The sequence below is a fragment of the Pseudomonas fulva genome, assembly GCF_023517795.1.
Classification (GTDB): Bacteria; Pseudomonadota; Gammaproteobacteria; order Pseudomonadales; family Pseudomonadaceae; genus Aquipseudomonas; species Aquipseudomonas fulva_D.
Genome location: NZ_CP082928.1, coordinates 2,055,978 through 2,112,849 on the forward strand (window position 1 = coordinate 2,055,978; position 56,872 = coordinate 2,112,849).

General features: G+C 64.0%; 53 protein-coding genes and 1 pseudogene (1 of these 54 running past the window's edge). 38 read left to right on the forward strand and 16 right to left on the reverse strand.

The features are described 5' to 3' along the window. The first annotated feature begins 459 nt into the window (after positions 1–459). The 7 genes from K8U54_RS09225 to K8U54_RS09255 all read left to right on the forward strand — a co-directional run bounded on the left by K8U54_RS09225 (position 460) and on the right by K8U54_RS09255 (position 7,251). Positions 460–978 carry an Hcp family type VI secretion system effector gene (locus K8U54_RS09225; protein ID WP_075959453.1) on the forward strand — a complete coding sequence of 173 codons (519 nt, stop codon included), beginning with the start codon at positions 460–462 and terminating at the stop codon, positions 976–978. A 122-nt stretch (positions 979–1,100) separates the two neighbouring features. Then, positions 1,101–3,167: a type VI secretion system tip protein TssI/VgrG gene (gene tssI / locus K8U54_RS09230; RefSeq protein WP_349654562.1), complete on the forward strand. Its 2,067-nt coding sequence runs from the start codon at positions 1,101–1,103 to the stop codon at positions 3,165–3,167. Beyond that, positions 3,164–4,018, forward strand: coding sequence for a DUF4123 domain-containing protein (locus K8U54_RS09235; RefSeq protein WP_249909844.1), 855 nt, complete (start codon positions 3,164–3,166; stop codon positions 4,016–4,018). Before tssI ends, K8U54_RS09235 begins: the two co-directional genes overlap by 4 nt. Beyond that, on the forward strand, positions 4,015–4,470 hold the full coding sequence (locus K8U54_RS09240; protein ID WP_249909845.1) for a DUF3304 domain-containing protein: 456 nt from the start codon (positions 4,015–4,017) through the stop codon (positions 4,468–4,470). The genes K8U54_RS09235 and K8U54_RS09240 overlap by 4 nt, the downstream gene beginning before the upstream one ends. Positions 4,471–4,472: 2 nt before the next feature. Next, positions 4,473–4,955, forward strand: a complete 483-nt coding sequence (locus K8U54_RS09245; protein ID WP_249909846.1) for a DUF3304 domain-containing protein — start codon at positions 4,473–4,475, stop codon at positions 4,953–4,955. A gap of 2 nt (positions 4,956–4,957) precedes the next feature. Further along, the gene (locus tag K8U54_RS09250) at positions 4,958–5,449 is read left to right on the forward strand and encodes a DUF3304 domain-containing protein (protein ID WP_249909847.1); all 492 of its coding nucleotides are present in this window, start codon (positions 4,958–4,960) and stop codon (positions 5,447–5,449) included. Further along, complete coding sequence (locus tag K8U54_RS09255) at positions 5,446–7,251, forward strand: phospholipase effector Tle1 domain-containing protein (RefSeq protein WP_249909848.1); 1,806 nt, start codon at positions 5,446–5,448, stop codon at positions 7,249–7,251. Before K8U54_RS09250 ends, K8U54_RS09255 begins: the two co-directional genes overlap by 4 nt. 151 nt (positions 7,252–7,402) lie before the next feature. Here K8U54_RS09255 and K8U54_RS09260 read toward each other — a convergent pair whose 3' ends face one another. Beyond that, complete coding sequence (locus K8U54_RS09260) at positions 7,403–8,464, reverse strand: PA0069 family radical SAM protein (protein WP_249909849.1); 1,062 nt, start codon at positions 8,462–8,464, stop codon at positions 7,403–7,405. Positions 8,465–8,613: 149 nt separating this feature from the next. On the opposite strand from K8U54_RS09260, the gene K8U54_RS09265 reads away from it, so the two are divergent. From K8U54_RS09265 to K8U54_RS09275, 3 genes are read left to right on the forward strand one after another with little or no spacing between them, the layout of a single operon-like run. Continuing rightward, entirely contained in the window at positions 8,614–9,723 is a 1,110-nt protein-coding gene (locus tag K8U54_RS09265) for an efflux RND transporter periplasmic adaptor subunit (RefSeq protein WP_249909850.1), read from the forward strand. After that, positions 9,720–10,784 carry an efflux RND transporter periplasmic adaptor subunit gene (locus K8U54_RS09270; protein WP_249909851.1) on the forward strand — a complete coding sequence of 355 codons (1,065 nt, stop codon included), beginning with the start codon at positions 9,720–9,722 and terminating at the stop codon, positions 10,782–10,784. Before K8U54_RS09265 ends, K8U54_RS09270 begins: the two co-directional genes overlap by 4 nt. After that, positions 10,781–13,867, forward strand: coding sequence for an efflux RND transporter permease subunit (locus tag K8U54_RS09275; RefSeq protein WP_249909852.1), 3,087 nt, complete (start codon positions 10,781–10,783; stop codon positions 13,865–13,867). Before K8U54_RS09270 ends, K8U54_RS09275 begins: the two co-directional genes overlap by 4 nt. A gap of 148 nt (positions 13,868–14,015) precedes the next feature. On the opposite strand, the pseudogene K8U54_RS09280 reads toward K8U54_RS09275, so the two are convergent. Beyond that, a pseudogene (locus K8U54_RS09280) lies at positions 14,016–14,483 on the reverse strand (REP-associated tyrosine transposase). 253 nt (positions 14,484–14,736) lie between these two features. Further along, a complete protein-coding gene (locus K8U54_RS09285) occupies positions 14,737–16,503 on the reverse strand; it encodes a sigma-54-dependent Fis family transcriptional regulator (RefSeq protein ID WP_249909854.1) in 1,767 nt (588 codons plus the stop codon). Positions 16,504–16,758: 255 nt separating this feature from the next. Between K8U54_RS09285 and K8U54_RS09290 the strand changes: the two genes are divergently transcribed. From K8U54_RS09290 to K8U54_RS09300, 3 genes are read left to right on the forward strand one after another with little or no spacing between them, the layout of a single operon-like run. Next, positions 16,759–18,249 (forward strand): benzaldehyde dehydrogenase, encoded by a 1,491-nt coding sequence (locus K8U54_RS09290; RefSeq protein WP_249909855.1) that lies wholly within the window; start codon positions 16,759–16,761, stop codon positions 18,247–18,249. 42 nt (positions 18,250–18,291) lie between these two features. Further along, a complete protein-coding gene (locus tag K8U54_RS09295) occupies positions 18,292–19,056 on the forward strand; it encodes a coniferyl-alcohol dehydrogenase (protein WP_249909856.1) in 765 nt (254 codons plus the stop codon). Between the two features lie 53 nt (positions 19,057–19,109). Next, entirely contained in the window at positions 19,110–20,057 is a 948-nt protein-coding gene (locus K8U54_RS09300; RefSeq protein ID WP_249909857.1) for a SphA family protein, read from the forward strand. 21 nt (positions 20,058–20,078) lie between these two features. On the opposite strand, the gene K8U54_RS09305 is transcribed toward K8U54_RS09300, so the two are convergent. After that, entirely contained in the window at positions 20,079–21,095 is a 1,017-nt protein-coding gene (locus tag K8U54_RS09305) for a bile acid:sodium symporter family protein (protein WP_249909858.1), read from the reverse strand. A gap of 98 nt (positions 21,096–21,193) precedes the next feature. On the opposite strand from K8U54_RS09305, the gene K8U54_RS09310 reads away from it, so the two are divergent. Further along, entirely contained in the window at positions 21,194–21,982 is a 789-nt protein-coding gene (locus tag K8U54_RS09310) for an AraC family transcriptional regulator (RefSeq protein ID WP_249909859.1), read from the forward strand. A 1-nt stretch (position 21,983) separates the two neighbouring features. Here the strand turns inward: K8U54_RS09310 and K8U54_RS09315 are convergent, their stop codons facing one another. From K8U54_RS09315 to K8U54_RS09325, 3 genes are all read right to left on the reverse strand, one after another. Beyond that, positions 21,984–22,763, reverse strand: a complete 780-nt coding sequence (locus tag K8U54_RS09315) for a DUF1835 domain-containing protein (RefSeq protein ID WP_249909860.1) — start codon at positions 22,761–22,763, stop codon at positions 21,984–21,986. Positions 22,764–22,782: 19 nt separating this feature from the next. Continuing rightward, positions 22,783–23,856 carry a hypothetical protein gene (locus tag K8U54_RS09320; protein ID WP_249909861.1) on the reverse strand — a complete coding sequence of 358 codons (1,074 nt, stop codon included), beginning with the start codon at positions 23,854–23,856 and terminating at the stop codon, positions 22,783–22,785. A gap of 73 nt (positions 23,857–23,929) precedes the next feature. Then, positions 23,930–25,348, reverse strand: coding sequence for an FAD-binding oxidoreductase (locus tag K8U54_RS09325; protein WP_249909862.1), 1,419 nt, complete (start codon positions 25,346–25,348; stop codon positions 23,930–23,932). A gap of 646 nt (positions 25,349–25,994) precedes the next feature. Here K8U54_RS09325 and K8U54_RS09330 point away from each other — a divergent pair. The 3 genes from K8U54_RS09330 (at position 25,995) to K8U54_RS09340 (ending at position 29,041) form a co-directional block, all read left to right on the forward strand. Next, a complete protein-coding gene (locus tag K8U54_RS09330) occupies positions 25,995–26,963 on the forward strand; it encodes a tripartite tricarboxylate transporter substrate binding protein (RefSeq protein ID WP_249909863.1) in 969 nt (322 codons plus the stop codon). 61 nt (positions 26,964–27,024) lie between these two features. Continuing rightward, positions 27,025–27,504 carry a tripartite tricarboxylate transporter TctB family protein gene (locus tag K8U54_RS09335; RefSeq protein WP_249909864.1) on the forward strand — a complete coding sequence of 160 codons (480 nt, stop codon included), beginning with the start codon at positions 27,025–27,027 and terminating at the stop codon, positions 27,502–27,504. Between the two features lie 10 nt (positions 27,505–27,514). Further along, on the forward strand, positions 27,515–29,041 hold the full coding sequence (locus K8U54_RS09340) for a tripartite tricarboxylate transporter permease (protein WP_013793433.1): 1,527 nt from the start codon (positions 27,515–27,517) through the stop codon (positions 29,039–29,041). Between the two features lie 64 nt (positions 29,042–29,105). Here K8U54_RS09340 and K8U54_RS09345 read toward each other — a convergent pair whose 3' ends face one another. Then, positions 29,106–29,390, reverse strand: a complete 285-nt coding sequence (locus K8U54_RS09345) for a YheV family putative zinc ribbon protein (protein ID WP_249909865.1) — start codon at positions 29,388–29,390, stop codon at positions 29,106–29,108. After that, entirely contained in the window at positions 29,387–31,435 is a 2,049-nt protein-coding gene (prlC, locus tag K8U54_RS09350) for an oligopeptidase A (RefSeq protein ID WP_249909866.1), read from the reverse strand. The genes K8U54_RS09345 and prlC overlap by 4 nt, the downstream gene beginning before the upstream one ends. A gap of 100 nt (positions 31,436–31,535) precedes the next feature. Here prlC and K8U54_RS09355 point away from each other — a divergent pair, with 100 nt between their 5' ends. The 4 genes from K8U54_RS09355 (at position 31,536) to K8U54_RS09370 (ending at position 33,612) form a co-directional block, all read left to right on the forward strand. Beyond that, on the forward strand, positions 31,536–32,078 hold the full coding sequence (locus K8U54_RS09355; protein WP_249909867.1) for a gamma carbonic anhydrase family protein: 543 nt from the start codon (positions 31,536–31,538) through the stop codon (positions 32,076–32,078). An 88-nt stretch (positions 32,079–32,166) separates the two neighbouring features. Next, the gene (gene parS / locus K8U54_RS09360) at positions 32,167–32,637 is read left to right on the forward strand and encodes a type II RES/Xre toxin-antitoxin system antitoxin (protein WP_249909868.1); all 471 of its coding nucleotides are present in this window, start codon (positions 32,167–32,169) and stop codon (positions 32,635–32,637) included. Next, positions 32,637–33,098 (forward strand): RES family NAD+ phosphorylase, encoded by a 462-nt coding sequence (locus K8U54_RS09365; protein ID WP_249909869.1) that lies wholly within the window; start codon positions 32,637–32,639, stop codon positions 33,096–33,098. Before parS ends, K8U54_RS09365 begins: the two co-directional genes overlap by 1 nt. A gap of 16 nt (positions 33,099–33,114) precedes the next feature. Then, positions 33,115–33,612, forward strand: a complete 498-nt coding sequence (locus tag K8U54_RS09370; RefSeq protein WP_249909870.1) for a GNAT family N-acetyltransferase — start codon at positions 33,115–33,117, stop codon at positions 33,610–33,612. Between the two features lie 192 nt (positions 33,613–33,804). Here the strand turns inward: K8U54_RS09370 and solA are convergent, their stop codons facing one another. Continuing rightward, positions 33,805–34,971 (reverse strand): N-methyl-L-tryptophan oxidase, encoded by a 1,167-nt coding sequence (solA, locus tag K8U54_RS09375; RefSeq protein WP_249909871.1) that lies wholly within the window; start codon positions 34,969–34,971, stop codon positions 33,805–33,807. A gap of 8 nt (positions 34,972–34,979) precedes the next feature. Beyond that, positions 34,980–35,639, reverse strand: coding sequence for an HD domain-containing protein (locus K8U54_RS09380; RefSeq protein WP_249909872.1), 660 nt, complete (start codon positions 35,637–35,639; stop codon positions 34,980–34,982). Between the two features lie 155 nt (positions 35,640–35,794). On the opposite strand from K8U54_RS09380, the gene K8U54_RS09385 reads away from it, so the two are divergent. The 8 genes from K8U54_RS09385 (at position 35,795) to K8U54_RS09420 (ending at position 43,000) form a co-directional block, all read left to right on the forward strand. After that, positions 35,795–36,532: an HNH/endonuclease VII fold toxin-2 domain-containing protein gene (locus tag K8U54_RS09385; RefSeq protein WP_249909873.1), complete on the forward strand. Its 738-nt coding sequence runs from the start codon at positions 35,795–35,797 to the stop codon at positions 36,530–36,532. 15 nt (positions 36,533–36,547) lie between these two features. Further along, positions 36,548–37,447, forward strand: a complete 900-nt coding sequence (locus K8U54_RS09390; protein ID WP_249909874.1) for a hypothetical protein — start codon at positions 36,548–36,550, stop codon at positions 37,445–37,447. Beyond that, the gene (locus K8U54_RS09395; RefSeq protein ID WP_249909875.1) at positions 37,447–37,830 is read left to right on the forward strand and encodes a hypothetical protein; all 384 of its coding nucleotides are present in this window, start codon (positions 37,447–37,449) and stop codon (positions 37,828–37,830) included. Before K8U54_RS09390 ends, K8U54_RS09395 begins: the two co-directional genes overlap by 1 nt. Then, positions 37,821–38,960, forward strand: coding sequence for a PAAR-like domain-containing protein (locus tag K8U54_RS09400; RefSeq protein ID WP_283939406.1), 1,140 nt, complete (start codon positions 37,821–37,823; stop codon positions 38,958–38,960). The genes K8U54_RS09395 and K8U54_RS09400 overlap by 10 nt, the downstream gene beginning before the upstream one ends. Positions 38,961–38,978: 18 nt before the next feature. After that, the gene (locus tag K8U54_RS09405) at positions 38,979–39,878 is read left to right on the forward strand and encodes a hypothetical protein (protein WP_249909876.1); all 900 of its coding nucleotides are present in this window, start codon (positions 38,979–38,981) and stop codon (positions 39,876–39,878) included. After that, the gene (locus K8U54_RS09410) at positions 39,878–41,113 is read left to right on the forward strand and encodes a TIGR02270 family protein (RefSeq protein ID WP_249909877.1); all 1,236 of its coding nucleotides are present in this window, start codon (positions 39,878–39,880) and stop codon (positions 41,111–41,113) included. Before K8U54_RS09405 ends, K8U54_RS09410 begins: the two co-directional genes overlap by 1 nt. 232 nt (positions 41,114–41,345) lie before the next feature. Next, positions 41,346–41,816, forward strand: coding sequence for a DUF4198 domain-containing protein (locus tag K8U54_RS09415; RefSeq protein WP_249909878.1), 471 nt, complete (start codon positions 41,346–41,348; stop codon positions 41,814–41,816). Positions 41,817–41,926: 110 nt separating this feature from the next. Further along, complete coding sequence (locus tag K8U54_RS09420; protein ID WP_249909879.1) at positions 41,927–43,000, forward strand: lipase family protein; 1,074 nt, start codon at positions 41,927–41,929, stop codon at positions 42,998–43,000. Positions 43,001–43,040: 40 nt separating this feature from the next. Here the strand turns inward: K8U54_RS09420 and K8U54_RS09425 are convergent, their stop codons facing one another. From K8U54_RS09425 to purE, 4 genes are all read right to left on the reverse strand, one after another. Further along, positions 43,041–43,574, reverse strand: a complete 534-nt coding sequence (locus tag K8U54_RS09425) for a DUF3299 domain-containing protein (protein ID WP_249909880.1) — start codon at positions 43,572–43,574, stop codon at positions 43,041–43,043. Between the two features lie 66 nt (positions 43,575–43,640). Beyond that, positions 43,641–43,889, reverse strand: a complete 249-nt coding sequence (locus tag K8U54_RS09430; RefSeq protein ID WP_070884944.1) for a GlsB/YeaQ/YmgE family stress response membrane protein — start codon at positions 43,887–43,889, stop codon at positions 43,641–43,643. A gap of 99 nt (positions 43,890–43,988) precedes the next feature. Further along, a complete protein-coding gene (locus K8U54_RS09435) occupies positions 43,989–45,074 on the reverse strand; it encodes a 5-(carboxyamino)imidazole ribonucleotide synthase (RefSeq protein WP_249909881.1) in 1,086 nt (361 codons plus the stop codon). After that, positions 45,074–45,565, reverse strand: coding sequence for a 5-(carboxyamino)imidazole ribonucleotide mutase (gene purE / locus K8U54_RS09440; RefSeq protein ID WP_073263433.1), 492 nt, complete (start codon positions 45,563–45,565; stop codon positions 45,074–45,076). The genes K8U54_RS09435 and purE overlap by 1 nt, the downstream gene beginning before the upstream one ends. Before the next feature lie 251 nt (positions 45,566–45,816). On the opposite strand from purE, the gene adhP reads away from it, so the two are divergent. The 9 genes from adhP to K8U54_RS09485 all read left to right on the forward strand — a co-directional run bounded on the left by adhP (position 45,817) and on the right by K8U54_RS09485 (position 56,289). Then, positions 45,817–46,839 carry an alcohol dehydrogenase AdhP gene (gene adhP, locus K8U54_RS09445; RefSeq protein WP_249909882.1) on the forward strand — a complete coding sequence of 341 codons (1,023 nt, stop codon included), beginning with the start codon at positions 45,817–45,819 and terminating at the stop codon, positions 46,837–46,839. Positions 46,840–46,928: 89 nt separating this feature from the next. Then, positions 46,929–47,726 (forward strand): hypothetical protein, encoded by a 798-nt coding sequence (locus K8U54_RS09450; RefSeq protein WP_249909883.1) that lies wholly within the window; start codon positions 46,929–46,931, stop codon positions 47,724–47,726. A gap of 280 nt (positions 47,727–48,006) precedes the next feature. Next, positions 48,007–48,915 (forward strand): glutamate/aspartate ABC transporter substrate-binding protein, encoded by a 909-nt coding sequence (locus K8U54_RS09455; RefSeq protein ID WP_249909884.1) that lies wholly within the window; start codon positions 48,007–48,009, stop codon positions 48,913–48,915. A 171-nt stretch (positions 48,916–49,086) separates the two neighbouring features. Next, entirely contained in the window at positions 49,087–49,833 is a 747-nt protein-coding gene (locus tag K8U54_RS09460; RefSeq protein WP_249909885.1) for an amino acid ABC transporter permease, read from the forward strand. After that, complete coding sequence (locus K8U54_RS09465; protein ID WP_177344592.1) at positions 49,830–50,498, forward strand: amino acid ABC transporter permease; 669 nt, start codon at positions 49,830–49,832, stop codon at positions 50,496–50,498. Before K8U54_RS09460 ends, K8U54_RS09465 begins: the two co-directional genes overlap by 4 nt. Next, the gene (locus tag K8U54_RS09470; protein WP_249909886.1) at positions 50,495–51,229 is read left to right on the forward strand and encodes an amino acid ABC transporter ATP-binding protein; all 735 of its coding nucleotides are present in this window, start codon (positions 50,495–50,497) and stop codon (positions 51,227–51,229) included. The genes K8U54_RS09465 and K8U54_RS09470 overlap by 4 nt, the downstream gene beginning before the upstream one ends. 70 nt (positions 51,230–51,299) lie before the next feature. After that, positions 51,300–52,973, forward strand: coding sequence for a gamma-glutamyltransferase (ggt, locus tag K8U54_RS09475; protein ID WP_249909887.1), 1,674 nt, complete (start codon positions 51,300–51,302; stop codon positions 52,971–52,973). Between the two features lie 99 nt (positions 52,974–53,072). Then, entirely contained in the window at positions 53,073–54,974 is a 1,902-nt protein-coding gene (locus K8U54_RS09480; protein ID WP_249909888.1) for a sensor histidine kinase, read from the forward strand. 40 nt (positions 54,975–55,014) lie between these two features. Next, a complete protein-coding gene (locus tag K8U54_RS09485; protein WP_249910425.1) occupies positions 55,015–56,289 on the forward strand; it encodes a sigma-54-dependent transcriptional regulator in 1,275 nt (424 codons plus the stop codon). A gap of 120 nt (positions 56,290–56,409) precedes the next feature. Here K8U54_RS09485 and K8U54_RS09490 read toward each other — a convergent pair whose 3' ends face one another. After that, positions 56,410–56,872, reverse strand: partial view of a LysR substrate-binding domain-containing protein gene (locus K8U54_RS09490; RefSeq protein WP_249909889.1) — the 3' portion only. The gene runs 449 nt beyond the window's last position; the window shows 463 of its 912 coding nt (coding positions 450–912); its start codon lies off the right edge, out of view; its stop codon occupies positions 56,410–56,412.

Genomic DNA, 56,872 nt, shown 5'->3' on the forward strand with positions numbered 1-56,872 from the left:
AGCGCACAGCTTTCCAGCCGGCGGGGTTACCGGCAAGGGGTCGAAGGCTTGGACTGTGGTAATGCCCTTCAAGGCACGTCGGGGAGAAAAATCCATTCTTTCACTTGCGAAGCCGGCAGTTGACTACTCTCAGCGAGAGACCTGTTGCCACCCACAGCTCAAAGCCAACTGCGCAAGAAGTTGCGCACTAAATTGTGAATAAGTCTGTGGATACTTCCTTAAAGACCACGTCCATAAAGCGCTACAAGTGAATGCGCAATAAGTTGCACACCGCTGCACAACCTCTTGCGCACTTTTTTGCTATTTTGTTTGCCTTTCCGAGTCAGGCTGCCAATTAATTCCGTTAAGCGGCTGATTTATCTAGCTTTTTATAAGGCTGGCACGTCAATTGATTGCTAAGTCGGCACCCATCGGCGATTTCGCCTCGGGATTTCTGTTTTCGACAAGGAGAGCACTCTCATGGCAACACCCGCATACATGTCCATCACTGGCGAGAAACAAGGCCTGATCACCGCCGGCGCATTCACCGCCGACTCGGTTGGCAATACCTACCAGGAAGGTCACGAAGACCAAGTCATGGTTCAGGGCTTCAGCCACGAAGTGATCATCCCGCGTGATCCGCAGTCGGGCCAGCCGACTGGCCAGCGCGTGCACAAGCCTGTCGTGATCACCAAGGTATTCGACAAGGCGTCCCCGCTGCTGCTGGCTGCTCTGACCTCCGGCGAGCGCATGACCAGCATCGAAATCCAGTGGTTCCGCACCTCGGCTCAAGGCACCCAAGAGCACTACTACACCACCAAACTTGAAGACGCGATCATCGTCGACATCAAGGACTACATGCACAACTGCCAGGACCCGTCCAACGCACATTTCACTCACCTGGAAGACGTGCACTTCACCTACCGCAAAATCACCTGGACCCACGAAGTATCCGGCACTTCGGGCTCCGATGATTGGCGCTCCCCAGTCGCTGGCTAAGCCAACCGACTGTTCAGCACCGGCCAGCCCAGCTGGCCGGTGCTGTTTACGCTTATCCAGAATGCCAGTGGCCGTTTCCCGCCGGATCGGCGGTGGCCGCAGCACTGCACGAGGAACATCGGATGTTCGCGCCAGCCAACCAGACGCACTTCAGCCTGACCGTAGAGGGTCTGTCGACCGACCTGCAGGTGTTCACGCTCACCGGGCGTGAAGCCATCAGCGAACCGTTCGCCTTCGAAGTGGAACTGGTCAGCGAGCAGTCTGCCCTGGACCTTGAAACCCTGCTGCACAAACCGGCGTTCTTGCAGCTCTCCCCAGATGGCAGCGGCATTCATGGCCTGCTCTATAGGGTCGCCCAAGGCGACTCCGGCAAGCGCCTGACTCGCTATGCAGTCAGCCTGCGCCCTCAACTGGCCTACCTGGCCCATCGCATCAACCAACGCATCTTCCAGAACCTCAGCGTGCCGGCCATCATCGGCCAAGTGCTCGAAGAGCATGGCATCCAGAGCGACGCCTACGAATTCAAAGTCGGGTCGGTTTATCCCGAGCGCGTTTATTGCGTTCAGTACGATGAATCGGACCTGCACTTCATCCAGCGCCTGTGCGAGGAAGAAGGGATCCACTACCACTTTCAGCACAGCGCTAGCGCCCACAAACTGGTGTTCGGCGACGATCAGACGGTGTTTCCGAAACTGGCGCCCGTGGCCTACCAGCAAGACTCCGGCATGGTCGCCAATGACCCGGTCATCAAGCGTTTCGACCTGCGCCTGGAAACCCGCACCAGCCGCACGACCCGCCGCGATTACGACTTCGAAAAGCCGCGGTTGAAGCTGGAAAGCGAGAACCGCGGCGATGCCCTGCCCGACCTCGAAGACTATGACTACCCCGGCCGTTTCGTGGACCGAGAGCGCGGCAAGCACCTGGCCAAGCGCGCCCTGGAGCGCCACCGCAGCGACTACCAACTGGCTGAAGGTAAAAGCGATCAGCCACTCTTGGTCAGCGGCCATTTCCTCGCCCTGACCCAACATCCCAAAGCCAAATGGAACGACCTGTGGCTGCTGACCGAAGTCCTCCATGAGGGCAAGCAACCCCAGGTGCTGGAAGAGTCGATCACCAGCGATACCACCGACCTGAAAGACGACTTCCACCAGGGTTACCGCAATCGTTTCAAGGCCACCCCCTGGGACGTACCTAACCGCCCTGCCCTACAACACCCCAAGCCGCGCTTGCTCGGTAGCCAGAGCGCCATGGTCACCGGGCCGAAAGGCGAAGAGATTCACTGCGACGAGTACGGCCGCGTCAAGGTGCAATTCCACTGGGACCGTGAGGGCCAGGCCGACGACAAGACCAGCTGCTGGCTGCGTGTGTCCAGCGCGTGGGCTGGTGCTCAGTACGGCGGCATCGCCATCCCGCGCATCGGCATGGAGGTGCTGGTCACCTTTCTCGAAGGCGACCCCGACCAGCCGCTGATCACCGGCTGCCTGTACCACAAGGAAAACGCCGTTCCCTACGCGCTGCCCGCCAACAAGACCCGCAGCACCTTCAAGACCCTGAGCTCACCCGGTGGCAGCGGCTACAACGAGCTGCGCATCGAAGACAAGAAAGGCCAGGAGCAGATCTACCTGCATGCCCAGCGCGACTGGGGCGAGAACGTCCAGAACAACCAGAAGATCCGCGTCGGTAACGAGCGCCACGACACCGTCGAGCAAAACAGCTACAGCGAATTCAAGGCCGAAGAGCACCACACCGTGCATGCCGACCGCAAGGTCGAAGCACGGGCCGACGACCACCTCACCGTGGGCGTGAACCAGCACGTGAAGATCGGCACCGGCCAGTTCATCGAAGCCGGCCAGGAAATCCACCTCTCCAGCGGCCTGAAAGTGGTGCTCGAAGCCGGCAGCGAACTGACCCTCAAGGCCGGCGGCAGCTTTATCAAGATCGACGGCGGTGGTGTGACGCTGAGCGGAGCGGTGGTCAATATCAACTCGGGAGGCAGTGCGGGCAGTGGCACCGGCGCGGCACCGTTGTTGCCGGGGTTGCTGAAGCAGGCGGATGCCGACAAGGCAGGGAAACTGTTGCAAAGAGCCCAACCGCAGCCAAGGCTCGCACCACCTAAAGGAATCTGCCTTGAATGCCTGCGCAAAGCCATGCGTGAAGGCAGCGCGACGCTCGCGGGAGCCATGGCATGAATGAGCAGATTTCGGCACGCACCGATTGGGAAACAGCGGTTGCAGCAGGTCATACCTTGGCAATGGTGGTGGAGCTTGGAATGCTTCCTTCCGAGATACGCCCGGCACTTTCGACAGAGCATGCGTTTTTTCCTTTGCTGGTGCAGCCAGAAGTGTCACATCTGAACACCGAAGGCCCCGCCCTTATCGAGCTCAGTAGCCAGCCGTACAACAAGTACACCCAGCTTATCGAGCACCTCGGCAATGAAGCGCAGCATGGCTGGCTTAGCTGCCGGCTGGACATCCTCGAACTGCAAAAGCACCTGGCCGATGCGCTTGCCTGCCGCAATATCGATGGTGAAACCCTGCTGATCCGCAGTTATGCCCACAACGTATTGCCGATCTTGCATAGGCGTCAGGAGCAGCCGTGGCACACATGGCTATTCGGCCCAGTCGCCAATTGGTGGCTGCCCACCTCACAAGGTTGGCAGCGCGTCGAAGGGCTGGGGCTGAACGACCTGCCGCCGTACCACCCTATCGAACTCGACCAACCGCTGGTGGATGCACTGGGTGTCGATCCCCACGCCCAGGCCCTGGTTGCCGAGTTACAGGCCAACGCCCCCGAGGTGTTCAACAGCGAGTGCCACGGTGAGCGGCTGAACCAGGCCAGCCAGGCGTTGGCCCAGGCGCGCAAGGCAGGCCTGTCGCGCTCCTCGGATCAATACTTTTATGCCCTTTACAGCCTGTTGGGCGGCAAAGCCATCGATCAGAACCCGCACTGGCCCGCCATGTTGCAACAAGTAGAGACCGACGGGCAGGCCCTGGCCGACGTTCAGCTCGAACAGGATGAGCGCATGGAGAGCCTGGGATGAGTGGGCACAGGCTTATGCGGAGCAGAGGCACCTCAAACGCAGTACTGATAGTCGCTTGCGCACTTGCCTATATCGCCTGGGCCTATATGCAAACCCCAGGCGCCATGCTCTATGTGCATAACCATACTGATCGGCCCATCTTCAGCTATTCCGTCAACGATGCATGGGGCGGCAATGCGTCCGCTTATGGCGGAAGCGGTGCTAGTTGCTGCTCGCGCATTGAAGGCGATGTGCTGAAGGTGGAGTGGATCAAGGGACGTACAGGGGAACAAGCCCGTCAAAGTATTAAGGAAGAGACCGTTACGCTGGAGATACTCAATCCGCAACGCACTCGGCAGGACAAATACCTACATGTGCACTTTTTCCCTGGTGATCAGGTGCGTTTATTCTGGAGCCCTAACTTGGACAGCCCTTTTGAAAACCTTAAGGAAGCACCGGATAAAGAGGTCTAACAGTGAAGCAAGTCAACGAATTACTTAAACGCTGGAAATCGCTATCTGCAGCCGCTAAATCTCTATTTAGCCTAGCATTTTTTGGGCTGTTAATACTTGGCTATTTGGCCTGGGCCTACACCCGTATGCCAGGAGCCATGCTTTATGTACATAACCATACCGATCGCCCTATATCTGGTTATGCCGTAAACGAGGCTTGGGGCGGAAATGCTTTTGCTTATGGTGGCGGAAAGGTTACTTGCTGCTCACGCATTGAGGGTGATGTACTGACGATTGAGTGGATTAAGGGACGTACCGGCGAACAACTTCACCAAGGCGTGCAGAAAGAAACCGTAACGCTAGAAGTACCCAACCCGCCACGCACCCGTCAAGACAAATATCTGCATGTGCACTTTTTTCCAGGTGACCAAGTGCGTTTGTTCTGGAGCCATAATCTGGACAGCCCTTTTGAAAACCTTAAGGAAGCACCGGATAACGAGGTTTAACAGTGAAGCAAGTCAACGAATTATTCAAACGCTGGAAATCGCTACCCGCAGTAGCTAAATCCCTGTTTAAGTTTGCACTTCTTGGACTTTTGGTAATTGTCTATGTAGCTTGGTCTTATGCCCAGATGCCAGGTGCCATTCTCTATGTACATAACCATACAGACCGCCCCATTTTCAGCTATGCGGTCAACGAAGCCTGGGGCGGCAATGCGTCCGCTTATGGCGGAGGCGGTGCTAGTTGCTGCTCGCGCATTGAAGGCGATGTCCTGACGGTAGAGTGGGTAAAAAGTATTACCCAACCGCAGTACGAGGCGGGCATGCGTGAAGAAACTCATACGCTTGCGGTCCCCAACCCGCCGCGCACCCGACAAGACAAGTACCTGCACGTACACTTTTTTCCGGGCGACCAAGTACGTTTGTTTTGGAGCCCTAACTTGGATAGTCCCTTCGAAGACCTCAAGGAAGCGCCCGATAGCAAGGAGCAAACACCATGAGCAACCGCATTACCGAACAGGCAGCAGCTATGGCGGCTCGCTGTCGTGCCTCGCCAGACAATCCTCATATCAATACCTGCGGACATAGTCTGCGTATCGGTTTTTTCTTTGATGGGTTTGGTCGTCATCGCATTAAGGACATACAAACTGGACGTGTCAGCAATGTCGGCAAACTTTACATGGCTCACTCCGATCATCTTGGAGATAACAAATCTTTCAGCTACCGAAAATTTTATGCATCCGGCCTAGGACAAGACTTTTCTGCAGATCTGAATGTTACTGCAAATAGTGCCGTGACCAGCTTTGGAAAAACGGCTAGCGAAGTGCCTACCGATATGGCGGAGGAGCAGGCCATAGAGGCCGCCAAGGATGCACTCGACTCCAAACGCAGCTGGTGGGAGCGCATAAGTCGCAACCTGAAAGCACTGTGGCATACCCCGCACAAGATGGCCGGAGTGCTTAAAGGTGCGGTTATCGACGCCACCGTCGAAGCGATAGCCCCAGTGCGGGATAACCGATTTGCCGCTGAGTTGCTCAAGACCGGCGCGGACACCCGAATTCAGGGCGCAATTGATTTTCTCAACGAAACCCTTCGCAAAGTCGAAGCTCAAGGCGATCAGCCCCCACTTAAATACATCGAGCTGACCGTGTATGGCTTCGACTACGGCGCCACGCTGGCGCGTGCATTCCTCCATGAACTGCTAAGCCGTGGGCCACAAGCGGCCGAAGGCTCATATCGCTACCAGGGCAAGGAGCTGAGCATTCTCTTTGCTGGTTTGTTCGATGGTGTTGACCGCAGCCATGTCGACTTCCCCTACTTGCCCCTACCGCTGCGTACGGCACTGGACGATGGCGGCCCTCTGCCCACTCGGGTGAAGCAGGCACTGCATCTGGTGGCCGCCCACGAACGGCGCTTTTACCGGCGCGCCCGCTTGCTGGGCGCCGCTCAACCGAATTGGCGAGAAAAGTGGGTACCTGGGGTGAGCGAGGATGTGGGCGGCAGTCTGCTGCCGGGCGAACAGAAACCCAGCTCAGAACTGGCCTTGGTAAGCTTGCACGAGATGTACCACGCAGCGCGACGCGCGGGCGCGCCATTTCCTTCTCTTGACGATCTTCCACTGACGGACAGAAAAGTTGCCGAGCTCTTCGTTTTCAACGACCACTTCGAGCAAAGCAGCGCGAGAGGGCTAAGCCGCCATTACGAACGTGAAGTGAAAGCCGGCCTTGCCGAAGTCAAGGCGTTCAAGCCTGGGTTCGCTGGTGCTCCCCTGCGCATAGAGCAGCAGCTATTCGCCGCGCATATGCGCGTATACATCCGTTGGATGGCCGCGCTCTGGCGGCCTTACCACGCGCGCCTCCAGCAGCTCAACGACGATGAAGATCGGCTACGTGCCAGCGCAACGGGCAATATGGCTGGCATGCTCGGTATTCCACGGGAGAGCGCCGCGCAGCGGCAAACCCGCGAACAGCGCCTGCAGGCCATCAACCAGGAACGGGCACAATTACGCACCGACCTGAGCTGGCTGGAAGAGGTCAACGAAGAAGCTGTGCGCATGCGCTCGGCACTGAACAACCCGGTTCGCGGCTGGCGCGCCGCCGGTACGCGGGAGCAAGCCGACTTATGGGCGGTGCTGCTATCGGCCTGGTTCGAAGAACCCGCTAAAGGTGTTAGCGAGCCCGTCCACCGGCTTTTCGGTCACTTCGTTCATGATCGCCTCGCCGTGGATACCGCCCAACGCTCGTTAACGCAGCTGACCGGGCAAAACTTCTTCGCCATTCGAGGGTTTGATTTGCCAAGCTGACGATTTTGGCCTGAGCAGCCAATTGAATATTTACGAATGAATCAGCGCTAGTTGCCTTCATTAAGAATCATCCAACCCATGGCTCCGGTGCGGGCCCAATCCACCTCACTGCTGCTTGCCTGGCAAAGCCCAGCGGCCTCTACTGACAGGCTCAGAACAGCCCCATCTGCTGCCCCGGCGGCGCGAACTGCGAGCAGTCCAGCACCGCCCGCTTGCTGCCGTCGTAGCCGTAGCGGCGCCGGGCCAGGCGAAAGCGTTGGGCCAGCAGCTCGGCGAAGTGGCCCTCGCCTTTCATCCGTGCGCCAAAGCGGCTGTCGTAGTTCTGCCCGCCGCGGGACTGGCGGATCAGGCTCATCACGTGCTCGGCGCGGTCGGGAAAGTGCGTTTGCAGCCATTCCTCGAATAGCCCGGCGATTTCCAGCGGCAGGCGCAGCAGCACGTAGCCGGCCGAACTGGCGCCGGCATCGCGCCCCGCTTCGAGCAGGCGCTCGAGCTCCATGTCGTTGATCATCGGGATCATCGGGGCGGCCATCAACCCCACCGGTACGCCGTGCTCGTGCAGGGTCTTCATCGCCCGCAAACGGGCCTTGGGCGCGGCGGTGCGCGGCTCCATGATGCGTTTTAGTTCGTCATCCAGGGTGGTGATGCTGAACGCCACGCTGACCAGGTTGCGGCTGGCCAGCTCTTCGAGCAGATCCAGGTCGCGCAGAATCAGCGCGCTCTTGGTGATGATGCTCACCGGGTGGCGGTAGCGCAGCAGGATCTCCAGGGCCTGGCGGGTCAGCTGGTGCTCGCGCTCGATGGGCTGGTAGCCGTCGGTGTTGATGCCCAGGGCGATGGGCGCCGGCACGTAGCCCGGCTTGCTGAGCTGTTCCTCGAGACGCTCGGCCAGGTTGGTCTTGGCGATCAGCTTGGTTTCGAAATCGATGCCCGGCGACAGGTCCCAGTAGGCGTGGCTTGGTCGGGCGAAGCAGTAGATGCAGCCATGCTCGCAGCCGCGATACGGGTTTACCGAGCGATCGAAGCCCACGTCCGGCGACGTGTTGCGGCTGATCACCGTCTTCGCTCGCTCGTGACGCACCTCGGTGACGAAGGTCGCCGGCGTCTGTTCCTGATACCAGCCGTCGTCCTCGGCCTCGCTGCTGGTGGGCGCGAAGCGGTTGTGCGGTTTGCTGGCGGTGCCGCGCCCGCGCGGCGCTGATGTCGGATTCATGATGCAGGCTCGGTAACTGTATATAAATACAGTATTGAGATTGCGCCCGCCGCACAAGCCTCGCTCGTCGCACGAGTAGCCTGAACCGTTCGTCGCCTGGCGAGGTCGCATCTGCACACACATTCGCGTCCTGCCGTGCCGGAGCCTCCATGCCGCCCGTACCGACCTCTGCGTTGCCTCGCCTTGTCGCGGCCCTGCTGGCTTTCGCGCTGCTGGCCGGCTGCGCCGACGAGCCGCCGCCCGCGCCGAAGAACCCGCGAGTGAAGGTGGCCACGGTCAGTCAGGTCGATTACGCGGCGGATGCCACCATCACCGGCGATATCCAGGCGCGGGTGCAGACCGACCTGTCGTTTCGCGTGGGCGGCAAGATCACCGAGCGCCTGGTGGATGTCGGCGATAGGGTAAAGGCCGACCAGGTGCTGGCGCGTCTCGACCCGCAGGACCAGCGCAACGCGGTGCGCTCCGCCGAAGCGGCCGCCGAAGCCGCCCGCGCCCAGGTGAAACTCAGCGCCGCCAACCTGTGGCGCCAACAGCAGCTGCTGCCCAAGGGCTACACCAGCCGCAGCGAATACGACAGTGCCCTGGCCAGTGACCGCAGCGCGCGCAACAGCCTGGCCGCCGCCCAGGCGCAGCTGGCCGATGCCCGCGAACAGGCCGGCTATACCGAACTGCGCGCCGAAAGCGACGGGGTGATCACCGCCCGCCAGGCCGAGGTCGGTCAGGTGGTGCAGGCCGCCACGCCGATCTTCGGCCTGGCCCGCGAGGGCGAGCGCGATGCGGTGTTCAACGTCTTCGAAGCGCTGCTGGTCGAGCCCGGCCAGCAGTTGCGCGTCAGCCTGCTGGACGACCCCGAGGTAAGCGCCAGCGGCACGGTGCGCGAGGTCAACCCGCAGGTGTCGGCGCAGAGTGGCACCGTGCAGGTGAAGGTCGGCCTGGAGCAGGTGCCGGCGGCAATGACCCTGGGTTCCACCGTCAGCGCCCATGTCAGCAACCCGGCGGTGCGCAGTGTCGAGCTGCCCTGGTCGGCGCTCACCAAGGCCGAGCGCGAGCCGGCGGTGTGGCGCCTGGGCGGCGATGACATCGTGCAGCTGCACCCGGTGCAGGTCGGCCGCTACCTGACCGACAAGGTCATCATCCGCGCCGGCCTGGACGATGGCGACCGCGTGGTGGTGGCCGGCGGGCAGTTGCTGCACCCGGGCCAGAAGGTGGAAGTCGCCGAGGCCCGCGAGCAGGAGCAGCAACAGGAGCAGCAGCCATGAACCGTGCTATCCCGTTCGCGCTGATCGCCGCGCTGCTCGCAGGCTGCGCCGAGGACGACAAACCCGAGCCGATCCGCCCGGTGCTGTATACCGAGGTGCAGCAGCAGGATCAGCAGGTGCTCGGCCGCTTCGCCGGCACCATCGAGGCGCGGGTGCAGAGCACCCTGGGCTTTCGCGTTGGTGGGCGGGTCGCCCAGCGCCTGGTGGATGCCGGTGCCGAAGTGAAGGCTGGAACCACCCTGGCCACCCTCGACCCCACCGACCAGCAGAACGCCCTGCGTGCCAGCGAAGGCGATCAGGCGCGCAGCGAAGCGCAGTGGATCAACGCCCAGGCCAATGCCCGGCGCCAGCAGGAACTGTTCGACCGTGGCGTCGGTGCCAAGGCCACCCTGGAGCAGGCCCAGACCGAGCTGAGCAACGCCCGCAGCAACCGCGAGCAGGCCGAGGCCGCCACCCGCCAGGCCCGCGACCGGCTCGCCTACGGCACCCTGAGCAGCGACTTCGATGCGGTGGTCACCGCCTGGCACGTCGAGGCCGGCCAGGTGGTCGGCGCCGGCCAGGAGGTGGTTACCCTGGCCCGCCCGGACGTGCGCGAAGCGGTGTTCGACCTGCCCGTGGAGCTGGCTGACGGGCTCGACGATCAGGTGCAGTTCAACGTCGCCTCGCAGCTCGACCCGAGCATCGCCACCCGTGGTCGGCTGCGCGAGCTGGAGCCGCGCGCCGACGCCGCCACCCGCACCCGCCGCGCCCGCCTGACCCTGGAAGACACGCCGCCCGGCCTGCGCCTGGGCACCGCCGTGGCCATCAGCCTGACCCGCGCGCAGACGCCACGCAGCCTGCTGCCGGCCGCCGCCGTGCAGGAAATCGACGGCCAGAGCCGCGTCTGGGTGATCGACACCGGGGCCAAGACCGTGCACCCGCGCAACGTGCGGGTGGTCGGCCGCGAAGGCGCACAGATCAGCGTCGAAGGCCTTGCGGCCGGCGACAAGGTAGTCAGCGCCGGCCTGAGCGAGCTCAGGGACGGCCAGCAGATCCGCATCGATGAGGGCGTCGCACCATGACCCAGCAGGCGCCGCGCAAGGACGGCTTCAACCTTTCAGACTGGGCGCTGCGCCACCAGTCGTTCGTCTGGTACCTGATGTTTGTGTCGCTGCTGATGGGCGTGATCTCTTACATGAACCTGGGCCGCGAGGAAGACCCGGCGTTCACCATCAAGACCATGGTCATCCAGACCCGCTGGCCCGGCGCCACGGTCGACGAAACCCTCAGCCAGGTCACCGACCGCATCGAGAAGAAGCTCGAGGAACTGGACTCGCTGGATTACGTGAAGAGTTACACACGCCCCGGCGAATCGACGGTGATGGTGTTCCTGCGCGACACCACCAAGGCCGACGCTATCGACGGCATCTGGTACCAGGTCCGCAAGAAGATCGACGACATTCGTGGCGAGTTTCCCCAGGGGCTGCAAGGGCCGTCGTTCAACGACGAATTCGGCGACGTGTTCGGCTCCATCTACGCCTTCACCGGCGATGGCCTGAGCATGCGCCAGCTGCGCGACTACGTGGAGCGGGTGCGCGCCGAGATCCGCAGCGTGCCGGACCTGGGCAAGGTGCAGATGGTCGGCCAGCAGAACGAAGTGTTCTACCTCAATTTCTCGACCCGCAAGCTGGCCGCCCTGGGCATCGATCAGCGCCAGGTGATCCAGAGCCTGCAGGCGCAGAACGCGGTGACCCCCTCCGGGGTGATCGAGGCCGGCCCGGAGCGGATTTCCGTGCGCACCAGTGGCCAGTTCGCCTCGGAAGCCGACCTGCGCAACGTCAACCTGCGCCTCGACGATCGCTTCTACCGCCTGACCGATATCGCCGAGATCAGCCGCGGCTACGTCGACCCGCCCCAGGCGCTGTTCCGCTACAACGGCAAGCCGGCCATCGGCCTGGCCATCGCCATGCGCGACGGCGGCAATATCCAGACCTTCGGAGAGGCCCTGCACGGGCGCATGGACCAGTTGACTGCCGAGCTGCCGGTGGGCGTTGGGGTGCACGTGGTCTCCGACCAGGCCGAAGTGGTCGAGGAAGCGGTCAGCGGCTTTACCCGCGCACTGTTCGAGGCGGTGCTGATCGTCATGCTGGTGAGCTTCGTCAGCCTCGGCATTCGCGCCGGCCTGGTGGTCGCCTGCTCGATTCCGCTGGTGCTGGCCATGGTGTTCATGTTCATGGAATACAGCGGCATCACCATGCAGCGCATCTCCCTGGGCGCGCTGATCATCGCCCTCGGGCTGATGGTCGACGACGCGATGATCACCGTCGAGGTGATGGTCACGCGCCTGGAAAAAGGCGACTCACTGCACGACGCCGGCACCTTCGCCTACACGTCCACAGCCTTTCCGATGCTTACCGGCACCTTGGTGACGGTAGCCGGCTTCGTGCCCATCGGCCTCAATGCCAGCTCGGCGGGCGAGTACACCTTCACCCTGTTCGCGGTGATCGCCGTGGCGCTGTCGCTGTCCTGGCTGGTGGCCGTGGTGTTCGCCCCGGTGATCGCCGTGCATATCCTGCCCAAGCGCATGAAGGAAAAGCAAAGCGGCCCGGGCCGCATCGCCCGCGCCTTCGACAAGGGCCTGCTGCTGGCCATGCGGCACCGCTGGTGGACCATCGGCCTGACCATCGCTCTGTTCGTCGCCTCCCTGGCCGGCATGACGATGGTCCAAAGCCAGTTCTTCCCGGCCTCGGATCGCCCGGAAATTCTCGTCGACCTCAACCTGCCGCAGAACGCCTCGATCAACGAGACCCGCGCCCAGGTCGACCGCCTCGAAGCCAGCCTGCAGGGCGACGAGGACATCGCCCGCTGGAGCACCTACATCGGCCAGGGCGCCCTGCGCTTCTACCTGCCACTCGACCAGCAGTTGCAGAACCCCTTCTATGCCCAGCTGGTGATCGTCGCCCAGGACATCGATGCCCGCGACCGCCTGGTGGCCAAGCTCAACAAGCGCCTGCGCGAGGACTTCGTCGGCATCGGCAGCTTCGTGCAGCCCCTGGAAATGGGCCCGCCGGTGGGCCGGCCGATCCAGTATCGGATCAGCGGCGCGGACGTCGACCAGGTGCGCAAGCACGCCCTGGAACTGGCCACCCTGCTGGACAAGAACCCGGACATCGGCGAGATGGTTTACGACTGGAACGAGCCCGGCAAGGTGCTGCGCATCGACGTCGCCCAGGACAAGGCGCGGCAGTTCGGGCTGTCCTCCGAGGACGTCGCCAACCTGCTCAATGGCATCGTCAGCGGCACCACGGTCACCCAGGTGAAGGACGACATCTACCTGATCGACGTGATCGGCCGCGCCGAAGACAGCGAACGCAGCTCGCCGCAGACCCTGGAAAACCTGCAGATCGTCAACCCGAACGGCGTGGCCATCCCGCTGCGCGCCTTCGCCACCGTCGGCTACGAGCTGGAGCAGCCGCTGGTATGGCGCCGTGATCGCAAGCCGACCATCACCCTAAAGGCCGCGGTGGTCAGCGATATCCAGCCCACCGACCTGGTAGCGGACCTTGCACCGGAGATTCAGAAATTCTCGGACGCGCTACCCAACGGCTATAGCGTCGCCACCGGCGGCACCGTGGAAGAAAGCGGCAAGGCCCAGGGGCCGATCGCCAGCGTGCTGCCGCTGATGCTGTTCCTGATGGCCACCTTCCTGATGATCCAGTTGCACAGCGTGGCCAAGACCTTCCTGGTGTTCAGCGTGGCGCCCCTGGGCCTGATCGGCGTGGTGCTGGCCCTGGTGCCGACCGGCACGCCGCTGGGCTTCGTGGCGATTCTCGGCGTGCTGGCGCTGATCGGCATCATCATCCGCAACTCGGTGATTCTGGTGACCCAGATCGACGAGTTCGAACGCGGCGGCGACTCACCCTGGCAGGCGGTGATCGACGCCACCCACCACCGCCGCCGGCCGATCCTGCTGACCGCCGCCGCCGCCAGCCTGGGCATGATACCCATCGCCCGCGAAGTGTTCTGGGGGCCGATGGCCTACGCGATGATCGGCGGCATCTTCAGCGCCACCCTGCTGACCCTGCTGTTCCTGCCGGCGCTGTATGTGGCGTGGTATCGGATCGAGGAGCCTTCTGAAAAGGAGCGGGAGGAGGCGCCGGCTTGAGGTGAATGGCCTATCGCGTGCTGTCAGTGAGATTGACGGTGCTCGATAGGCCGTCCGCGGGCATGGCCCGCTCCCACAAGTTTGGCGGTGCGCTCAGATCCCGTGGGAGCTGGCCATGCCCGCGAAAAAATCCAGCAGTCACCTCCCCCTAAAGCCAGACCGCATTCCAGAACGGATAGTCACCCAGCCGCCTGACCAACCCAGCCCTCAGCGGATTGGCCACGATATAGCGCGCCACACCGAGCAAATCCTCCTCGGCTCGCAAGCCATGATCATGGAAGCCCGCCACTCAGATACCCCGCTCGGTGCCCGCGCACTTTCCCGCCATCCGACTGCTCGACGACTTCAGCCGATTCACCAAAGCAGCCAGGCTGTCCACCTCGCCCAGCTGAATCAGCCAATGGGCATGATCCGGCATCAACACCCAGGCGAGCATATGGCTGTCACGAAGGAGCCTTGGCGTTTCGAAACAGCGGGCAGCCGCACAGCCAGCGGGAAAGTGGCTGAATACCGGCTGGCGGTCACGGGTGATGGTAGTGATCAGATAGGCCGTTCCGGGGCAGGAAGCGCGGCCTCTGCGCAGGGCGCGATAGCCCGGTTTCGAGGGCACCGGCATGAATCGACCTCCGTGTTGATTCAGTGGTGCCAGTGTAGTGCTCGCTATCCTTTCGCGCGCATGGCGCGCTCCCACAAAATGTGTGGGAGCCATCCGAAGCATGGGAGCGGGCGGGGACACACCTAGTCCATGCCCGCGACACGAGCAACAGCGATCTCAACTTAGAGCCAGGCCTCCACGCGCATAGCTCGCTCTCCAGAGGATCCAAGGGCCCCGCCCAGCTGTGGGAGCGGGCCATGCCCGCGAAAAAATCTCAGCCACCCCGCCCCCGCTTCAGCCGATACGCGAACTGCGCCCGGCTCAGCCCCAGCATACGGGCCGCCGCAGCCAGGTTGCCGGCGCTGCGTTGCAAGGCTTGCTCCAGCAACTGGTTCTCGACAGCCTCCAGCGACAGGCTGGCATCAGGCAGATCCGGGCAACCGAGCCGCGTCAGCAGGTCCACTTCGCCGGGCTGCTCCTGATGCTGAACCAGGCGCCCCTGCTGCAGCAGCGAATAGAACTCGGCCGGCAGCTCCTCGTCGCGAAACAGGTGATTGAGGTCGATGGGTGCGCCGTCGTTGCTGGCGATCACCCCGCGCTCGATCAGGTTCTGCAGCTCGCGGATATTGCCGGGGAAGCTGTAATTGAGCAGCGCCTTGAGGCCGCGCATGGTCAGGCCGACCGGCGTACGCCCGTAGCGCTCGCAGTAGCGGCGCATGAAGAAATCCACCAGCAGCGGGATGTCGTCACGCCGTTCGCGCAGCGGCGGGATAAGGATCGGGTAGACGTTGAGCCGGTAGTACAGGTCTTCACGGAATTCGCCACGGCGCACCGCCGCACGCAGGTCGACGTTGGTGGCGGCGATCACCCGCACGTCGATGCTGATCACCGAGGTGCCGCCGACCCGCTCGATCTCGCGTTCCTGCAGGGCACGCAGCAGCTTGCCCTGTCCTGGCAGGCTCAGGCAGGCCACTTCGTCGAGAAACAGCGTGCCACCCTGGGCGCGTTCGAAGCGCCCGGGCCGTGAATGGCTGGCGCCGGTGTAGGCACCGCGCTCGACGCCGAACAGCTCGGCCTCGATCAGGCTTTCGGCGATGGCCGCGCAGTTGAGGGCCACGAACGGACCATCGCGGCGCTCGCTCATGCGGTGCAAATTGCTGGCGAACAGTTCCTTGCCCACCCCGGACTCACCGCCGAACAGCACCGTGGCCGGGGTGCGGGCCACCCGCTGCAGCGACTGGAAGGCGGCGTTGAAGGCCGCCGAGGCGCGGATCATGCGGCCCTCGTCGGCTTCCCCCGCGCTGGCCGGCAACGGCCGATAGGGCGCGCGCTCTACGCCGCTGCGCTCGCCCTCTTCGGCGGAGGCATTAAGGTAACGCAAGTCCTCGTCCACGTCACCCCACAGTTCGGCGGTCTTGCCCAGCACGCGGCACACCTGGTGGCCCATGGCGCGGCACTCGACTTCGCGAAACACCACCAGGCGGCCGAACAGGCCACTTACGTAACCGGTGGCGTAGCCCAGTTCCATCCAGCAGGCCGGGTCGTTGCCGATGCCGTAGGCGGCGATGTGCTCGTCGTCTTCGTGGGCGTGATGCCAGAGAAACTCGCCGTCGTAATGGCCGCGGTCGACATCGAATTCGAAGTGCAGCGGCTCCACCTTGACCATGCCTTCCAGGCCGTGCAGACGGATGCCGGCGGCGAAGATCGACGCTGGCTCGGCGTCCGCCCAGCGCTGCTGCACCAGCCGCGCATCGCGGGCGCCGGACAGATACCCCGCACGGGTCAGCAGGCCGCGGGCGCGCTCCAGGCCGAGGCTGTCGATCAGCTCACGGCGCAGCGCGCCGAGCGCCTCGCAATGCAGCAACACCATGCGCTGGTCGTTGAGCCAGATACGCCCGTCGCCCGGCGAGAAGAACAGGCATTCGGTGAGGTCGCGCAGGGTCGGCGCACTCCGCCAGTCCAGGGCATCGCTGGCGCCGCGGTAATGGGGCGTCTCGATGGCCTGCAGGGCATCCAGGGAAATGCGGCGCGGCTCGACCATGGGCGGCTCCTATGCTGCGCAATTCATCACATGGCACGGCGAAAACACCTGGCGACTCGATCATTTGCTCAATCGAGAGCGCCTGAAATGACCGCCTGGGCAACTACCTCAGCCTGATGAATGCACCCAACTCGTTGAAATTTTTATGGATTCTCCCAAGCGCGCGGTCTTGCCGCTGCGCTGGGCACGCTCCTTGCGATCGGTGCTGATGCCACCGGCACATCACTGAAAACAACAATACTCCAAGGAGCCACCATGTCTCGACTGCCAGGATCACAATCGACCACTGCGTTGCTGGATGAAGGGCTCTGGGCGGCCAAGGTATTTTCCGGCACCTGGCGCCCCCCGCTCGCCGGCGGCCGCAACGCCGTCACCGAGCCGGCCACCGGCGAATGCCTGACCACCCCCGGCCTGGCCCGCGCCGAGGATGTCGCCCTGGCCACCGCCACGGCCGCCGCCCGGCAGCCGGCCTGGGAAGCGGTGGCGCCGCGCCAACGCGCCGATATCTTCCTGCGCGCCGCCGGGCTGCTGCAGGCCCAGGCCGACGAATGCGCGCTGTTCATCGCCCGCGAGACCGGCGGCATCCTGCTCAAGGCCCAGCATGAGGTGCGCGAAGCGGTGCTGTTCCTGCAGCTCGCCGCCGGCCAGGTGATGCAGCCCCACGGCCTGGTGCTGCCGAGCAACACCGGCACCCTGTCCTACGCGCGGCGCCTGCCCCATGGCGTGGTCGGGGTGATCTCGCCGTTCAATTTCCCGCTGATCCTGTCGATCCGCGCGGTGGCCCCGGCCCTGGCGACGGGCAACGCGGTGGTGCTCAAGCCCGACCCGCAGACGCCGATCGCCGGCGGCTTGCTGATCGCCCGGCTGTTCGAGCTGGCCGGCCTGCCCGAGGGCGTGCTGCACGTACTGCCTGGCGGTGCCGATGCCGGCGCGGCGCTGTGCAGCGACCCACACGTGCGGATGATTTCATTCACCGGCTCCACCGCTGCCGGCCGCAAGGTGGCGGAAACCGCCGGCCGCCACCTCAAGAAAGTGGCCTTGGAACTGGGCGGCAAGAACCCGCTGATCGTCCTCGACGACGCCGATCTGGAACGCGCCCTGAGCTGCGCCAGTTGGGGCGCCTTCCTGCACCAGGGGCAGATCTGCATGGCCAGCGGGCTGATTCTGGTGCACGAGTCACTGCACGAGCGCTTCGTCGAAGGGCTGGTCGAGCGCACCCGGCGCCTGCGCGTCGGCGACCCGGCCGGCGGCGACGTACAGCTCGGCCCGATGATCAACGAGAACCAACTGGTGCGTACCCATCAGCTGGTGCTCGACAGCGTGGTGGCCGGCGCCCACCTGCACACCGGCGGCCAGTACGACGGCCTGTTCTACCAGCCCACCGTGCTCAGCCACCTCGCGCCGGGCATGCCGGCCTTCGACACCGAGCTGTTCGGCCCGGTGGCCTGCGTGGCCAGCTTCACCAGCGACGCGCAAGCCGTCGAGCTGGCCAACCGCAGCGAGTACGGCCTCGCCGCGGCGGTGATCTCCCGCTCCGTGGGCCGTGCCATGGCGATTGGCGCCCAGCTGCGCGCCGGCATGCTGCACATCAACGACCAGACGGTGAACGACGACGGCGTCAACCCGTTCGGCGGCCGTGGCAATTCCGGCAACGGCGGCAGCATGAGCGGCCCGGCCAACTGGGACGAATTCACCCAGTGGCAATGGGTGACGGTCAAGGACACGCCGCCGCTGTACCCCTTCTGACTCATCACCGACTCGCCCACAAAAACAACAAGAGGACTCACCATGAAACTGCACGACAAGACCCTGATCGTGACCGGCGCCGCCTCGGGTATCGGCGCCGAAGTGGCCCGCCTGGCCCGCTGCGCCGGTGCCCGGGTGATCGCCCTGGATCGCCATGAGCCGCAGATCAGCGTACACGCCTACCACCCGGTGGATCTCCGCGACCCGGCGAGCATCGACCAGGTCATCGCCCGCCTGCCCGAGCGCATCGACGGCCTGTGCAACATCGCCGGCTTGCCCGGCACGGCGCCTGCCGAGCTGGTCGGCCGGGTCAACTACCTGGGCCTGCGCCACCTCAGCGAGGGCCTGCTGCCGCGTCTGGCCGGCGGCTGCATCGTCAACGCCGCGTCGATCCTTGGCGCCGAGTGGGCAAAGCGCCTCGAGGCGCACAAGGCCCTGGCCGCCACATCGGGTTTCGAGGCCGGCAGCACCTGGCTGGACGCCAACCCGGTCGAGCAGGCCACCTGTTACCAGTACTTCAAGGAGGCGCTGATCGTCTGGGCGTACCAGAACGCCTCGCCCTGGTTCCGCGAGCACGACGTGCGCATCAACTGCGTGGCGCCCGGCCCGGTGTTCACGCCGATTCTCGGCGACTTCGTGCAGATGCTCAGCGACGAGCGCCTGGAACGCGACGGCCGCCATATGAAGCGCCCGGCCCTGGCCGACGAAGTGGCCGCCGTGGTGCTGTTTCTCTGCTCGGATGCGGCGCGCTGGGTATGCGGCGCCAACATCCCGGTCGATGGCGGGCTGGCCGCCAGCTACGTGTGAGTCGCGCCCAGGCGGCGCAGCGATCTATGAAAACAACAAGAAGGATCACCACCATGCACGCATCACGTCTCCCGCTTCTGACCCTCGGCCTGGCGGCCCTGGCAGGCACCGCCCAGGCCTACGACCTGCCCACGGTCAACCTCGGCTCCACCAGTTTCTACGACGGCGCGCCCCTGCCCGGCGGGCCCGGCAGCTACCTGGTCGAGTACCTGGTGTACGGCAAGGCTTCGCGCTTCAACGACGAGCGCGGCGACAAGCTGCCGCTGCCCAGGCAGGAGATCGAGACCTTCGCGCCGGTCACCCAGTACATTCACCTGGGCCAGCCGATGTCAGGCGGCTGGATGCCCGGCGCCACGGTGATCGTGCCCTGGCTGGCCCATGCCGAGGTGGACGACGGCCTCGACAACGCCGTGCTCAGTTCACGCGAAGGCGTGGGCGACATGGTGCTGGGGGCGTTCCTGCAATCGCCGCTGACCACCCGCGCCGATGGCTCCCCGCTGTTCGCCCAGCGCATCGAGGCCGAGGTGATCCTGCCCACCGGCGCCTACGACCGCAACAAGTCGGTCAACCCGGGCAGCAACTTCTGGTCGTTCAACCCCTACTACGCGGCCACCTACTGGTTCACGCCGCAGTGGTCGGTCAGCGGGCGCTTCTGGTACCTGTGGAATGCCAAGAACCGCGACCCCTCGACGGCCTTCGGCGATGTGTCCAGCACCCAGGCGGGCCAGGCGCTGCATGCCAACCTGGCCACCCAGTACGCGCTCAACGACAAACTGAGCATCGGCCTGGCCGGCTACTGGCTCAAGCAGATCAGCGATACCGAGGTCGATGGCCGCGACGTCAGCGGCCGCCGCGAGCAGGTCTGGGCCATCGGCCCGGGGCTGACCTACAGCTTCTCGAAAGAGAACATCCTCACCGCCAACAGTTACTTCGAGCAGGGCGCCGAGAACCGCACGGAGGGCAACAAGTTGGTGCTCAGCTTCGTGCACAAACTGTTTTAGCGCCCCCCGGCGCGATACTCGTCACGGCGCCTTGGCGACGGGCACAGGCTGCGCGGCCTGCGCTTCGACGGCAGCTTCCGGACGGCGCGCATAGCGCTGGGCGAGCACCGCGCAGACCATCAGCTGGATCTGGTGGAAGATCATCATCGGCAGGATCATCAGGCCGATGCTACTGCCGGCGAACAGCACCTGGGCCATCGGCACGCCGGTGGCCAGGCTCTTTTTCGAGCCGCAGAACAGGATGGTGATGCGGTCTTCCTGGTTGAACCCGCACACCTTGCCGAGCAGCGCGGTGATGCCCAGCGCCAGGGCCAGCAACAGGCAGCAGGAGAAGATCAGCAGGCCGAGCGTGGTCCATGACACCTGATTCCACAGGCCCTCTACCACCGCCGCGCTGAACGCGGTGTAGACCACCAAGAGGATCGAACTCTGGTCGACGTACTTGAGCCAGTTCTTGTTGCGGCCGACCCAGGCGCCGATCCAGCGCCGGGCGATCTGGCCGAGAATGAACGGCACCAGCAGTTGCAGGGTGATCTTGCCGATGGCGTCGAGCAGCGAGCCGCCGCTGCCGTGCACGTCCATCAGCAGCGCCACCAGCAGCGGAGTGAGGAAGATGCCGAACAGGCTGGACGCCGCCGCGCTGCAGATCGCGGCGGGGATGTTGCCGCGCGCCAGCGAGGTGAAAGCGATGGCCGACTGCACCGTGGCCGGCAGGGCGCACAGGTAGAGCATGCCCAGGTACAGCTCGGTGCCGATCAACGGCGACAGGAGCGGCTTGAGAGCCAGCCCCAGCAGCGGAAAGAGGATGAAGGTGCAGCTGAACACCAGCAGGTGCAGGCGCCAGTGGCCGGCACCGGCGAGGATCGCCTCGCGGGACAGCTTGGCGCCGTGCAGGAAGAACAACAGGGCGATGGCCAGGTTGGTGATCCAGCCGAACGCCACGGCTGCCTGGCCGCTGACGGGCAGAAAGGTGGCGGTGAGCACGACGGCGATCAGCGTCAGGGTGAAGTTGTCGGGCAGTAAACGGGAACGGGCCATGGGCAGGACTCCGGGCAGGCGATGGCAGACAGTTGCCACAGAAAGGCGGCCACTCTACCCTGAGCGGCAATTGCCGACTAACGCCATAAAGCCAGATCATGTCGCTTAACGGACAAACCTTTGCCGAGCGCAGCATTCCCCAGCTGGCACGCCTGCCCCGGCCGCTCTATGCACGCAACGAATCGCTGCCACACCAGACCGGTACGCCGCGCCACAGCCATGCCTGGGTGCAACTGACCTATGCGATCCAGGGTGTGCTGCACGTGCGCACCGCAGCCGGCAGTTTCGTCGCGCCGCCGCAGCGGGCGATCTGGATTCCCGCCGGCCTGGAGCACGAGGTACTGAGTTCGCCGAACACCGAGATGCGCAGCCTCTACCTGCAGGACCAACCCCCCGAGAACGGAGCGCAGAGCTGCCGGGTGCTGGGCGTGGATGCCCTGACCCGCGAGTTGATTCGCAGCTTCTGCGAACTGCCGGTGGAGTACGACGAAAGCGGGCCGGACGGTCGTCTCGCCCAGGTGCTGCTCGACCGCCTGCGGATGGCGCCGGAAGTGCGCCTGTCGCTACCGCTGCCAAGCGACGCGCGCCTGAAAGAACTGTGCAGCCGGCTGCAGAAGAAACCGGACGACGACCGTACCCTGGCCGCCTGGGGCGAAGGCCTCGGCGTGTCGGAAAAGACCCTCAGCCGCCTGTTCCTGCGCGATACCGGCCTGACCTTTCGCGCCTGGCGGCAACGCCTGCGCCTGCTCGGCGCGCTGACGCCGCTGGAGCGCGGCGAACGGGTCACCGACGTCGCCCTGCTCTGTGGCTACGACTCCACCTCGGCCTTCATCGCCGCGTTTCGCCAGCAGTTCGGCGCCACGCCGGGCGAGTTCTTCAGCAGCTGAATCAGCTGCAGCGGCGCACCTGCAGGCCCGAGTAACCGTGCTCGCCCGGCTCGCCCGCGAGCACCAGTTGCCCGCCTGCTGCCAGTTCGCGGGCACGCCAGAACAGAAAGTAATCGGTGGCGAAGAAGCCGTCGCAGCGCGCCATCACCTCGGCCATTACCCGTGCCAAGGGTTGCGGCTCGGCGCGGGCGTGGCGCAGCAGCGCCGCGTCGATGGCCTGGTAATCCTCGGCGCTGAATGCACCCGCCTGCCAGCGATGAATCAGCCCGCCATCGGCAACCGCGGCACGCCACTGCGCTGCCAGCACAGCGAGGCGTTCGGGCCCGACCGGCTGCGGGTTGGCCAGTTCCAGCAATGCCCGAGGGGCATGCATGGCTACCGCCTTGCGGCTCTGCACCCAGCTGTTGCCGGTGCCGCAAGCCACCTCGATCAGGGCCACGCCGCTGCCCTCGAGGGCATGGGCGGCCCGTGCCATCAGCAGTTGCTCGCTGGCGCTGTCGCCATGCCAGACGGTTACCGGCCGCGCCTGGCGGGCCAGATCGGCGAGCCACCGCGCATCGGCGGGCAGGTCCACCTCAAAATCCGGTACCGGCGTCACGCCCGCCGGCCATACCCCACGCCAGAACGCCGCGCGGGCCGCACAGGGCGGCGCGTCGACATCGCCCAGCGGGCCGACGGCCAGGTCGTCGCGCAGCACACGCAAGCCTGCTTCAGCGGCCTCCTGGCCGATCACATGAGTGACGCCGGCGACGGCATTGTCGCCACAGACCAGATGCCACATAAGTCCTCCTCATCGAGCGTTACGGGGTGAGTTTCACCGTCAGCGGCGGTTTCTCGCCTTGCTGCCAGGTGCCGGTCAGACTGCCATCGGCCTGGCGTTTGAGCATGAAGTGGGCCGGTGGTTCGCCGCCTTCCAGAAGGGTGAGTGAATCCTGCTGAAGTTCGCCGCCCAGCCGGATCAGGCTGGCGTGTTTGTCGTAGAAGTAGCCGGCCGACAGGCTGTGATCGGCATATTGCTGCTCGATCACCAGGGTGACCGGGTAGCGTCCGAGGTTGCCGCGGTACGCGCCTTGCAACGTGCTATTGGCGGGCAAGGTGCAGTCGCTGCGCTTTTCCAGCAGCAGGCAGCGGCCGTAGGGGCTCAGATCGTCACTCAGGGCTGGGTAGCTGAAGCTGCTGGTAAATTCGCCCAGGTCGTCCAGTGCGCGCAGGGCATGGCTGGCGCAGCTCTCGCCGACCAGCGTCAGGCCGTCGCTGCCCAGCTGCAGACGGTCGTAGTCCAGGCCCGCATCGCGCCGCGTGCTGAGGCATTCGGTGTACATGGCGCGCTGATCTTCCACCTGCTGGTCGTCATCGCTCAGCTTACCGGCGTTCGCCGGTGTGCTTGGTGGCAGGGCCTTGAGAACGTCTTCCAGGCGCTTGACCCGCTGCGCCTGCAGCTCGCCCTGCAGACGCTGCCGGCTATCGGCGCTGAGCAGCTGTGGCAAGCCGATGGGCCGGCCGCTCGCCAGGTCGAAGTTGTAGGTGCGCGTGCCCTGGCTGGTGTAGGCGCCGGTGTATTCGCCGTCGATGGCCAGAGACAGGAATCCCGGGCCTTGGCCGAGAACCCGGTAATCGAGGTTGGTCACGCCGATGGTCTGGCCCTTCTGGGGCTGCACCTTCTCGAACGGTGATTTGGCGAAGCGCCCCGGCAGCGCCTCCAGTTCGCCTGCATGCAGGAAGGTGTTGATCCGGGCGATGGCCGGGCTGTCGCCGACCAGCAGCGGGAAGCGGTAGGTTTCCCAATCGCTGCGCTTGTCGGTGAGATCGTCGATACGCACATCGGCCAGCGCCGGCAGGGCGATGGCAAGCAGGGGCAAGAGCAGCAGGCGCACGAAAAACGTCCTTATTCCTGTCACGGGAGGCCGGCAGTATCCGCCACGCCCAGCGTGAACTCCAGGCGCCGAATCAGAGCAGCTTGCCGGGGTTCATCAGCCCGCTCGGATCGAGCGCGCTCTTGAAGCTACGCATCAGCTCCAGTTCCAGCGGGTCCTTGTAGCGCCGCGCCGCCTCGCGCTTGGCCTGGCCGAGGCCATGCTCGGCGCTGATGCTGCCGGCGAAGGCCGCGGTCACGTCGTAGATCAGGTGCATGATCGCCTCGGCCTGGGCCTTGAACGGGGCATCCTCGCTGCCCAGCGGCTTGCTGATGTTGTAGTGCAGGTTGCCATCGCCAACGTGGCCATAGCAGACGATGCGCACGCCGGGAAATGCCTGCTGCAAGCGCTCGTCCGCCTGGGCGATGAAGGCGGCAATGGAGCTGACCGGCACGCTGATGTCGTGCTTGAGGCTCGGCCCCTCGTGGTTCTGCGCTTCGGAAATGCCCTCACGCAACTTCCACAACGCCGCGACCTGCGCCTCGCTGCCCGCCACCACGGCGTCCAGCGCCTCGCCCTGCTCGAAGGCGGTAACGAGGCCGGTTTCCAGCATGCCGTTGAGTGGCGCCTCGGGCAGCGTGTCACTGAGTTCGATCAGCACGTACCAGGGATGCTCCTCGGCGAAGGGATCGCTGCAACCCGGTACGTGGCGCAGCACGAACGCCACGCTCTGCCGCGACATCAGCTCGAAGCCGGTGAGGCGATCACCACACAACGCGCGCATACGACCGATCAGCGCCACCGCCGCCTGCGGGCTGGGCAGAGCGACCCAGGCGGTGGTGCGGCTGCGCACCGCCGGGTAGAGCTTGAGCACCGCCGCGGTGATGACGCCCAGGGTGCCTTCGCTGCCGATGAACAGCTGCTTGAGGTCATAGCCGGTGTTGTCCTTGCGCAGGCCGCGCAAGCCATTCCAGAGGCGCCCATCGGGCAGCACCACTTCCAGGCCCAGGGTCAGGTCGCGCATGTTGCCGTAGCGCAGCACGGCGGTGCCGCCGGCGTTGGTCGCCAGGTTGCCGCCGATGGTGCAACTGCCTTCGGCGCCCAGCGACAGGGGAAACTGGCGCCCCACCGCAGCGGCGGCTTCCTGCACCTGCTGGAGCACCACGCCGGCCTCGACGGTGATGGTTTCGTTGCCCGCATCGACGTCACGAATCCGAGTCAGGCGGGTCAACGACAGCACCACCTGGTGCCCCGAGTCGTCGGGGATCGACCCGCCACACAGGCCGGTGTTGCCGCCCTGAGGCACCAGCGCCACGCCGGCCTGGTGGCAGGCGCGAACCACTGCGGCCACTTCGTCGCTGGAGGCCGGGCGCACCACCAACGCGGCGCGGCCGCGGTAGGCGTTACGCCAGTCGCTGAGGTAGGCCTGCATGGCGGCCTGGTCATCGATCAGGCCGGCCGGGCCGACGATCTCGCCCAGGGTCCTTAGCAGTTCGGCTGGCAGGTGGCTCATGCAAGGGTACTCCGCAGGAATGGTCAGAATGGCCGCTGACTCGACAATGCGAACTCGACAGCCGGGGAGAGAGACCGCTTTACGCAGGCCTCGGCAGATGAACTCAGCGCTGGAGGCAATACATGGCAAGACTTATCGAGCCGCCAGAGAAAGTTCCGCCGAGCAAGTTACTGGTACCAATAAATCATAAGTCATCGTATAACGAAATTTAAATCGGCAATAATCCGCCCATTAACGGCTTACCAATAGGCAAGAATCCGCCTACTTAAAGATCAATATCTAAATCCATATAGTAGGAAAGATAATGAAACATTTAATAAACCAGCTATTAATCAGCAGTTTATGGAAATGAAACATTATGAATCGGCTTGTCGAAAGATGCTTTGTTGACAGGCTGGACAGCGCAGACAATCATCCTCTCGTCGTCATATGACAACGTACGACACAAACTAATAATAATCATAGGATCCGCTCTCGCCATGAGTAACCGCAGCAGTCCAGACCGGCACTAACGCCGCCTCGCCATCCCCAATCGCCATATGACTTACCTGCCGATCAATTATCGGGCGGGTTGGGCTTCCTATTAAGTGCGCGCTGAAAACAAGCCATCGAGTTGTTCAGGCGTGGCGTTATCGGAGAACTTCCAATGAATAAAATTCTGTCCGCGACCTTGCTGTCCGCTGCCCTATTGACCACTTCCGCCACCAGCTTCGCCCAGGAGTCGAACTGGCCGACCCGTGCGGTGCAGGTGGTGGTACCGGCCAACGCTGGCGGCGACACCGACTTCAATGCCCGCATGATGGCCAAGTACTTCACCCAGATCACCGGCAAGCCGATGGTGATCACCAATATGGGCGGCGGTGGCGGCACGGTGGCGGCTTCCCACGTAAAAGAATCATCGGCTGACGGCCACACCATCCTGTTCACCCACACCGGCCAGTTGATCGTCAACGAAGTCGCCGGCCTCAGCGAGGACAGCTATGACGCCTTCGACATTTCCTGCATCGCCGGCGTCGACAAGGCATCGATCTTCGTGGCCTCCAAGCAGTCGGGCATCGACAGCGTCGAGAAGCTGATCGCCCAAGCCAAGGAGAAACCCAAGAGCGTCACCTACGGCACCGAGATGGGCAACTTCTCCCACCTGCAGGGCCTGATGTTCGAGAAGCGCACCGGTACCGAGCTGCGCTACATCGACACCGGCACCGTGGCCGAGCGGATCGTCGCGCTGCTGGGCGGGCGCATCGACATGGGCGCGATCAGCTACGGCGCGCTGCAGGACTATATCCAGAGCGGCGCGATGAACGCCCTGGCGCAGCCCAACGAGGAGCGCAACCCGCTGGTCGGCGACATCCCCACCTTCCGCGAGAAGGACGTCGACCTGATCGTCGAGAAGCCTTACGTGGTGGCCTTTCCCAAGGGCACCGACGCCGCCATCGTGGCCAAGATGGCCGAGGTCATGAAACAGATCACCGAGATCCCCAACTACGCCGAGGAACTGGCCAAGACCTACAAGCAGCCGGTGGCCTACTACGGCACGGACGACGCCATCGCCATGCTCAAGGAGCACCGCGAGGAATTCATGCAGTTCAAGGACGCCCTGCGGCAATCGAACTGACCCCGGCAGCCGCAAGCCCACGCTTGCGGCTTTTCCATTCCCCGATCCATAGGAGTTCGCTGTGGATGCTTTCAAGCGAAAAGAGCTGATCACCGGCGGCTTCATGCTGGCCGCCGGCATCGCTTACCTGCTGGCCACCATGAGCCTGCCGCGCAAGTCGTTCATCGACGCCGCGTTCGTGCCCTACGTACTGGCGATCTTCATGTGCGGGCTGGGCGTGCTGCAGCTGGTGTTCGGCTTTCGCAACCCGCCGGCCGCAGATAGCCCGGCCAACGGCAAGAAGGACGAGGTCTCCGAATACGGTACGGTGATCAAGACCCTGGCGCTGATCGCCGCCTACATCGCCACCCTGGAGCCCATCGGCTTTCCCATCGTCACGGCGATCTACCTGTACCTGCAGTTCATCGTGCTGACGCCCCACGGCCAGAAGATCGGCCACCTGACCTACGCGATCACGGCGATCATCTCGGCCATCGTCATCTACCTCATCTTCCGCCAGGGCTTCGATCTGATGCTGCCCTCAGGCGTGCTGAACATCTAGGAGACGCGCGATGCTCGACCTGATGACACACGGCTTCGCCGCCGTCTTCTCGCTGCAGATCTTCATCCTCATCACCATCGGCGTGGTGGTCGGTATCATCTTCGGCGCCGTACCGGGCCTGTCTGCAACCATGGCCGTGGCGCTGTGCCTGCCGCTGACCTTCACCATGGGTCCGGCCGCCGGCCTGTCGCTGCTGGTGGCGCTTTACGTGGGGGCGATTTCCGGCAGCCTGATCCCGTCGATCCTGCTGAAGATTCCCGGTACGCCCTCATCGATCGCCACGGTGTTCGATGGCGGGCCGATGATGGAAAAGGGCGAAGGCTTCAAGGCCCTCGGCATCGGTATCGTGTTCTCGTTCCTGGGCACCTTCTTCGGGATCGGCGCGCTGATGTTCATCGCCCCGATGCTGGCCAAGGTGGCGCTCAGTTTCGGCCCCCACGAATACTTCGCCATCGCCATCTTCTCGCTGACCCTGATCGCCACGCTGTCCACCGGTTCGCTGACCAAGGGCGTGTTCTCCGGCGCCCTGGGCTTCGCCTTCTCCACCGTCGGCATCGCCCCGGTGGATGCGATCCGCCGCTTCACCTTCGACCAGTCGAACCTCAATGGCGGCTTCGCCATGCTGGCGGTGATGATCGGCATGTTCGCCGTGGCCGAGGTGATCCGCCTGGCAGAGACCGGGCGCCACGCCGGCATGACCAAGGTCAAACCGCTGGACATGTCCAAGGTGCGCGGCTTCGGCTTCTCGCTGAAGGAATTCGTCGGCCAGCTGCGCAACGCCTTCCGCTCGGCGATGATCGGCCTGGGCATCGGCGTGCTGCCGGGCGTGGGGTCGGGCACCTCGAACATCATCTCCTACATCGTGGCGAAGAAGCGCGCCAAGGACCCGGACTCCTACGGCAAGGGCAACCCTGGCGGCGTCGTGGCCAGCGAAACCTGCAACAGCGCGGCCATCGGTGGCGCCATGGTGCCGCTGCTGACCCTCGGCATTCCGGGCGACACGGTGACCGCCATGCTGCTCGGCGGCTTCCTGATCCACGGCATACAGCCCGGCCCGCTGCTGTTCATCACCCAGGGGCCGCTGGTGTACACCATCTTCGCTGCGCTGATCCTGGCCACGGTGATCATGCTGGTGCTGGAGTTCTACGGCCTGCGCATCTTCATCAAGCTGCTGTCGGTGCCCAAGCACATCCTGCTACCGATCATCCTGGTGCTCTGCGTGGTCGGTGCCTTCGGCCTCAACAGCCGCCTGTTCGATGCCTGGAGTATCCTGCTGTTCGGCATCCTCGGCTACGGCTTCATCAAGGCCGGCATGCCGGCGCCGCCGTTCATCATCGGTTTCATCCTCGGACCGATGGCCGAGACCAACCTGCGCCGTGGGCTGATGCTCTCGGACGGCAGCTTCACCGCCTTCCTGACCAGCCCGATCTCGGCGCTGTTCCTCGGCTTGGCGGCGCTGTCGGTGCTCTGGCACGCCTACAGCCTGCTGCGCGCCAGGAAGGACAAGAAACCTGCCGAGGCGTTATCCACAAGCTAAAAAGCTGGGCCTGAAAACCAGACAAGCGCCCTGGAGCGCTTGTCTGGTTTCTGCGAGGTGAAACCTATTCGGGCTTCTTCAGCTTCGGATTGGGAAAGAACTGCACGGCCTTGACCTTGGGGTCGGCCGGCTTCTTCGGCGTCAGGCCGCTGACGTTGACGCGGGTCGGCAGCTCCCTGGCGACCGAGTTGCCGCGCTCGTCCAGGGTATCGGCATAACCGCACTGCACGCATTCGCGGTGCGGCACGCCATCGACGTTCCACATCTTGATGCTGTCCATCTCGCTGCACGCCGGGCACACGGCGCCAGCGATGAAACGCTTGGGTGTGACTTCAGGGGCGTCGCTCATGCCGCCTCCGCACTCAGGCCCAGATGACGCAACAGCGCGTCGATGCTCGGCTCGCGGCCGCGGAAATCGACGAACAGCACCATCGGCGCCTGGGAACCACCGCGGGCCAGGATCGCCTCGCGGAACGCGCGACCGGTCTGCGGGTTGAGCACGCCCTCTTCCTCGAACTTCGAGAAGGCATCGGCGCTCAGCACCTCGGCCCACTTGTAGCTGTAGTAACCGGCCGCGTAACCGCCGGCGAAGATGTGCGCGAAGCTGTTGGGGAAGCGGTTGTAGGCCGGCGGACGCAGCACCGAGACCTCGTCGCGAATGCCTTCGAGCACCTCCAGCACGCTGCGACCATCACCGTGAGTGACGTGCAGCTCGAAGTCGAACAGCGAGAACTCCAGCTGGCGCACCATCATCAGGCCGGACTGGAAGTTCTTGGCAGCGAGCATCTTGTCGAGCAGGTCCTGGGGCAACGGCTCGCCGGTCTGGTAATGGCCGGAGATCAGCGCCAGGCCCTCGGGCTCCCAGCACCAGTTCTCCATGAACTGGCTGGGCAGCTCGACGGCGTCCCAGGCCACACCATTGATGCCGGACACGCCGACATGCTCGACGCGGGTCAGCAGGTGATGCAGGCCATGGCCGAATTCGTGGAACAGCGTGGTGACTTCATCATGGGTCAGCAGCGCCGGCTTGCCGGCCGAAGCCGGAGTGAAGTTGCACACCAGGTTGGCCACCGGGCTGACCAGCTCGCCACTCAACGCACGGCGCTTGTCGCGGGCGCCGTCCATCCAGGCACCGCCACGCTTGTTGGCGCGGGCGTAGAGGTCGAAGAAGAAACGCCCGACGTGCTGGCCATTCTCCTCGATCTCGAACAGGCGCACGTCCGGGTGCCAGGTGTCGAAGTCACGCAGCTCCTTGATCTGGATGCCGTAGAGCTTCTCGACGATGGCGAACAGGCCGCTCAGCACCTTGTCGATCGGGAAGTAGGCGCGCAGGATTTCCTGGGAAATGCTGTAGCGCTGCTCGCGCAGCTTCTCGCTGTAGTAGCCCACGTCCCAGCTCTGCAGGTCGTTGCAGCCCTGCTCGGCGGCGAAGGCGCGCAGTTCGGTCAGGTCCTGCTCGGCGAACGGCTTGCTGCGCACCGCCAGGTCACGCAGGAAGCTCAGCACCTGCTCGCTGGACTCGGCCATCTTGCTGGCCAGGCTCAGTTCGGCGTAGTTGCCGAAGCCCAGCAGGCGCGCCAGCTCCTGGCGCAGCTCGAGAATCTCGGCCATCACCGGGCCGTTGTCGTTCTGCCCGGCGTTCGGGCCCTGGTCCGAGGCACGGGTGCAATAGGCGGCGTACAGCTCTTCGCGCAGGGCGCGGTTGTCAGCGTAGGTCATCACCGCGTAGTAGCTGGGGAATTCCAGGGTGATCAGCCAGCCCGAGAGGTTCTTAGCTTCGGCGGCCTGCTGCATCTGCGCCTTGGCCGACTCGGTGATGCCGGCCAGCAGGCTTTCGTCCCCGATGTGCTTGGTCCAGGCCTGGGTGGCGTCCAGCAGCTGATTGGAGAAGCGGCTGCCCAGCTCGGACAGGCGCATCTGGATCTCGCCATAACGCTTCTGCTGCTCGGGCGGCAGGTCGATACCGGACAGGCGAAAATCACGCAGGGCCTGTTCGAGAATGGTCTTTTGCGCCACATCGAAATTGGCCGCTTCGGGGCTGGCGGCCAGCGCCTCGTAGGCCTGGAACAGCGCGCGGTTCTGGCCCATTTCCGTCCAGTATTCCGACAGTTTCGGCAGGCAGGCCTCGTAGGCGGCGCGCAGCTCGGGGTTGTTGCGCACGGCATTGAGGTGGCTGACCGGGCTCCAGGCGCGGCCCAGCTTGGCGCCCTGCTCGTCGAGCGCATCGATCAGGCTTTCCCAGCGCGGTGCATCGCCCTGGCTGGCCAGCACCTTGGCGACCACGCTGCGGCTCTCGGCGAGAATGGCATCCACCGCCGGCTCTACATGCTCGGGCAGGATGGACGAATACGGCGGCAGGTCGAAATCTTGCAGCAGGGGATTGTTCGCACTCACGTCGGGTACCTGTGGTGGAATGAATAAGATGTCTGATTGAACAGATATGGCGGTCATCTTAATTACAATCAACCCCCGACGCAGCTTAAGAGGTTCTATCGTGGCGATTCGTATGTATCAGGGCACCAAGCCGACGCTCGGTGATCGGGTATTCGTCGACAGCTCGGCGGTGGTCATCGGCGACGTGCAGATCGGCGAGGACAGTTCGGTGTGGCCGCTGACCGTGATCCGCGGCGACATGCACCGCATCCGCATCGGCAAACGCACCAGCGTGCAGGACGGCAGCGTGCTGCACATCACCCACGCCGGCCCGTTCAACCCGGACGGCTTCCCGCTGATCATCGGCGACGAAGTGACCATCGGCCACAAGGTGATGCTGCACGGCTGCACCCTGGGCAGCCGCATCCTGGTCGGCATGGGCAGCACGGTGATGGACGGCGCGGTGGTCGAGGATGACGTGATCATCGGCGCCGGCAGCCTGGTGCCGCCGGGCAAGGTGCTGGAGAGCGGCTACCTGTACGTCGGCAGCCCGGTGAAGCAGGCCCGCCCGTTGACCGACAAGGAACGCAACTTCTTCAGTTACACCGCCGGCAACTACGTGAAGCTCAAGGATCAGCACATCGCCGAAGGCTACGGCCACTAGCTGCCATCCGCCAGTTGGACGTGCAAGCGCGGGCAGAAAGTAGTAGCCTTCATTTGACGTTTATTTTTATTCAAATGAAGGAGGCAGCATGACCGTTACCGCAATGCGTCAGGCCAAAGAGGGCAAGGACGACCACTCGCCCGTGGTCGCTGCCTTCTGGGCGTTCAGTGCCGGCCGGGAAAAGCTCAGTGAAGCCGAACGTCTGCAGCAGATCCGTGACGGCTTTGCCGCCGACCTGGTGCAAGCCGTGAAGGCGACCTTTGCCCTGCCCGAACGCAGCCTGGAGATCCTCCTCAACGCCTCGATCTCGACCCTCGAGCGCCGCCGCCGTGAGCGCAAGGTGCTCGACCCGGTGGCCTCCGAGCGCCTGGACCGCATCGCCATGGTCTGCCAGCTGGCTGAAGACGTATTTGAAAGCCGCCAGGCCGCCGCCGAGTGGATGTCGCGCAGCAATCGCTCCCTTGGCGGGCAGGCGCCGATCATGCTCTGCGAGACGGAAATCGGCGCCAAGCAGGTACGCCGGGTGCTCAACGCCCTCGACTGGGGTGGCGCGGCCTGATGCGCGCCTGGCGCGTGGCCAAGGCCAAGCGAGCCACCGACCTGTCCGGGCGTGGCGCCGCCATCGAGGGCGGGCGCTGGAACGAGCAGGACATCGCCGCCGTGTACATGGGCCTCAGCCCCGGCATCTGCTGCCTGGAAACCTTCGTGCACGCCGAAGGCCCGCCGGCGATGCCGATGAAGATCACCTGCTTCGAGCTGCCGGACGACCCGGAGTTGTATTGGGAGCCTGCTGCCCGCGAACTGCCGAAAGGCTGGAACGCCCTGCCGGTGGATCGCCCGAGCATGGCGTTCGGCAGCGCCTGGCTACGCGCCGTCAGCCACCTCGGCCTGATCGTGCCATCGGCGGTGCTGCCGCTGGAGCGCAACCTGGTGATCAACCCGCTGCACCCCGCCATGAGCCGTATCCGCATCGTCGACACCTACGATTTCACCTACGACCCCCGCATGTTCAAAGCGTGATCAATCAGGAAACCCCGTGAATATTCGCCTCATCAACGAAACCGATTTCGATCAGGTCTGGCCTATCATCCGCGATATCGTCCAGGGCCAGGAAACCTACGCCTATGACCCGGCCATGGACCGCGAGACGGCCTGGAAAACCTGGGTCGAGCTGCCCCGCGCCACCTTCGTGGCCGAAGAAGACGGGCAGATCCTCGGCACCTATTACATCAAGGCCAACGCCGCAGGGCCGGGCGACCACGTGTGCAACTGCGGCTACATGACCTCGCCGGCCGCCCGCGGCAAGGGCGTGGCAGGCGCGCTGTGCCAGCACTCGCTGCAGGTCGCCCGTGAGCTGGGCTTTCAGGCCATGCAGTTCAACTCCGTGGTGGCCAGCAACACGGTCGCCGTGGCCCTCTGGCAGAAGCACGGCTTCACCATCGTCGGCACCCTGCCAAAGGCCTACCGCCACCGCACCCTGGGCCTGGTGGATTGCCATGTGATGTATCGCTGGCTGGATGACAATGATTTTTAGCCGCTGGGTGCCTACGATGGCCGCAACGTGGCACAAACGGCAATTTGCAGTGGTGGGCTAAAGCCCACCCTACAGATCATGCCAGCCTCGTAGGGTGGGCTTCAGCCCACCAATATGAGCAGGTTTGAAATCGCAGCGTGACCGTCCGCTTCTGCCTTGCTGCAGTCGATAAACCAATAGCTCCCGGGCAGGCTACGACCTGAATCGCGCCAGCGAAAACGCCGACAGGTCGGCCGCGCCGGGCTCGCTGCAGTGACGCATGGCCAACGCCTCGCCGATGCCGGCGGAATGCTTGAAACCATGCCCCGAGCACGCCGACACCAGGGTCACGTTGGCCATCTGCGGATGGGCGTCGACGATGAAGTTGAAGTCCGGGGTGATGGTGTAGGTGCACACCTTGGCCTTCAGCACCCGTCGGGAAACGCCCAGCAGCCGGCCAGCCACGTGGGTGTCGTACAAGGCATCGATATCCGCCTGGCTGACGCTGCGATCCACGGTATCCGGGTCGCAGCCCTCGAGGTATTGTTCGGTGGCGATCTTGATCGCGTTCTCGCCCGGCAGCGGCGGGAAGCCGTAGCAGCTGTCGGTATCCGCCGCGCCGTGCAGCAGGATGTACACCGGCGAGTCGGCGGCAAAGCGTTCGGGTTCGTCGAGTTCGAACCACACCAACTGCTGGCGACAGACCTTGAGCAGGCCTTCTACCGACGCACCGAGCAGCTTGCCCGTCCACATGCCGGCACAGACGATGGCCTTGTCCGCCGTCAGCGTGCCCGCGCTGGTTTCCACGCGAACGCCTTCAGCGTCTGACTCGATGGCCTCGACCGGCGTATTGGTGTGCAAGACCGCGCCCAATGCCGCGGCCAGCCTCAGCTGTACCTCGATGGCCCGCTCGGGGCGCACGTAACCGGCACCCGGCTCGTAATAGCCGGTGGCCTGGTCGCCAAAGCCGCCGAACTGCGGGAAGCGCTCACGAATACCGGCGGCGTCCAGCAGGCTGTGCTCGATACCGAAGTGCGCCGCCAGCGCCGCCGTCTCGCCGCCGAAGTCCGCCGTGCCGTGGCCGCGGGTCGGCTCCTGGCTGCTGCTCAGCATCAGCATGCCGCAGGCTTCGAACAACGCCCCGCCGCTCTGCGCCTCCAGCTCGCGCCAGATACGCTGGGAATTGAGCGCCAGCGGCACGTAGGCCGCGCCCTCGCCCACCGCCTGGCGGGTGATGCGCGTGTCGCCATGGCTGGAGCCCTGGTCATGGGGCGGCGCATGGCGGTCGACGCCGGCCACGCGCACACCGCGCTTGGCCAGCTGATAGAGGGTGGCGGCGCCCATGGCGCCCAGGCCGATCACGATTACGTCGTAGTGCATGGGGTTCTCTACTGCTCGAAGGGCTGGGTTTCGTCGCGAAAGGCCTCGAGGAAGGCGACCATCCGCCCATGCCGCTGCTGCGCCAAACGCGCGCCAGCCGCAGTCTGAAAGCCGGAGGCCAGGCCCAGCAGTTTGGTATGGAAATGATCCAGGGCAAAGCGCTGATCATCCAGCGGGCGATGCCGGGCATCGATATCCTCGGCATCGTAGAGCGCGCTACCCAGTCGCCCGGACACATGGAAGCAACGCGCCACGCCGATCAGGCCAATGGCATCGAGGCGATCGGCGTCCTGCAGGATGCGCGCTTCCAGGCTGGTCGGCGTGATGGCGGCGGAAAAACTGTGCGCCTCGATGGCGTGGCACACGGCAGCGACGCGCTCGCTCGGCCAATCAAGTTCAGCGAGCAATTCACCGGCACGCGCAGCGGACAGCCGTGAAGCCCTGGAGCGCAGGGGCGAATTCTTTTCCACCGCCACGCAGTCGTGCAGCAGCACGGCCGCCAGCAACAGTTCGAGCTCGCCGCCCTCTTCGCGCTGCAGCTGCCGAGCGTTGGCCCATACCCGCCGCAGGTGCGAAAGATCATGGGCGCCGTCGTCGCTCGACGGTGCGCAACGCGAGAGCAGCTGACCGGCCAGCTCGGCATAGGGGGCAAAGCAGTCCAGATTCATCGACAGGGCGCCAGGTGCGAAAGGCGCACCTTAGGGCCAGGCGCCAGCGCTCGCAAGCGGCGCGATGAGGCATGGCGCCTTGCCATTACTGGACAACCTCATAGGGCTTGCGCCACCTTTGGCAGCTTCGCCGAGCAGCCTAGTAGCCCATAACCATGGTTGAAGGGCCGTGCAAGGAAGACATCAAGAAAGAGAAAGATGCCTGTAAGGACTTTTCACCTCACAAGCCAGATGGCCCTAGTCCGTGCCCTCCCGATGGAAAACCGGAAACCCAACAGGCGGCAAACACTTACGCCGACAAGGTTGGTGCAGACAAATGCCTGAGCGCCAGGCGATGCCAGCTCACTCCCTACAAACCAACCGCAGGACAAGCCGGCTGCTGCCCTGGGCAAACAGGCCACCACCTGATTGAAGCGGGCTCTTTCTTCAACAAAGGCCGCGGTGGCAAGGAATCCAAGGCCATCAAGGGGACGAGCCCTTACAACGGCGACAAGGCTCCCTGCATCTGTGTGGAAGGCTGCAACCAGTACCACGGCACCCATGGGTTGATGCACACCTATCAGAGCAACGCAGCACTCAATAGCGGCGCGCAGTCGAAACGAATCACCTTCGAAGACGACAGTTCGGCTCGCTTGGTCAGCGTTACCTATGGCCAGGCCAAAGGCTTCGGTGTGGATGCGGTAGGCAAGACCTTTCCCGAGTCGGGCTGCGACCCCGAGTGCACCAAAGCGCAACTGGACGCCTATCACAACCAGTGCGGCATCGATGATCAGACGGATTGTCGGATGATTGCGACCGGGTACAAAGGTGACGACGCCCAGAAGGCAGCGGACGCGGCAGTCAAAGCCCGATCGAAGAAATTGCGCGCTATAAGCACTAAATCAAGCCGATAGTCATAGGTGCAACCGATGTCAGATAGAAAGAGCCGGACAGATACCTTCATTACGGGGGCTGTTCGGTACAGCGATCTCGCTTATATCGTTACCCAAGACGACAGCCTCGAGGCACGAATTGAGCACTCTCACCTGTACAGCTGGGATGCCGGAGAATGGGGTTACGATGATATGCAAGAATGGCCCACTGTCAGCGTAACCATTACTCGGGAACCTATAGAACAAGCTTTATTTTTGTCGCCCTATGGTGATGTCCGTCTATTCGGAAGTGGTCAGGAGAGCGATGAAAAGATTCGGATGCCTGATGGCGATCCCATTGATCGCGGCCATTTGAGACAAGCACGAACTATTGGTCGGAAAACTTTTGCTGTTGGAATGGGCCGTCAAGTCTATCGACGTGATGGCGTTGATCACTGGACCTGCATTGATCAAGGCATCCGCCCTGCAATCGGCGAAACGAAAGGTTTCGAGTCCATCGATGGCTTTGACGAAAACGACCTGTACGCCGTTGGCTGGGATGGTGAGATCTGGCACTGCAACGGCCAACAATGGAGCCAGAAGCAAAGCCCGACCAACCTCGTACTGACCCGCGTGCTCTGCGCCGGAGATGGTCAGGTCTATGCCTCAGGCCGTCGCGGACTTCTGATCGTAGGTCGCGGTGACTCCTGGCAGCCAATGGAGCAGGAGGACATCACCAGCGACATAAGGGATCTGGCCTGGTATGACGGCAGGCTCTACCTGTCAACGATGCGCGGCTTGTATACGCTTCAGGGTGGCAGCCTGGTCGAGGTGGATTTCGGGGACGACACACCGGCGACCTGTTACCACTTGAGCGTGGCCGATGGCGTGATGTGGTCATTCGGCGCCAAGGACATCATGGCCTTCGACGGCAGTACCTGGACCCGCATCGACTGATGATCACCACCCTCCTCGACCAGCATGCAGAAGAAGCCGCCTTTCTCGCCGGCCTGCGCAGCTACGCCGTCGGCGCGCCGCATTATGATCTGGCCCATCTCGGCGACCTGGACGAACGAATCGAGGCCCACCTCGATGGCCTGCAGATCGCCGGCCTCAAGGGGCTTCATCTGTCGCTGGAGCAACTCACCCCACACGCCCAGGGCGAGGTGTTCGCCACGGCAGCGCTGGCACTGCGGCTGAGCAACGAGAGCGCCTTGGAGACGCTTTGCCAGCATCTGCATATCAACCCCGAGGACGAGCCGTTTCTTGTCGCCGCACTGGGTTGGCTGGAGTGGCACGAGGGTCTACGCACTGATCGAAGGCGACCTGCATGCCAGTGAAGCACAGCGCCGCCTTTCCCGACGTCTGCTTCACCCCGCCGCAGACGCCGCCCATGCCCCTGGGCATCCCGATTCCGCACCCCAACACCGGGCTGTCCAAGGACACCACCAAGGGCACCTGCACCATCCGCATCACCCGCAAGGAAGTGATGCTCAAGAACAAGAGCTACTACAAGACCAGCTACGGCGACGAACCCGGCCGCGCCCCGAAGAAAGGCATCATCACCACTAAGATCAAGGGCAAGGTGTACTTCACCTCGTGGTCGATGGACGTCAAGTTCGAAGGCAAGAACGTGGTGCGGCATATGGATCTGACGACTCATAACCATGGGTCGTTTCCAGGGAATACACCGACCTGGCCGTATCTGGATCAGATGGCGGTAAGCAAGGGTGAAGGGCCGTGCAAGGAAGACATCAAGAAAGAGAAAGATGCGTGCAAGGATTTCTCACCTCACAAGGCTGATGGCCCCAGCCCCTGCCCTCCCGATGGAAAACCAGAGACCAGTACGGCGGCAGACGCTTACGCTGACAAAGTTGGCGCAGACAAATGCCTAAGCGCCAGGCGATGCCAGCTCACTCCCTACAAACCAACCGCAGGACAAGCCGGCTGCTGCCCTGGGCAAACAGGCCACCACCTGATTGAAGCGGGCTCTTTCTTCAACAAAGGCCGCGGTGGCAAGGAATCCAAGGCCATCAAGGGGACGAGCCCTTACAACGGCGACAAAGCTCCCTGCATCTGTGTGGAAGGCTGCAACCAGTACCACGGCACACATGGGTTGATGCATACCTATCAGAGCAACGCAGCACTCAATAGCGGCGCTCAGTCAAAGCGAATCACCTTCGAAGACGATAGTTCGGCTCGCTTGGTCAGCGTTACTTATGGCCAGGCCAAAGGCTTCGGCGTGGACGCGGTAGGCAAGACCTTTCCCGAGTCGGGCTGCGACCCCGAGTGCACCAAAGCGCAACTGGACACCTATCACAACCAGTGCGGCATCGATGATCAGACGGATTGCCGAATGATTGCGACCGGGTACAAAGGAGACGCGGCCCAGAAGGCAGCTAACACCGCAGTTGCGAATCGTAGCAAGCACATACAGGCGGCACGTGCCAAAGGCTCTCGTGGTCGCTAAATTGCGTAGAGAAATCCCATGACTTTGAATCTCAAACAAACCAATACAGTCATATCTGGTGCAGTCAGATATCACGATCTCGCTTACATTGCGGATCAGGACGATTCCATTGGGGCGGATGTGCCCCATACGCATTTTCATGAGGTTGATGAAGGACAACTGGCCTTTATCGACACCATGCATTGGCACACAGCCAGTATCGCTGTGAGCCAACACCCTGTTTCCCAGATGATCGCTATTTCTCCAAATGGTGAAGCCTTTTTGTTCGGCAGCCAACAGCAAAGTCAGGAGCGAATTAGCACTGCGCATGGTGATCCCATAGATCGAGGCCACCTGCGCCAAGTTCGGACCATTGGCCAGCGAACATTCGCGGTAGGCATGGGCCGCCAGGTCTATCGTCGCGACGGTGCAGACCACTGGACCTGCCTTGATCAAGCCATCCGCCCTGCAATCGGCGAAACAAAAGGTTTCGAGTCCATCGATGGCTTTGACGAAAACGATTTGTACGCAGTTGGATGGGATGGCGAAATCTGGCACTACAACGGCCAACAATGGAACCAGCAGGAAAGCCCGACCAATCTCGTGCTGACCCGCGTGCTCTGCGCCGGAGATGGTCAGGTCTATGCCTCGGGCCGTCGCGGACTTCTGATCGTAGGTCGAGGTGATGCCTGGCAGCCAATCGAGCAGGAGGACATCACCAGCGACATATGGGATCTGGCCTGGTATGACGGCAAGCTCTACCTGTCGACGATGCGCGGCTTGTATACGCTTCAGGGTGGCAGCCTGGTCGAGGTGGAGTTCGGGGATGACACACCGGCGACCTGTTACCACTTGAGCGTGGCCGATGGCGTGATGTGGTCATTCGGCGCCAAGGACATCATGGCCTTCGACGGCAATACCTGGACTCGCATCGACTGATGATCACCACCATCCTCGACCAGCACGCCGAAGAAGCCGCCTTTCTAGCCGGCCTGCGCTGCTACGCCGTCGGCGCGCCGCATTATGACCTGGCCCATCTCGGCGACCTGGACGAGCGGATCGAGGCCCATCTTGATGGTCTGCAGATCGCCGGCCTAAAGGGGCTTCATCTGTTGCTGGAGCAACTCACCCCACACGCCCAGGGCGAGGTATTCGCCACGGCAGCGCTGGCACTGCGGCTGAGCAACGAGAGCGCCCTGGAAACCCTGTACCAACATCTGCACGCCAAACCCGAGGGCGAGCCATTTCTTGTCGCCGCACTGGGTTGGCTGGAGTGGCACGAAGTGTCCGCGCTTATCGAACGCGACCTGCATGCCAATGACGCCCAGCGCCGACGAATCGCCCTGGCTGCCCTTGCCCTGCACGGCAAGGATCCGGGCCCGGCGCTGCTGTCGGCCCTGGCCCACGGTGATGCCGGCGTACTGGCTGCCGCGGCTCGGCTGGCTGGCACCCTGCGGCGTCGCGATTTGCTGCAGCCGCTGCGTCAGCACCGCCTGCACGGCGATGATGAAGTCCGTTTCTGGAGCAACTGGGCCAGCGCCCAGATGGGTGATCAGGAGGCCCTCGGCAATCTGCGCTTGTTCGCCGAACAGCCGGGCGAACGGCGCCGGCCCGCACTCGAAGTGCTGCTTGCCTGGCAACCCCGGGAGGCCAGTATCGCCTGGCTGCGCGGCCTGATGCAGAGCGAGGCGCACCGCCATATGGCGATCCAGGCCATCGGCCTGCTCGGTGATCCGCAGACCGTTCCCTGGCTGATCCGGCAGATGCACGAACTGCCCACGGCCCGTGCCGCGGGTGAAGCCTTCAGCCTGATCACCGGCGCCGACCTCGCGGAACTCGACCTGGAATTGGACGTCTATCCCGACTACGACGAAGGCCCTACCGATGATCCGTCCGACGCCAACGTCGCCATGGACCCGGACATCGACCTGCCCTGGCCCGATCCGCAGCACGTCGAGCAATGGTGGCAAGGCCAGCAGCAGAGCTTGCAGCCAGGCATCGGCTATTTGCTGGGCCAGCCGTTCAGCGAAAGACAGTGCATGGCCGTGTTGCGCAGCGGTACACAGCGGCAGAGACGTGCAGCGGCCAGTTTGCTCGCGCGCTACCAGCCGACCAGCACGCTATTTGCAACGGATGCGCCGGCACGCCGGCAAAAGCGATTACTGGGCTGCTGAGCCCAGGCGATCAACGACACAAGGAGAGTGCGAACATGCTCAACAAATCCCAGCTGGCCCCGTCGCTATACTGCAGCGCCAGCCATGGGCAGAAATCCCGCTCGAAAAACCAACCTGCTGACAGGCACGACTACCCCGTCAGTCTGCGCATAGCGCCGCTGATTTCGCCCCGCCGCAGCAATCGACCCGCGGCACGCCCCGAAACGCTCAGCCATTCGGCGAGGGAACGACCTTGAACCGCAAAATACTTTCCTGCTGCGCACTGCTGCTTATCGGACTACTCACACAGGGTTACGCCATGGCTTTTTCCAAGACGCTTTATCTGTTCTCCGAGGTAGAGGGCACCGTGTTGCTCGACGGCAAACCTGTTCAGGATGTGGAGATAGAACAGGAATATCACTGGCACTGGAAGAACGAGCACCGCAAGAACAAGGTGCAAAGCGATGCACAAGGTCGCTTCCATTTTCCGGCCGTGACGGCGAAATCACTGACAGCCGGATTCATGCCCCATGAACCGGTGATTGGCCAGCGTCTGACGCTTCGTTACCAAGGCAAGGACCACAAAGGCTGGGTCTTCACCAAGCACAACTACGACAACCTGGGCGAAGTAAAGAATCGGCCATTGAAGTTCATCTGTGAGCTCAATAGCGAGCCCGTCGCGCACCCTGAAACAGAGACCTTTGGTATCTGCGTTATCCAATAGCGCCCTCTCTCACCAGACCAGAAGGATTCGGCTGTGACCCCCTGAGCCCCAAACAATCCGCGCAAATCGCCACTCACGTCTACACGGTCAAAGACGCCGCCGTGTCACCCATGGGAGGCATAGCGGATGAAGCCGCCCGTCTCGGGCTGAGCAACTCGTTCGACTTTTCCAATCTGCAAATGGCCAGTGGAACCAGCGGCGCGATTTTCCGTACGCGTACCGGATTCGCCTACGCCGTGCAGGGCGTGGGCGGCCGCCAAGGGGAAATGCTGCTGGCATTTCGCGGCACCGACAGCATTGCCGACGCCCTGACCGATGCGAACGCCGGCCTGCAACGTGGGCCGAGCACCTGGCCGGTTCACGCGGGCTTCAACGAAACGTTCAAATCGCTGCGTGGCGATATCGATACCTTCATGCGCGGCCGCAACCCCAGCACCGTGCATTGCGTCGGTCACAGCCTGGGCGGCGCCCTCGCCACGCTGGCGGCCGATCACCTGAGCGAACTCGGCGTGGCCGGCATCAAGCTCTATACCTTTGGTTCACCACGCACCGGGGTGGCTGGCTTCGCACGCCACCTGAGCGGCAAGCTCGGCGCCGACAACATCCACCGGGTCTACCACAGCGCCGACCCGGTGAGCATGGTACCGATCTTCCCGTTCAGCCATGTGCCGGTTACCGGCAATGTCTGCATGATCCCCTGGAAGGGCGCGCAGATCAGCCCTGATGCTCACCGCATGACGTCCTACCTGCCATCGATTGGCGATGCCAGCTGGCGGGGGCTCTATCGCAATCCGGAGCCGCCTCTGGATCGGGAAATCGATATCTGGCTGGAAAGCGCCAGCTACGGTCCGACCCTGTTTTCCGCGGCAACGTTGTGGATGATCTCCAAGGCCATGCAGTACCTGCTCAAGAAGGCCGCCAATATCGTCATCGGCAGTGCGATCACCATCGGCGTCACGGTGCTGGATCAGATTGCCGGGATCCTGGTGCAGGGTGCGCAGATCTGCAAGGACATCAGCGATTCCGTCCGCGCCCTGATCGTGAAAATCTTCAAGTTCCTGGGCCGTGCCGTGCCCGCGACCATCGAAGTGACCACGTTCTTCCTGCGCTGGGTACTCGACCTGCTCGCTAGAGCGGTCGTCGATATGGCCCGTCAGGCCATGCACCTGGTCATACGTTCCTGAGCCAAAAGAAAAACGGCGCCCTCAAGGCGCCGTTTTCACATCACAGGTCGCTTTCCTCGACCATCCTCGCGCTGCTGGCATCCAGCGCATAGGCGGCGTCGGCCAGGTCATTGCTGACCGCTTCGATCTTCAGCGTGCCATTGACCCATAGCGGCTCGTAGATATCGTCCAGGGCGATGCCCTTGGGGTAGCGCACCAGCACCAGTTGGTTGGGCGGCGGTGGCGGGACGTGGATGCAGGCGCCTGGGTAGGGCACCAGAAAGAACAGCGTGCTGCGCCCGGCGTTGTCGGTTTCCAGCGGCACCGGATAGCCGCCGAGGCGAATCTTCTTGCCGTTCATGCCTGGCACGGTCTTGGCCGAATACATGACGGCGGGCAGGCCTTTTTCCTGCTGCTTCAAACCGCCCTTGCTGTCGAAGGTGCCCGCCCCTTCCGGGCCGTTGTGAACGATTTCCGGCATCTGCTCCAGGGCGCGCTGATCCTCTTCGGGCATCAGCTCCAGCCAGTCGGTTTCGGGGAGTTCGGCGCGGGCAAAGCCGCTGAGCAACAGCAGGACCAACAGCAGGTAACGCATCGACGGGACTCGCGGTGGTAATGGCCGACAGGGAGTAGCCAGGCGTCGATGCGTCAGGCTACCGGTTTAGCGCTTCTTGGTGATCATGCCGTAGATCACCAGCAGGATGATCGCACCAACCACCGCGCCGATGAAACCAGCGCCTTCACCTGCCTGGTAGATGCCCAGCGCCTGGCCACCATAGGTCGCGGCAATGGAGCCACCGATACCCAGCAGGATGGTCATGATCCAGCCCATGCTGTCGTCGCCAGGCTTGAGGAAACGGGCAATCAAACCCACGATCAGGCCGATTAAGATAGTGCCGATAATACCCATGATGCCCTCCAGAATTGAAAAAGGCGCCGCACTGCTGCGGCGCCTTTCATCTGACGAGAGCGGCGGCGCAGAGGTTCAACCTGCCTCGCCGGGGCCCGGCTAGCCTGCGTCGATCAGCGCCTGCACCTGGGCGATGCGGCTGTCCAGGGTCGCCCGGTCCGCACAGCGCAGGGTGGCATGGCCGACCTTGCGACCGGCCTTGAAGGCCTTGCCGTAGTGATGCAGGTGGCAATCGTCGATGGCGGTGACCTTATCCACAGCCGGTACGCTGCCGATGAAGTTGAGCATGGCGCTCTCGCCGACCTTGGCGGTCGAGCCCAGCGGCAGGCCGGCGACGGCACGCAGGTGGTTCTCGAACTGGCTGCACTCGGCGCCTTCGATGGTCCAGTGCCCGGAGTTGTGCACCCGCGGGGCGATTTCGTTGGCCTTCAGGCCGCCGTCGACCTCGAAGAATTCGAAGGCCAGCACGCCCACGTAATCGAGCTGCTTCAGCACCCGGCCGACGTAATCTTCGGCCAGCGCCTGCAGCGGGTGCGCGGTGCTGGCGATCGATAGGCTGAGAATGCCGCTGTCGTGGGTGTTGTGCACCAGCGGGTAGAAACGCGTTTCGCCATCACGGCCACGCACGGCGACCAGCGACACTTCGCCGCTGAACGGCACGAAGCCTTCGAGGATGCACGGCACGCTGCCCAGCTCGGCAAAGGCACCGGTGACGTCTTCGGGTTTGCGCAGCACCTTCTGGCCCTTGCCGTCGTAGCCCAGGGTGCGGGTCTTCATCACCGCCGGCAGGCCGATGCTGGCCACCGCGGCATCCAGGTCGGCCTGGGACTGGATATCGGCGAACTCGGGCGTGGGGATGCCCAGGTCCTTGAACATCGACTTCTCGAACCAGCGGTCGCGGGCGATGCGCAGCGACTCGGCACTCGGGTAGACCGGCACGAACTGCGACAGGAAGGCCACGGTTTCCGCCGGCACGCTCTCGAACTCGAAGGTCACCAGATCGACTTCGTCGGCCAGCTGGCGCAGGTGATCCTGATCGCCGTAATCGGCACGGATATGCTCGCCCAGGGCTTGCGCACAGGCGTCCGGCGCCGGGTCGAGGAACGCGAAATTCATGCCCAGCGGCGTACCCGCCAGGGCCAACATGCGGCCGAGCTGGCCGCCACCGATCACGCCGATCTTCATTACTGCGCCCTCGGGTCCGGGTTTTCCAGCACGGTATTGGTCTGCTCGTCGCGGAACTGCTTGAGCGCCGCGTGGAACTGCGGGTGCTGGTGACCGAGGATGCTCGCCGCCAGCAACGCGGCGTTGATGGCGCCGGCCTTGCCGATGGCCAGGGTGGCGACCGGGATACCGGCCGGCATCTGCACGATGGACAGCAGCGAGTCGACACCCGAGAGCATGGACGACTGCACCGGCACGCCGAGCACCGGCAGGTGGGTCTTGGCAGCACACATGCCCGGCAGGTGGGCGGCGCCACCGGCACCGGCGATGATCACCTGGATGCCACGGCCCTCGGCTTCTTCGGCGTACTGGAACAGCAGATCCGGCGTGCGGTGGGCGGAGACCACCTTCACCTCGTTGGGAATGCCCAGCTTGTCGAGCATCTCGACGGTATGGCTCAGGGTGCTCCAGTCGGATTTGGAACCCATGATCACGCCAACCAGTGCGCTCATCGTCGTGCCTCTCTACGTCTCGGGCGCAGGGCGCCATGTCGATTGATCGGGCGCTTGGCGCCGCGGCAGAAACAACAAACCACGCGGGAGGCGTGGTTTGCGCAAATCGGCAATTATACTGCAGTCGCGCATAAATCGATAACCAACCGCCTGTCGGCCGGTGGCGCAGTGCGCACCGGAACTTGTCCTGGCGCAATGTCCGCCCCGCGGAGCCTTCCATACTGGGGACTCCTATCGAGGAGGATCGCGCCATGCAGCAGACCATGAAAGCCGCCGTCGTCCATGCCTTCGGCGAGCCCCTGCGGCTCGAGGAGGTGAAAGTGCCCCTGCCCGGCCCCGGGCAGATACTGGTGAAGATCGAGGCGGCGGGCGTTTGCCACACCGACCTGCACGCCGCCGACGGCGACTGGCCGGTAAAGCCCAGCCTGCCGTTCATTCCCGGCCATGAGGGCGTTGGCTACGTTGCCGCGGTAGGCGCCGGCGTCACCCGTGTGCGCGAAGGCGACCGGGTCGGCGTGCCCTGGCTGTACACCGCCTGCGGCTGCTGCGAGCACTGCCTGACGGGCTGGGAAACCCTCTGCGCCGACCAGCAGAACACCGGTTACTCGGTCAACGGCAGCTACGCCGAGTACGTGCTGGCCGACCCCGATTACGTGGGTATCCTGCCGAAGAACGTCGAATTCGCCGAGATCGCGCCGATCCTTTGCGCCGGCGTCACCGTCTATAAAGGCCTGAAGGTAACCGGCACCCGCCCCGGCCAGTGGGTGGCGATTTCCGGCATCGGCGGCCTCGGCCACGTGGCCGTGCAGTACGCCCGCGCCATGGGCCTGCACGTCGCGGCCATCGATGTGGACGACGCCAAGCTGGCGCTGGCCAGAAAGCTCGGCGCCAGCCTGACCATCAATGCCCGCCAGGAAAACCCGGCCGAGGTCATTCAGCGTGACATCGGTGGCGCCCACGGCGTGCTGGTCACCGCGGTATCGAACAGCGCCTTCGGTCAGGCCATCGGCATGGCCCGGCGCGGCGGCACGGTCGCCCTCGTGGGGCTGCCGCCCGGCGATTTCCCGACACCGATCTTCGACGTGGTACTCAAGGCCATCAGCATCACCGGCTCCATCGTCGGCACCCGCGCGGACCTGCAGGAGGCCCTGGACTTCGCCGGCGAGGGATTGGTGAAGGCGACCATCCACCGTGACCGGCTGGACAACGTCAACGGCGTGCTCGAGCAGATGCGTGCCGGGCAGATCGAAGGCCGGGTGGTGATGCAGTTCTGAGCAGCGCGTTTGCCAGCGGGAACGGGCTCACAGTGCCCGCTGTCAGACGCCGTTAGACTCAGTCTCATCACCCACCAAAGGACTCCGCCATGACACGGCTGTCGCTGCTTATCGCCTCAACCTTCCTGACCTTCAACGCCAGCGCCCTGGAACTGGCGAAATATCCCAAGGCGTTCGTCGCCGACAAGGGCATCAGCGTCGTCGTTGCCCCCAGCAGCGACGAGAAGCAGGCCCTGGTACAGATCAGCGGTATCAACCACCCGCTGGACGAAGTGGTGCTGCTGACCCAGGTCGAGCCGCGCAGCCAGGACGAAAGCGACTACGCCACCACCCTCGATGGCAGCAGCTACGTGCTGCTCGGCCAGCGCCAGGAATGGGGCGGCGAGTCCTATCAGCTGTACCTGCCGGGCAACCGCGACCCGCTGTACCTGAGCTTCGACGACAAGGCCAGCAAGGCGGTCAAGCCGGCCGAACTGCTCGCCCTCTATGAAAAGCAGCACAAGGACGGCGTACAGGAGAAGCTCGCCCGTTTCGATCGCGAGAAGCGCCAGCAATACCACGTCGAGCGCCTGCAACAGATGGATGCCGAGGCCTCGACCAGCTGCGGCACCACCCTGAAGACCGTCATCGACTGGCAGGCCATGGACGAGCAACTGCTCAAGGAGCTGAGCGTGTCCGGCTATTGCGGCGAGGTGGTCAACCAGATGAACAACCTGTGCAGCAGCTCGCCTGAATTCAAGGAGCAGGCTGCCAAGCTGAACACCGTCGAGTGCGGCTTCGGCAAGGACATGAAGATTCGCGAACAGGGCAATCGCATCCTGTTCACCACCGAGCGTGACGCCGCCAACCAGGGCGAATTCATCAACGCCTTCCTGCGTAATCGTTAAGCGCCCCCTTACCGGGCGGCCTTCCAGGCCGCCCAACTCTCATTCGGAAAACCGAACGCCAGGCGGTCGAAAAACCGAACATCCGACCATCACGCCTTTTATCTGCGTCTGAATAAAAAATAAATTGCTTTAAAATTCAAACACTTGATATCCGAAAACAGGCCTATCGAGGCCTGGCACACATCCTGCTCCCTACAAGGCAGGAAAGCGATAGCCCTTCCACATGGAGGCACGTACCCGCCGTACGTCCCCAATAACAACAACACCGAGGAATCGACCCATGCGTATCGTCCCCCGCGTACTGGCTGCAGCCGTTGCCGCTACCCTGATGTCCAGCCCGGTCTTCGCCGCCGAACTGACCGGCACCCTGAAGAAGATCAAGGACTCGGGCACCATCACCCTGGGCCACCGCGACTCGTCCATCCCCTTCTCCTACTATGGCGACACCTCCAAGCAGCCGGTTGGCTACTCCCATGACCTGCAACTGAAGGTCGTCGAGGAGCTGAAAAAGGAACTGGAGCTGCCTGACCTGAAGGTGCGCTACAACCTGGTCACCTCCCAGACCCGCATCCCGCTGGTACAGAACGGCACCGTGGACCTGGAGTGCGGCTCCACCACCAACAACGTCGAGCGCCAGCGCCAGGTCGACTTCTCCGTCGGCATCTTCGAAGTGGGCACCCGCCTGCTGACCAAGAAGAGCAGCGGCGTGAACGATTTCGAGGACCTCAAGGGCAAGAACGTGGTGACCACCGCCGGCACCACCTCCGAGCGCCTGCTCAAGTCGATGAATGCCGAGAAGAAGATGGGCATGAACGTGATTTCCGCCAAGGATCACGGCGAGTCCTTCCTGATGCTCGAGTCCAACCGCGCCGTGGCTTTCATGATGGATGACGCCCTGCTGGCCGGCGAAATGGCCAAGGCCAAGAAGCCGGATGACTGGCACGTGGTCGGCACCCCGCAGTCCTTCGAAATCTACGGCTGCATGGTGCGCAAGGGCGACGAAGGCTTCAAGAAGGTGGTCGACAAGGCCATCACCGACACCTTCGCCTCGGGCGAGATCAACGACATCTACAACAAGTGGTTCCAGAAGCCTGTTCCGCCAAAGGGCCTGAACCTCAACTTCCCCATGAGCGACGAGCTGAAGAAGCTGATCGCCGAGCCGACCGACAAGTCTGTAGAGCAGATCTGACGGCGTGATGCCGCGCCCCTTTCACGAGAAGGGGCGTAGCGGGGACCCGGAGGGGCCGCCGGCCTCTCCATCCATTTCCTGACGAAGCCGAAACCGTTCGCTCACGCGGATACGGGCGACTGTTGCCCGCCACCTGGCCTCGCCGCGTCAACTCACCTGAGGGGAAACCCGATGAATTACAACTGGGACTGGGGCATCTTCTTCAAGTCCACCGGCATTGGCGATGAAATCTACCTGGAGTGGTTCATCACCGGCCTGGGCTGGACCATCGCCATCGCCCTGGTCGGCTGGCTGATCGCCCTGTCGCTCGGCTCGCTGCTCGGCGTGATGCGTACCGTGCCGAACCGCCTGATCTCCGGGATCGCCACCGCCTACGTGGAGATCTTCCGCAACGTGCCGCTGCTGGTGCAGCTGTTCCTCTGGTACTTCCTGATGCCGGACCTGCTGCCCGAACCACTGGAGCTGTGGTTCAAGCAGGACCTCAACCCGGCCACCTCGGCCTACCTGTCGGTCGTCATCTGCCTGGGCCTGTTCACCGCCGCCCGCGTCTGCGAGCAGGTGCGCACCGGTATCGAAGCGCTGCCCAAGGGCCAGACCGCCGCGGCCTACGCCATGGGCTTCCGCCTGCCGCAGATCTACCGCAACGTGCTGCTGCCCCAGGCCTACCGGATCATCATTCCGCCATTAACCAGTGAGTTTCTGAACATCTTCAAGAACTCCTCGGTGGCTTCGCTGATCGGCCTCATGGAGCTGCTCGCGCAGACCAAACAGACCGCCGAGTTCAGCGCCAACCTGTTCGAAGCCTTTACCCTGGCGACGCTGATCTACTTCACCCTGAACATGAGCCTGATGATGATCATGCGCATGGTCGAGCGTAAGGTCGCCGTGCCGGGCCTGATCTCCGTGGGAGGCAAATGATGGACTTCAGTCAGATCATTCCCGCCCTGCCAGGCCTCTGGGAAGGCATGGCCATGACCCTGCAGCTGATGGTCATGGGCGTTATCGGTGGCGTGATTCTCGGCACCCTGCTGGCGCTGATGCGCCTGTCGAGCAACGTGCTGCTGTCCAAGCTGGCGGCCACCTACGTCAACTACTTCCGCTCGATCCCGCTGCTGTTGGTGATCACCTGGTTCTACTTCGCGGTGCCGTTCATCCTGCGCTGGATCACCGGTGAGGACACGCCGGTGGGCGCGTTCGCGTCCTGCCTGGTGGCCTTCATCATGTTCGAGGCGGCGTACTTCTGCGAAATCGTCCGTGCCGGCATCCAGTCCATTCCCAAGGGCCAGATGGGCGCTGCCCAGGCGCTGGGCATGAGCTACGGCCAGACCATGCGCCTGATCATCCTGCCCCAGGCGTTTCGCAAGATGACCCCGCTGCTGCTGCAGCAGAGCATCATCCTGTTCCAGGACACCTCGCTGGTCTACACCGTCGGCCTGATGGACTTCCTCAATGCTGCCCGCTCGCGCGGCGACATCCTGGGCCAGCCCCATGAATTCCTGATCTTCGCCGGCCTGGTCTACTTCACCATCAGCTTCGCTGCCTCGCAGCTGGTCAAGCTCCTGCAAAAAAGGTTAGCCGTATGATTTCCATCAAGAACGTCAACAAGTGGTATGGGGACTTCCAGGTGCTGACCGACTGCACCACGGACGTCAAGAAAGGCGAAGTGGTCGTGGTCTGCGGGCCGTCCGGCTCGGGCAAATCGACCCTGATCAAGTGCGTCAACGCCCTGGAGCCCTTCCAGAAGGGCGACATCGTGGTCGACGGCACCTCGATTGCCGACAAGAAGACCAACCTGCCGAAACTGCGCTCGCGCGTTGGCATGGTGTTCCAGCACTTCGAGCTGTTCCCGCACCTGACCATCACCGAAAACCTCACCATCGCGCAGATCAAGGTGCTCGGCCGCAGCAAGGAAGAAGCCACCAAGAAAGGCCTGCAGTTGCTCGACCGCGTCGGCCTCTCGGAGCACGCCCACAAGCACCCGGGCCAGCTCTCCGGTGGCCAGCAGCAGCGCGTGGCGATTGCCCGCGCCCTGGCCATGGACCCGATCGTCATGCTGTTCGACGAACCGACCTCGGCGCTCGACCCGGAAATGGTCAACGAAGTGCTCGACGTGATGGTGCAGCTGGCCCACGAAGGCATGACCATGATGTGCGTGACCCACGAGATGGGCTTCGCCCGCAAGGTCGCCGACCGGGTGATCTTCATGGACGCCGGCAAGATCGTCGAAGACTGCCCCAAGGAAGAGTTCTTCGGCGATATCAGCGCCCGCTCCGACCGCGCCCAGCAGTTCCTCGCCAAGATCCTCCAGCACTGATGCACCCGGCCCGCCATCGCCGCGATGGTGGGCCTAGACTCGACAAGTACCACAACGATCGAGACCCATCATGCGCCTACTGCACTTCAAGACCCTGACCCTCAGCGTTGCCATCGCCGCCTGCAGCCATGCGGTACTGGCGGCCCCTCTCGACGGCGGTGCGGTCGCCGCCCCTGACGGCTACGCCGCCAAGGTGGCCGCCGCGGTACTCAAGAACGGCGGCAACGCGGTGGATGCCGCCGTCGCCACCGCCTTCACCCTGGCCATCACCTACCCCGAAGCGGGCAACATCGGCGGCGGCGGCTTCATGACCCTGTTCATGGATGGCAAACCCTACTTCCTCGACTACCGGGAAACCGCGCCCAAGGCCGCGACCAAGACCATGTACCTGGACGACAAGGGCGAGGTGATCGAGAACCTCAGCCTGGTTGGCGCCAAGGCCGCCGGCGTGCCCGGCACGGTGCTGGGCCTGTGGGAAGCCCACAAGCGCTTCGGCAAGCTGCCCTGGAGCGAGCTGCTGACGCCCGCCATCGGTTACGCCAACAACGGCTTCAAGGTCGCCGACCAGCAGTTCCAGTACCGCGAAGACGCCATCGGCCTGTTCAACGGCAAGACCAACTTCACCGCGCACTTCGGCAGCATGCGCCCGGGCGAAACCTTCAAGCAGCCGCTGATGGCAGAGACCCTGGAGCGCATCGCGGCCAATGGCCCGGACGAGTTCTACAAGGGCAAGACCGCCGACCTGCTGGTCGCTCAGATGCAGCGCGACGGCGGCTTGATCAGCAAACAGGACCTGGCCGACTACCGGGTCAAATGGCGCGAGCCGATGCGCGTAGACTGGCAGGGCAACAGCCTGTACACCGCGCCGCTGCCCAGCTCCGGCGGCATCGCCCTGGCCCAGCTGATCGGCATCAAGGAGCAGCGCGCCGCCGACTTCAAGGGCGTCGAGCTGAACTCGGCGCGCTATATCCACCTCTTGGCCGAGATCGAAAAACGGGTGTTCGCCGACCGCGCCGACTACCTGGGCGACCCGGACTTTTCCCAGGTGCCGGTCGCCAGGCTGATCGACGCCGACTACCTCAAGCGCCGCGCCGCCGAGGTCAACCCGAGCGCCATTTCGCCGACCGAGAAGGTTCGCCCGGGCCTGGAGCCACACCAGACCACGCACTTCTCGATCGTCGATGCCGACGGCAACGCGGTCAGCAACACCTACACCCTGAACTGGGATTTCGGCAGTGGTGTGGTGGTCGAGGGTGCCGGCTTCCTGCTCAACGACGAGATGGACGACTTCAGTTCCAAGCCCGGCGTCGCCAACGCCTTCGGTGTGGTGGGCAGCGATGCCAATGCCATCGCGCCGGGCAAGCGCATGCTGTCGTCGATGAGCCCGAGCATCGTCACCCGCGACGGCAAGGTCAGCCTGGTGCTGGGCACGCCCGGCGGCTCGCGGATCTTCACCTCGATCTTCCAGGTGCTCAACAACGTCTACGACTTCAAGCTGCCCCTGGAAAAGGCCGTGGCTGCCCAGCGCGTCCATCACCAGCTGCTGCCCAAGGACACCCTCTACTACGACGCCTACGCGCCGCTCACCGGCAAGGTCGCCGACGAGCTGAAAGCCATGGGCTACGTGCTCGAGGACCAGGGCTGGAACATGGGAGACATCCAGGCCATCCGCGTCGACGGGCGCCGCCTGGAAACCGCCTCCGATCCGCGCGGGCGCGGCGTCGGCCTGGTGGTGGAACCCTGAGCCCCGTGTCATGACCCGCCCGCCACGGCGCCGCGGCACCTGCGGCGTTGAGCCGCCACCCGCGCCGCGGCGCGGGCTGGCTCGGTCACGGTGACTGTGATGCAATGCGCGTCCGTCAGTCTCCCTGGGGTGCCGCCCGCCTTGGCCGCCAAACCGCGCTACGTCCGCCACCTGTCGCTGACCCTGCTGATGCTGGCACTGGTGGCCGCCTGTGGCTACGCCGGCTACTACCTCAGCGAGAAATCGGGTATCCGCAGCCTGGTCGAAAGCGGTGAGCGCCAACTCGAGCTCAATGCCCGGGCGGTGGAAAGCGAGATCAACAAGTACACCTACCTGCCCAGCCTGCTGGAGCTCGAAGCCAACGTCAGCCGCCTGCTGCTGACCCCCGACGCCTACCGGCGCCAGCGCGTCAACGACTACCTCGAAGGCCTCAACCAGCGCAGCGGCAGCCTGGCCATCTACGTGATGGACACCGACGGCCGCGTGCTGGCCACCAGCAACTGGCGCCAGGCGGACAGCTACCTGGGCGAGGATCTCTCGTTCCGCGCCTATTTCCAGGACGCCCTGGAAGGCGAACAGGGCCGCTTCTACGGGATCGGCAGCACCACCGGCGAGCCGGGCTATTACCTGTCCCATGGGCTCAAGGCCAACGGCCGGATCATCGGCGTGGCGGTGGTCAAGGTGCGCCTCGACCCGCTCGAGCAGCGTTGGCAACGGGCGCGCCTGGAAGCCTACGTCAGCGACGAGAACGGCATCATCATCCTCTCCAGCGATCCGATGCGACGCCTCAAGGCGGTACGCCCGCTCAACGCCGACACCAAGGAGCGCCTGGCGCGCAGCCTGCAGTATCACTGGTCGTCGCTCGACGAGCTGATCCCCCTGGCGCGCAAGCCTCTGGCTACCGGGGTCGAGCAGGTCAGCTTCGCCGGCCATAACGGGCAGGATGCCAGCGAGGTCACCCACTATCTCGCCCAGAGCCGCCCCCTGGAAGACACGCCCTGGCACCTGACCCTGCTCAGCCCGCTGCAGGACCTGCGCCGCGAGGCCGTCAGCCATGGCATGCTGGCCGCCGCCGGCTTCGCCCTGCTGGCCTTTCTGCTGATCGCCTGGAACGAGCGCCGCAAGGTGATCGCCACCCGCCTCGCCGCCCGCGAAGCCCTGCAACTGGCCAACAGCGAGCTGGAGCGCAAGATCGCCGAGCGCACCGCCGACCTGCGCGCCAGCAACGACCGCCTCAAGGCGCAGATTCGCGAGCGCCGCCAGGCCGAGGAAACCCTGCGCCTGGCCCAGGACGAACTGGTGCAGGCCGGCAAGCTGGCGGTCATCGGGCAGATGTCCACCAGCATCGCCCACGAACTCAACCAGCCACTGGCGGCGCTGCGCACGCTGTCCGGCAACACCGTGCGCTTCCTGTCCCGCGGTGCCTACGACGTGGCCACCACCAACCTGCAGACCATCAACGAACTGGTCGACCGCATGGGCAAGATCACCGGCAGCCTGCGCGCCTTCGCCCGCCGCTCCAACGACGGTGGCGAAGCCAGCCTGAGCAAGGCCGTGGACGCCGCCCTGCAGGTGGTGCAGCCGCGCCTGGAGCGCACGCCACTGAACATCCATCATCAGTTCGAAGACGCCCGGCTGGCGATCAACCAGACCCGCCTGGAGCAGATCCTGGTCAACCTGATCGCCAATGCCGCCGACGCGATGAGCGCCCAGGCCGATCGCCACCTGTGGCTGCGGGGCAGCGCCGAGGGCGAGCGCTACCGCCTGCGCGTGGTGGACAACGGCCCCGGCATCGCCCCCGAGGACCGTACCCACCTGTTCGAACCCTTCTTCACCACCAAGCCCGGCGAGCAGGGCCTGGGACTCGGCCTGACGCTATCGGCCAGCCTCGCCGCAGCCGCCGGCGGCAGCCTCAGCGCCGACCATCCGCCCCAGGGCGGCACCGCCTTCGAACTCAACCTGCCCCAGGTTGCCGCTGTCATGGAGACACCCGATGAATGATGACCTCACCGTGCTGATCGTCGAGGACGACCCCCACGTGCTGCTCGGCTGCCAGCAGGCCCTGGCACTGGAGGACATCCCCTGCGAAGGCGTGGGCAGCGCCGAAGAGGCCCTGCGGCGCATCGATGCCGATTTCGCCGGCATCGTCATCAGCGACATTCGCCTGCCCGGCATGGACGGCCTGCACCTGCTCGGCGAACTCAAGCGCCGCGACCCCAGCCTGCCAGTGGTGCTGATCACCGGTCACGGTGACATCAGCATGGCGGTCGGCGCCATGCGCGACGGCGCCTACGACTTCATGGAGAAACCGTTTTCCCCGGAGCGCCTGGTGGACGTCGCCCGCCGCGCCCTGGAACAACGCAGCCTGGCCCGCGAGGTGTCGTCGCTGCGCCGCCAGCTGGCTGGCAGGCAGGCCCTGGAGCAGCGCCTGATCGGCCGCTCGCCGGCCATGCAGCAGCTGCGCGAACTGATCGCCAACGTCGCCGATACCTCGGCCAACGTGCTGATCGAAGGCGAAACCGGCACCGGCAAGGAGCTGGTCGCCCGCTGCCTGCACGACTTCAGCCGGCGGCAGAGCAAGGCCTTCGTGGCGCTGAACTGCGGCGGCCTGCCGGAGAACCTGTTCGAAAGCGAGATCTTCGGCCACGAGGCCCATGCCTTTACCGGCGCCGGCAAGCGGCGCATCGGCAAGATCGAGCACGCCAACGGCGGCAGCCTGTTTCTCGACGAGATCGAAAGCATGCCGCTCAACCTGCAGATCAAGTTGCTGCGCGTGCTGCAGGAACACAGCCTGGAGCGCCTGGGCTCGAACCAGCCGATCGACGTCGATTGCCGGGTGATCGCCGCCACCAAGGCCGACCTGGACGAGGCCGGCAAGAGCGGGCTGTTTCGCAGCGACCTCTACTACCGCCTCAACGTGGTGACCCTGGAGTTGCCGCCGCTGCGCGAGCGCCGCGAGGACATCGCCCTGCTGTTCGAGCACTTCCTGCAGCTCTCGGCCCTGCGCTTCGACCGCGCCGCGCCCGAGCTGGATCGCCACACCCTGGCCGCCCTGCTGGCCCATGACTGGCCCGGCAACGTGCGCGAGCTGCGCAACGTCGCCGAACGCTTTGCCCTCGGCCTGCCGGCCTTCAAGAAAAGCGGCGCCAACGAAGGCAACCCCGCCACCTTTGCCGAGGCCGTGGAAGCCTTCGAACGCAACCTGCTGGTCGACGCCCTCGAACAGCACGCCGGCAACCTCAGCCAGGCCGCCCAGGCCCTGGGCATGGCCAAGACCACGCTGTTCGACAAGGTGAAGAAGTACGGGCTGGGGTGAGGATTGGCGACTCAACGGGTCATGATGGTGTAGCCAAAGACTGTGGGAGCGGGCATGGACTGGGCGTCCCCGCCCGCCCCCACAGATGGATATCCATCACGGCGACCACCAGGGCACACCCTAACCCTCCTCCCGTCCCACGCCACCTTCCAGCTTGCGCCACAACAGGCGCACCGCCGCCTTGCGCGACATGCTCCAGCGGTACAGGCGGATTTCCAGCGGGATATGCCAGTGCTCCTTGCCGCAGATCACCAGTTCGCCCCGCGCCAGCTCGGCGTTCATCGACAGCCGTGGCACCCAGGCCACGCCCAGGCCTTGCAGGGCCATGGCCTTGAGGCTGTCGGCCATGGCCGTTTCATGCACGGTGGTGGAACGCAGCGCGCGCTGACGCAGCAGCAGGTTCACCGAACGGCCCAGGTAGGTGCCGGCGCTGTAGGCCAGCAGCGGCACGCTCTGCCCAGAGTCCAGGTCGAAGAGCGGCGCGCCCTGCTCGTCGACGGCGCACACCGGCAGCATCTCGCTGACGCCCAGGGGCAGCGAGGGAAACAGATCGGGGGCCAGCTGCACGGCGGCGTCCTGGTCG

Coding starts and splice junctions, on each gene's coding strand:
- K8U54_RS09330 (WP_249909863.1), top strand. CDS start 25,995: ATGAATAAAATTCTGTCCGCGACCTTGCTGTCCGCTGCCCTATTGACC.
- K8U54_RS09275 (WP_249909852.1), top strand. CDS start 10,781: ATGACCCAGCAGGCGCCGCGCAAGGACGGCTTCAACCTTTCAGACTGG.
- tssI (WP_349654562.1), top strand. CDS start 1,101: ATGTTCGCGCCAGCCAACCAGACGCACTTCAGCCTGACCGTAGAGGGT.
- K8U54_RS09270 (WP_249909851.1), top strand. CDS start 9,720: ATGAACCGTGCTATCCCGTTCGCGCTGATCGCCGCGCTGCTCGCAGGC.
- K8U54_RS09430 (WP_070884944.1), bottom strand. CDS start 43,889: ATGGGTATTATCGGCACTATCTTAATCGGCCTGATCGTGGGTTTGATT.
- K8U54_RS09265 (WP_249909850.1), top strand. CDS start 8,614: ATGCCGCCCGTACCGACCTCTGCGTTGCCTCGCCTTGTCGCGGCCCTG.
- K8U54_RS09260 (WP_249909849.1), bottom strand. CDS start 8,464: ATGAATCCGACATCAGCGCCGCGCGGGCGCGGCACCGCCAGCAAACCG.
- K8U54_RS09305 (WP_249909858.1), bottom strand. CDS start 21,095: ATGGCCCGTTCCCGTTTACTGCCCGACAACTTCACCCTGACGCTGATC.
- K8U54_RS09450 (WP_249909883.1), top strand. CDS start 46,929: ATGACACGGCTGTCGCTGCTTATCGCCTCAACCTTCCTGACCTTCAAC.
- K8U54_RS09420 (WP_249909879.1), top strand. CDS start 41,927: ATGGGAGGCATAGCGGATGAAGCCGCCCGTCTCGGGCTGAGCAACTCG.
- K8U54_RS09315 (WP_249909860.1), bottom strand. CDS start 22,763: ATGTGGCATCTGGTCTGTGGCGACAATGCCGTCGCCGGCGTCACTCAT.
- K8U54_RS09470 (WP_249909886.1), top strand. CDS start 50,495: ATGATTTCCATCAAGAACGTCAACAAGTGGTATGGGGACTTCCAGGTG.
- K8U54_RS09460 (WP_249909885.1), top strand. CDS start 49,087: ATGAATTACAACTGGGACTGGGGCATCTTCTTCAAGTCCACCGGCATT.
- adhP (WP_249909882.1), top strand. CDS start 45,817: ATGCAGCAGACCATGAAAGCCGCCGTCGTCCATGCCTTCGGCGAGCCC.
- K8U54_RS09225 (WP_075959453.1), top strand. CDS start 460: ATGGCAACACCCGCATACATGTCCATCACTGGCGAGAAACAAGGCCTG.
- K8U54_RS09405 (WP_249909876.1), top strand. CDS start 38,979: ATGACTTTGAATCTCAAACAAACCAATACAGTCATATCTGGTGCAGTC.
- K8U54_RS09285 (WP_249909854.1), bottom strand. CDS start 16,503: ATGGTCGAGCCGCGCCGCATTTCCCTGGATGCCCTGCAGGCCATCGAG.
- K8U54_RS09410 (WP_249909877.1), top strand. CDS start 39,878: ATGATCACCACCATCCTCGACCAGCACGCCGAAGAAGCCGCCTTTCTA.
- K8U54_RS09380 (WP_249909872.1), bottom strand. CDS start 35,639: ATGAATCTGGACTGCTTTGCCCCCTATGCCGAGCTGGCCGGTCAGCTG.
- K8U54_RS09465 (WP_177344592.1), top strand. CDS start 49,830: ATGATGGACTTCAGTCAGATCATTCCCGCCCTGCCAGGCCTCTGGGAA.
- K8U54_RS09340 (WP_013793433.1), top strand. CDS start 27,515: ATGCTCGACCTGATGACACACGGCTTCGCCGCCGTCTTCTCGCTGCAG.
- K8U54_RS09435 (WP_249909881.1), bottom strand. CDS start 45,074: ATGAAGATCGGCGTGATCGGTGGCGGCCAGCTCGGCCGCATGTTGGCC.
- K8U54_RS09310 (WP_249909859.1), top strand. CDS start 21,194: ATGTCGCTTAACGGACAAACCTTTGCCGAGCGCAGCATTCCCCAGCTG.
- K8U54_RS09365 (WP_249909869.1), top strand. CDS start 32,637: ATGCGCGCCTGGCGCGTGGCCAAGGCCAAGCGAGCCACCGACCTGTCC.
- K8U54_RS09255 (WP_249909848.1), top strand. CDS start 5,446: ATGAGCAACCGCATTACCGAACAGGCAGCAGCTATGGCGGCTCGCTGT.
- K8U54_RS09325 (WP_249909862.1), bottom strand. CDS start 25,348: ATGAGCCACCTGCCAGCCGAACTGCTAAGGACCCTGGGCGAGATCGTC.
- parS (WP_249909868.1), top strand. CDS start 32,167: ATGACCGTTACCGCAATGCGTCAGGCCAAAGAGGGCAAGGACGACCAC.
- K8U54_RS09455 (WP_249909884.1), top strand. CDS start 48,007: ATGCGTATCGTCCCCCGCGTACTGGCTGCAGCCGTTGCCGCTACCCTG.
- ggt (WP_249909887.1), top strand. CDS start 51,300: ATGCGCCTACTGCACTTCAAGACCCTGACCCTCAGCGTTGCCATCGCC.
- K8U54_RS09290 (WP_249909855.1), top strand. CDS start 16,759: ATGTCTCGACTGCCAGGATCACAATCGACCACTGCGTTGCTGGATGAA.
- K8U54_RS09235 (WP_249909844.1), top strand. CDS start 3,164: ATGAATGAGCAGATTTCGGCACGCACCGATTGGGAAACAGCGGTTGCA.
- solA (WP_249909871.1), bottom strand. CDS start 34,971: ATGCACTACGACGTAATCGTGATCGGCCTGGGCGCCATGGGCGCCGCC.
- K8U54_RS09395 (WP_249909875.1), top strand. CDS start 37,447: ATGATCACCACCCTCCTCGACCAGCATGCAGAAGAAGCCGCCTTTCTC.
- K8U54_RS09425 (WP_249909880.1), bottom strand. CDS start 43,574: ATGCGTTACCTGCTGTTGGTCCTGCTGTTGCTCAGCGGCTTTGCCCGC.
- K8U54_RS09240 (WP_249909845.1), top strand. CDS start 4,015: ATGAGTGGGCACAGGCTTATGCGGAGCAGAGGCACCTCAAACGCAGTA.
- K8U54_RS09385 (WP_249909873.1), top strand. CDS start 35,795: ATGGTTGAAGGGCCGTGCAAGGAAGACATCAAGAAAGAGAAAGATGCC.
- K8U54_RS09400 (WP_283939406.1), top strand. CDS start 37,821: ATGCCAGTGAAGCACAGCGCCGCCTTTCCCGACGTCTGCTTCACCCCG.
- K8U54_RS09295 (WP_249909856.1), top strand. CDS start 18,292: ATGAAACTGCACGACAAGACCCTGATCGTGACCGGCGCCGCCTCGGGT.
- K8U54_RS09345 (WP_249909865.1), bottom strand. CDS start 29,390: ATGAGCGACGCCCCTGAAGTCACACCCAAGCGTTTCATCGCTGGCGCC.
- purE (WP_073263433.1), bottom strand. CDS start 45,565: ATGAGCGCACTGGTTGGCGTGATCATGGGTTCCAAATCCGACTGGAGC.
- K8U54_RS09480 (WP_249909888.1), top strand. CDS start 53,073: ATGCAATGCGCGTCCGTCAGTCTCCCTGGGGTGCCGCCCGCCTTGGCC.
- K8U54_RS09390 (WP_249909874.1), top strand. CDS start 36,548: ATGTCAGATAGAAAGAGCCGGACAGATACCTTCATTACGGGGGCTGTT.
- K8U54_RS09300 (WP_249909857.1), top strand. CDS start 19,110: ATGCACGCATCACGTCTCCCGCTTCTGACCCTCGGCCTGGCGGCCCTG.